The sequence below is a fragment of the Pseudomonas sp. KCJK8993 genome, from assembly GCF_046230915.1.
Taxonomy (GTDB): domain Bacteria; phylum Pseudomonadota; class Gammaproteobacteria; order Pseudomonadales; family Pseudomonadaceae; genus Aquipseudomonas; species Aquipseudomonas piscis.
The window spans coordinates 113,802-156,617 of the sequence record NZ_JBJJLO010000002.1; the positions used below are offsets into that span (position 1 = coordinate 113,802).

Annotated in this window: 43 protein-coding genes; 30 read left to right on the plus strand and 13 right to left on the minus strand. The window is 61.8% G+C overall.

Going from position 1 to position 42,816, the window contains the following annotated elements:
- Positions 1 to 201: 201 nt before the first annotated feature.
- A complete protein-coding gene (gene mscL / locus ACK6AU_RS01590; protein ID WP_185698338.1) occupies positions 202 to 615 on the plus strand; it encodes a large-conductance mechanosensitive channel protein MscL in 414 nt (137 codons plus the stop codon).
- Positions 616 to 667: 52 nt separating this feature from the next.
- Here mscL and ACK6AU_RS01595 read toward each other — a convergent pair whose 3' ends face one another.
- Positions 668 to 1,444, minus strand: coding sequence for a ferredoxin--NADP reductase (locus ACK6AU_RS01595; protein WP_409297383.1), 777 nt, complete (start codon positions 1,442 to 1,444; stop codon positions 668 to 670).
- A gap of 219 nt (positions 1,445 to 1,663) precedes the next feature.
- Between ACK6AU_RS01595 and ACK6AU_RS01600 the strand changes: the two genes are divergently transcribed.
- A complete protein-coding gene (locus ACK6AU_RS01600) occupies positions 1,664 to 2,788 on the plus strand; it encodes a methyltransferase (protein WP_409297385.1) in 1,125 nt (374 codons plus the stop codon).
- A gap of 197 nt (positions 2,789 to 2,985) precedes the next feature.
- On the opposite strand, the gene ACK6AU_RS01605 is transcribed toward ACK6AU_RS01600, so the two are convergent.
- The 3 genes from ACK6AU_RS01605 to ACK6AU_RS01615 all read right to left on the minus strand — a co-directional run bounded on the left by ACK6AU_RS01605 (position 2,986) and on the right by ACK6AU_RS01615 (position 5,685).
- Positions 2,986 to 3,153: a DUF2474 domain-containing protein gene (locus ACK6AU_RS01605; protein WP_068576418.1), complete on the minus strand. Its 168-nt coding sequence runs from the start codon at positions 3,151 to 3,153 to the stop codon at positions 2,986 to 2,988.
- Positions 3,154 to 3,243: 90 nt separating this feature from the next.
- Positions 3,244 to 4,251 carry a cytochrome d ubiquinol oxidase subunit II gene (gene cydB, locus ACK6AU_RS01610; RefSeq protein WP_022641127.1) on the minus strand — a complete coding sequence of 336 codons (1,008 nt, stop codon included), beginning with the start codon at positions 4,249 to 4,251 and terminating at the stop codon, positions 3,244 to 3,246.
- A gap of 3 nt (positions 4,252 to 4,254) precedes the next feature.
- A complete protein-coding gene (locus ACK6AU_RS01615; RefSeq protein ID WP_185698335.1) occupies positions 4,255 to 5,685 on the minus strand; it encodes a cytochrome ubiquinol oxidase subunit I in 1,431 nt (476 codons plus the stop codon).
- A gap of 511 nt (positions 5,686 to 6,196) precedes the next feature.
- Here ACK6AU_RS01615 and ACK6AU_RS01620 point away from each other — a divergent pair.
- Positions 6,197 to 7,441, plus strand: coding sequence for an MFS transporter (locus ACK6AU_RS01620; RefSeq protein WP_409297388.1), 1,245 nt, complete (start codon positions 6,197 to 6,199; stop codon positions 7,439 to 7,441).
- Between the two features lie 26 nt (positions 7,442 to 7,467).
- On the opposite strand, the gene ACK6AU_RS01625 is transcribed toward ACK6AU_RS01620, so the two are convergent.
- A complete protein-coding gene (locus ACK6AU_RS01625) occupies positions 7,468 to 7,917 on the minus strand; it encodes a DUF4879 domain-containing protein (protein WP_409297390.1) in 450 nt (149 codons plus the stop codon).
- Between the two features lie 206 nt (positions 7,918 to 8,123).
- On the opposite strand from ACK6AU_RS01625, the gene ACK6AU_RS01630 reads away from it, so the two are divergent.
- Together ACK6AU_RS01630 and trmA are read left to right on the plus strand one after the other, a co-directional pair.
- Positions 8,124 to 9,419: an NCS2 family permease gene (locus ACK6AU_RS01630; RefSeq protein WP_409297392.1), complete on the plus strand. Its 1,296-nt coding sequence runs from the start codon at positions 8,124 to 8,126 to the stop codon at positions 9,417 to 9,419.
- Positions 9,416 to 10,495, plus strand: coding sequence for a tRNA (uridine(54)-C5)-methyltransferase TrmA (trmA, locus tag ACK6AU_RS01635; protein WP_409297394.1), 1,080 nt, complete (start codon positions 9,416 to 9,418; stop codon positions 10,493 to 10,495). The genes ACK6AU_RS01630 and trmA overlap by 4 nt, the downstream gene beginning before the upstream one ends.
- 371 nt (positions 10,496 to 10,866) lie before the next feature.
- On the opposite strand, the gene ACK6AU_RS01640 is transcribed toward trmA, so the two are convergent.
- The 5 genes from ACK6AU_RS01640 to pcaQ all read right to left on the minus strand — a co-directional run bounded on the left by ACK6AU_RS01640 (position 10,867) and on the right by pcaQ (position 14,391).
- Positions 10,867 to 11,091, minus strand: coding sequence for a hypothetical protein (locus ACK6AU_RS01640; RefSeq protein ID WP_185698330.1), 225 nt, complete (start codon positions 11,089 to 11,091; stop codon positions 10,867 to 10,869).
- A gap of 96 nt (positions 11,092 to 11,187) precedes the next feature.
- A complete protein-coding gene (locus ACK6AU_RS01645; protein WP_409297396.1) occupies positions 11,188 to 11,865 on the minus strand; it encodes a TetR/AcrR family transcriptional regulator in 678 nt (225 codons plus the stop codon).
- A 157-nt stretch (positions 11,866 to 12,022) separates the two neighbouring features.
- Positions 12,023 to 12,628 (minus strand): protocatechuate 3,4-dioxygenase subunit alpha, encoded by a 606-nt coding sequence (gene pcaG / locus ACK6AU_RS01650; protein ID WP_409297398.1) that lies wholly within the window; start codon positions 12,626 to 12,628, stop codon positions 12,023 to 12,025.
- Between the two features lie 10 nt (positions 12,629 to 12,638).
- Positions 12,639 to 13,358 carry a protocatechuate 3,4-dioxygenase subunit beta gene (gene pcaH, locus ACK6AU_RS01655; RefSeq protein WP_185698328.1) on the minus strand — a complete coding sequence of 240 codons (720 nt, stop codon included), beginning with the start codon at positions 13,356 to 13,358 and terminating at the stop codon, positions 12,639 to 12,641.
- Between the two features lie 103 nt (positions 13,359 to 13,461).
- Complete coding sequence (gene pcaQ / locus ACK6AU_RS01660) at positions 13,462 to 14,391, minus strand: pca operon transcription factor PcaQ (protein WP_185698327.1); 930 nt, start codon at positions 14,389 to 14,391, stop codon at positions 13,462 to 13,464.
- 139 nt (positions 14,392 to 14,530) lie between these two features.
- Here pcaQ and ACK6AU_RS01665 point away from each other — a divergent pair, with 139 nt between their 5' ends.
- Positions 14,531 to 15,427, plus strand: coding sequence for a neutral zinc metallopeptidase (locus ACK6AU_RS01665; protein WP_409297401.1), 897 nt, complete (start codon positions 14,531 to 14,533; stop codon positions 15,425 to 15,427).
- On the plus strand, positions 15,428 to 16,399 hold the full coding sequence (locus ACK6AU_RS01670) for an alpha/beta hydrolase (protein ID WP_409297403.1): 972 nt from the start codon (positions 15,428 to 15,430) through the stop codon (positions 16,397 to 16,399).
- Positions 16,400 to 16,413: 14 nt separating this feature from the next.
- Here ACK6AU_RS01670 and ACK6AU_RS01675 read toward each other — a convergent pair whose 3' ends face one another.
- From ACK6AU_RS01675 to ACK6AU_RS01685, 3 genes are all read right to left on the minus strand, one after another.
- Complete coding sequence (locus ACK6AU_RS01675; protein WP_185698324.1) at positions 16,414 to 17,007, minus strand: HAD family hydrolase; 594 nt, start codon at positions 17,005 to 17,007, stop codon at positions 16,414 to 16,416.
- Complete coding sequence (gene tesB / locus ACK6AU_RS01680) at positions 17,004 to 17,873, minus strand: acyl-CoA thioesterase II (protein WP_058437128.1); 870 nt, start codon at positions 17,871 to 17,873, stop codon at positions 17,004 to 17,006. The genes ACK6AU_RS01675 and tesB overlap by 4 nt, the downstream gene beginning before the upstream one ends.
- A 104-nt stretch (positions 17,874 to 17,977) precedes the next feature.
- Positions 17,978 to 18,547, minus strand: a complete 570-nt coding sequence (locus ACK6AU_RS01685) for a GNAT family N-acetyltransferase (protein WP_185698323.1) — start codon at positions 18,545 to 18,547, stop codon at positions 17,978 to 17,980.
- 75 nt (positions 18,548 to 18,622) lie between these two features.
- On the opposite strand from ACK6AU_RS01685, the gene ACK6AU_RS01690 reads away from it, so the two are divergent.
- From ACK6AU_RS01690 to ACK6AU_RS01800, 23 genes are all read left to right on the plus strand, one after another.
- Positions 18,623 to 19,543, plus strand: a complete 921-nt coding sequence (locus tag ACK6AU_RS01690; protein ID WP_185698322.1) for a histone deacetylase — start codon at positions 18,623 to 18,625, stop codon at positions 19,541 to 19,543.
- Positions 19,544 to 20,544: 1,001 nt separating this feature from the next.
- A complete protein-coding gene (wbpA, locus tag ACK6AU_RS01695) occupies positions 20,545 to 21,858 on the plus strand; it encodes a UDP-N-acetyl-D-glucosamine 6-dehydrogenase (RefSeq protein WP_409297406.1) in 1,314 nt (437 codons plus the stop codon).
- A gap of 48 nt (positions 21,859 to 21,906) precedes the next feature.
- Positions 21,907 to 22,857, plus strand: coding sequence for a Gfo/Idh/MocA family protein (locus tag ACK6AU_RS01700; protein WP_185698320.1), 951 nt, complete (start codon positions 21,907 to 21,909; stop codon positions 22,855 to 22,857).
- 7 nt (positions 22,858 to 22,864) lie between these two features.
- A complete protein-coding gene (gene wbpD, locus ACK6AU_RS01705; protein ID WP_185698319.1) occupies positions 22,865 to 23,452 on the plus strand; it encodes a UDP-2-acetamido-3-amino-2,3-dideoxy-D-glucuronate N-acetyltransferase in 588 nt (195 codons plus the stop codon).
- Positions 23,449 to 24,549 (plus strand): DegT/DnrJ/EryC1/StrS family aminotransferase, encoded by a 1,101-nt coding sequence (locus ACK6AU_RS01710; RefSeq protein ID WP_409297409.1) that lies wholly within the window; start codon positions 23,449 to 23,451, stop codon positions 24,547 to 24,549. Before wbpD ends, ACK6AU_RS01710 begins: the two co-directional genes overlap by 4 nt.
- Positions 24,546 to 25,814: a lipopolysaccharide biosynthesis protein gene (locus ACK6AU_RS01715; protein WP_185698317.1), complete on the plus strand. Its 1,269-nt coding sequence runs from the start codon at positions 24,546 to 24,548 to the stop codon at positions 25,812 to 25,814. The genes ACK6AU_RS01710 and ACK6AU_RS01715 overlap by 4 nt, the downstream gene beginning before the upstream one ends.
- A gap of 11 nt (positions 25,815 to 25,825) precedes the next feature.
- Entirely contained in the window at positions 25,826 to 26,824 is a 999-nt protein-coding gene (pseB, locus tag ACK6AU_RS01720) for a UDP-N-acetylglucosamine 4,6-dehydratase (inverting) (RefSeq protein WP_185698316.1), read from the plus strand.
- A gap of 3 nt (positions 26,825 to 26,827) precedes the next feature.
- Entirely contained in the window at positions 26,828 to 27,988 is a 1,161-nt protein-coding gene (gene pseC, locus ACK6AU_RS01725) for a UDP-4-amino-4,6-dideoxy-N-acetyl-beta-L-altrosamine transaminase (protein WP_185698315.1), read from the plus strand.
- The gene (gene pseF / locus ACK6AU_RS01730) at positions 27,985 to 28,686 is read left to right on the plus strand and encodes a pseudaminic acid cytidylyltransferase (protein ID WP_185698314.1); all 702 of its coding nucleotides are present in this window, start codon (positions 27,985 to 27,987) and stop codon (positions 28,684 to 28,686) included. Before pseC ends, pseF begins: the two co-directional genes overlap by 4 nt.
- A gap of 29 nt (positions 28,687 to 28,715) precedes the next feature.
- Positions 28,716 to 29,867 carry an N-acetyl sugar amidotransferase gene (locus ACK6AU_RS01735; RefSeq protein WP_260497937.1) on the plus strand — a complete coding sequence of 384 codons (1,152 nt, stop codon included), beginning with the start codon at positions 28,716 to 28,718 and terminating at the stop codon, positions 29,865 to 29,867.
- On the plus strand, positions 29,864 to 30,508 hold the full coding sequence (gene hisH, locus ACK6AU_RS01740; protein ID WP_409297413.1) for an imidazole glycerol phosphate synthase subunit HisH: 645 nt from the start codon (positions 29,864 to 29,866) through the stop codon (positions 30,506 to 30,508). Before ACK6AU_RS01735 ends, hisH begins: the two co-directional genes overlap by 4 nt.
- Positions 30,502 to 31,290, plus strand: coding sequence for a glycosyl amidation-associated protein WbuZ (gene wbuZ, locus ACK6AU_RS01745; protein WP_185698312.1), 789 nt, complete (start codon positions 30,502 to 30,504; stop codon positions 31,288 to 31,290). The genes hisH and wbuZ overlap by 7 nt, the downstream gene beginning before the upstream one ends.
- Complete coding sequence (gene pseG / locus ACK6AU_RS01750; protein WP_409297415.1) at positions 31,287 to 32,411, plus strand: UDP-2,4-diacetamido-2,4,6-trideoxy-beta-L-altropyranose hydrolase; 1,125 nt, start codon at positions 31,287 to 31,289, stop codon at positions 32,409 to 32,411. The genes wbuZ and pseG overlap by 4 nt, the downstream gene beginning before the upstream one ends.
- On the plus strand, positions 32,408 to 32,929 hold the full coding sequence (gene pseH, locus ACK6AU_RS01755; protein WP_409297417.1) for a UDP-4-amino-4,6-dideoxy-N-acetyl-beta-L-altrosamine N-acetyltransferase: 522 nt from the start codon (positions 32,408 to 32,410) through the stop codon (positions 32,927 to 32,929). The genes pseG and pseH overlap by 4 nt, the downstream gene beginning before the upstream one ends.
- A 14-nt stretch (positions 32,930 to 32,943) precedes the next feature.
- The gene (gene pseI, locus ACK6AU_RS01760) at positions 32,944 to 34,002 is read left to right on the plus strand and encodes a pseudaminic acid synthase (RefSeq protein WP_185698310.1); all 1,059 of its coding nucleotides are present in this window, start codon (positions 32,944 to 32,946) and stop codon (positions 34,000 to 34,002) included.
- A 6-nt stretch (positions 34,003 to 34,008) separates the two neighbouring features.
- On the plus strand, positions 34,009 to 35,511 hold the full coding sequence (locus tag ACK6AU_RS01765; RefSeq protein ID WP_409297420.1) for a hypothetical protein: 1,503 nt from the start codon (positions 34,009 to 34,011) through the stop codon (positions 35,509 to 35,511).
- A 36-nt stretch (positions 35,512 to 35,547) separates the two neighbouring features.
- Positions 35,548 to 36,288, plus strand: a complete 741-nt coding sequence (locus ACK6AU_RS01770) for a class I SAM-dependent methyltransferase (protein WP_409297422.1) — start codon at positions 35,548 to 35,550, stop codon at positions 36,286 to 36,288.
- Positions 36,289 to 36,516: 228 nt separating this feature from the next.
- Positions 36,517 to 37,341 (plus strand): GNAT family N-acetyltransferase, encoded by an 825-nt coding sequence (locus ACK6AU_RS01775; protein WP_409297424.1) that lies wholly within the window; start codon positions 36,517 to 36,519, stop codon positions 37,339 to 37,341.
- Between the two features lie 2 nt (positions 37,342 to 37,343).
- Positions 37,344 to 38,726 carry a polysaccharide deacetylase family protein gene (locus ACK6AU_RS01780; protein ID WP_409297426.1) on the plus strand — a complete coding sequence of 461 codons (1,383 nt, stop codon included), beginning with the start codon at positions 37,344 to 37,346 and terminating at the stop codon, positions 38,724 to 38,726.
- A 59-nt stretch (positions 38,727 to 38,785) separates the two neighbouring features.
- Positions 38,786 to 39,700, plus strand: a complete 915-nt coding sequence (locus tag ACK6AU_RS01785) for a glycosyltransferase family 2 protein (protein ID WP_185698305.1) — start codon at positions 38,786 to 38,788, stop codon at positions 39,698 to 39,700.
- A gap of 95 nt (positions 39,701 to 39,795) precedes the next feature.
- On the plus strand, positions 39,796 to 40,539 hold the full coding sequence (locus ACK6AU_RS01790; RefSeq protein WP_185698304.1) for a glycosyltransferase: 744 nt from the start codon (positions 39,796 to 39,798) through the stop codon (positions 40,537 to 40,539).
- Positions 40,540 to 40,584: 45 nt separating this feature from the next.
- Positions 40,585 to 41,598, plus strand: coding sequence for a UDP-glucose 4-epimerase GalE (galE, locus tag ACK6AU_RS01795; RefSeq protein ID WP_409297428.1), 1,014 nt, complete (start codon positions 40,585 to 40,587; stop codon positions 41,596 to 41,598).
- Positions 41,599 to 41,605: 7 nt separating this feature from the next.
- Positions 41,606 to 42,772, plus strand: a complete 1,167-nt coding sequence (locus ACK6AU_RS01800) for a glycosyltransferase family 4 protein (RefSeq protein ID WP_409297430.1) — start codon at positions 41,606 to 41,608, stop codon at positions 42,770 to 42,772.
- Positions 42,773 to 42,816 lie beyond the last annotated feature (44 nt).

Below are 42,816 nucleotides of genomic sequence, written 5' to 3' on the forward strand. Positions count from 1 at the left end.
GCAAGCGCTTGATTGACAGAATGTTGTGGTTATAGCGGCAATGACGAGGTATATCGCGCGCGAAAAATGATGGCACTTTGATTAAACTCTTCGCCGATATATCGGTCATACGCCGCGAGCTGTAGAAAGTTGAGTCGGCAAAACGCTTTTTGCTGACTTACACTGCTGTAACCAACCTCATCTGCAACAAGGAAATAACCTATGGGCGTGTTAAGTGAGTTCAAGGCCTTCGCGGTCAAAGGTAATGTGGTCGACATGGCCGTCGGTATCATCATCGGCGCTGCATTCGGCAAGATCGTCTCGTCCTTCGTCGGGGACGTGGTCATGCCACCAATCGGCCTGCTGATCGGCGGCGTGGATTTCGCCGACCTGGCCATCACCCTCAAGGCGGCCGTGGGCGACACGCCAGCGGTGGTCCTGGCCTATGGCAAGTTCATCCAGAGCATCATCGACTTCATCATCATCGCCTTCGCCATCTTCATGGGCGTGAAGGTGATCAACCGCCTCAAGCGCGAAGAAGCCGTGGCGCCAGCGGAACCGCCAGTTCCGACCAAGGAAGAAGTGCTGCTGACCGAGATCCGCGACCTGCTCAAGGCCCAGAACGACAAGTCCTGAGGCACGCCGTAGCGACCCGTGGCCGCGAAGCAGCGGCCACGGGGCTTTTCCCCTACCAATAGGTTTCCACTGCCACCTGTCCCGGGCGTCGGCTCAGGCTCAGGTTCAGGCCCCGCTGCTTGAGCAGGGCCCGGGTGTCGTCGATCATCTGCGGGTTGCCGCAGAGCATCACCCGCGAGTGTTCAGGACTCAGCTCCAGACCCGCCACGCGCTCCAACTCACCGCTTTCGATCAACTGGGTAATGCGCCCGTTGAGGCTGCCCGGATGCTGTTCGCGGGTAACGGTGCTGATGAACTGCAGCTTGTGGGCAACTTCGGCCAGGTATTCCCGCTGGGGCAACTCGGCGAGCAATTGCTGGTAGGCCAGCTCCCTGGCCTCGCGCACGCTGTAGACCAGGATGATCCGCTCGAATCTCTCCCACACCTCGAAGTCCTGGAGAATCGACAGGAATGGCGCAATGCCGGTGCCTGTGGATAACAACCAGAGGTGGCGCCCATCGACGAAACGGTCCAGGGTCAGGTAACCGAAGGCCTGGCGATCCACCAGCAGGCTGTCGCCTTCGCGCAGGCGGCTCAGCTCACTGGTGAACTCGCCGTCGGGCACGACGATGGAAAAGAACTCGAGGAACTCGTCGAACGGCGAAGACACCATGGAATAGGCACGCCACACCGTACTGCCGTCGGCCCGGGTCACCCCGAGGCGGGCGAACTGGCCGGAACGGAAACGAAAACCCGGGTCCCGGGTGGTACGCAGGGTGAACAGGCTGGGGGTCAGCGGCTGGACATCGAGCAGGGTCTGGCGGGTGTACTTTTCTTCACTGGCAGTCATGACGAACTCCACAAAACCGATGTTCCTAGTGTCCCGCAAAGCGTCGTGCACAAACACCGGTGGTTTGTAGTGGCATAGACGGCGGGCAATCACCGGCGAAAAAACGTAAAATCGCCGCATTTGCACAAGCCCGCCCGCGCATTGCAACAGCGCTGCCCGAAGGCTCCTGTCCGCCACGCTCCCGCGCCGACAGGCCCACCTATTACCTAGAGTCCGCCCATGCCCCTGCTTGCCAGCCCCTTCGCCCAGCTCGACCTGATCCGCCAGCCCGAACAGCAGAACGAGCCGCTGCAAGCCTTCGACGCCGCGGACGAATACCTGCTCAACCACCTGGCCGAGCAGCAACCAGCCGAGGAAAGCCGCGTGCTGGTGCTCAACGACAGCTTCGGTGCCCTGGCCGCGAGCCTGCTGGGCAAGGTCCGGATCACCAGCAGCGGCGACTCCTACCTCGGCGCCCTGGCCCTGGAAAAGAACCTGGCACGCAATGGCCTGCCCTTCGATGCCGTGCAAGTGCTGCCGGCCAGTGACCCCCTGGTGGGTCCCTTCGACCGGGTGCTGGTCCGTGTCCCCAAAACCCTGGCCCTGCTGGAGGAGCAACTGATCCGCCTGCAAGGCCAGCTGGCGCCCGGGGCCCAAGTGGTGGCCGCGGCCATGGTCAAGCACCTGCCCCGGGCCGCCGGCGACCTGCTGGAGCGCTACATCGGCCCGGTCCAGGCGTCGCTGGCGGTGAAGAAAGCCCGCCTGCTGATCGCCACCGCCGAGGCCAGGTCGCCGCTGGCCTCGCCCTACCCGACCCGCTATCGCCTGGACAAGCCGGCCATCGAGCTGCTCAACCACGCCAACGTGTTCTGCCGCGAAGGCCTGGACATCGGCACCCGCGCCTTCCTCCCGCACCTGCCGCAGAACCTGGGCAATGCCCGGGTCGCCGACCTGGGCTGCGGCAACGGCGTGCTGGCCATCGCCAGTGCCCTGGACAATCCCCAAGCCCGCTACACCCTGGTGGACGAGTCGTTCATGGCCGTGCAATCGGCCCGGGAAAACTGGCAGGCGCTGCTGGGCGAACGCGAAGCCGTGATCCGTCCCGGTGACGGCCTGGCCGGCCAGGAGCCGCAATCCCTGGACGTGGTGCTGTGCAACCCGCCGTTCCACCAGCAGCAGGTGGTGGGCGACTTCCTCGCCTGGCGCATGTTCCAGCAGGCCCGGGAAGCCCTGGTGGTGGGCGGCGCGCTGTACATCGTCGGCAACCGCCACCTGGGTTATCACAGCAAGCTGGCCCGGCTGTTCCGCGGTGTCGAACAGGTGGCGGCGACACCCAAGTTCGTCATTCTCAAGGCCCGCAAGTAACCCCGCCCACGTAGGAGCGAAGCTTGCTCGCGATGAATCCCCGTGAAATACCTGAAGCACCGCGTTCTCGCTCATCGCGAGCCCACCGGCTGCGCCTGCAAAGAAAAAACGTAGCGAGCCCAGGTCAAAAAAAACCCTCCAATGGAGGGTTGTAAACCGCGCCGCACGACACGGGATGGGATGAGCAGTGCTGAAGATCAGTGCGTGGTCAGGCCCGCGGCGTTCATGAACATGCGCATCAGGCTCGCTACCAGGAACAGGGCCAGGACGCTACCGCCCCAGATCATGGCCAGCCAACCCAGGCGTTGCCAGAGCGGCTTCTTCTCGGCTTCTTCAATTTCCTGCAATGAATGTTTACCAGCCATCATCGAATGCTCCTTTCAAAAGGGAGGCGATGGCGCCTGCAAGGGCGCCATCGCGAGCAAGCTTCGCTCCTCTCGAGGAGCGGCGCCTGGCTAGTGATAGCCGTCCTCGTGGGTGACCTTGCCGCGGAACACGTAGTAGCTCCAGAAGGTGTATCCCAGGATGAACGGAATGATGAACAAGGTGCCCACCAGCATGAAGCCCTGGCTCTGCGGTGGCGCGGCGGCGTCCCAGATGGAGATCGACGGCGGCACGATGTTCGGCCACAGGCTGATGCCCAGGCCGCTGTAGCCGAGGAAGATCAATACCAGGGTCAAAAGGAACGGCGTGTAGTGAGCGTTGCGTGCCACGGCCCGCAGCAGCCCGTACAGGGTCACCAGCACCAGGATCGGCACCGGCAGGAACCAGAACAGGTTCGGCAAGGTGAACCAACGCGCGGCGATCTCGGCATGGGCCAGGGGCGTCCAGATACTGACCACGCCGATCACCGCCAGCAGGACGAAGGCCAAGGGCCGCGCCAGGTCATGCATCTGCAGCTGCAGCTTGCCTTCGGTCTTCATGATCAGCCAGGTGCAACCGAGCAAGGCATAGGCCACCACCAGCGCCAGGCCGCAGAACAGCGTGAAGGGCGTCAGCCAGTCCATCGAGCCGCCGGCGAACTGGCGGTTGACCACTGGCAGGCCATCGATGAAGGCCCCCAGGGCCACGCCCTGGAAGAAGGTGGCCGCCGCGGAACCGCCGATGAAGGCCTTGTCCCAGATATGGCGCTTGGCTTCCTTGGCCTTGAAGCGGAACTCGAAGGCCACGCCACGGAAGATCAGCCCCACCAGCATCAGGATCAGCGGCATGTACAACGCCGAGAGCACCACCGAATAGGCCAGCGGGAAGGCGCCGAACAGCGCCGCCCCGCCCAGTACCAGCCAAGTCTCGTTGCCGTCCCAGACCGGGGCGACGGTGTTCATCATTACGTCACGGTCGCGGCTGTCCTTGACGAACGGGAAAAGAATCCCGATCCCCAGGTCGAACCCGTCCATGACCACGTACATCATGATGCCGAAGATGATAATCACGGCCCAGAGCAGCGGAAGATCGATACCCATGACTCAATTCCCCTTGTTCAGGCTGGTGCTGTGGTCGTCATCGTCGGCCGCGGAAAGCGGACGGGCCGGCGTGCGTTTGCGGCCGGGGCCACCGTGGCTGGTCTCGGCGCCTTCGTTGGTCACAGGTCCCTTGCGCACCAGGCGCATCATGTAGCCGATACCCACGCCGAACAGCGCGAAATACACCACCACGAACAACGCCAGGGTGATGCTCATTTGCACCAGGCTATGCCCGGAAGAAGCATCGGCGGTGCGCATCAGGCCGTAGACCACCCAGGGCTGGCGACCGATCTCGGTGGTGAACCAGCCCGCGAGGATCGCGATCAGGCCGGACGGCCCCATCCACAAGGCCAGGTACAGGAACGGCCGCGAGGTGTAGAGGCTGTCGCGCTTGCGCAGCCAGAGGCTCCACAGGCCGGTGAAGATCATCAGCATGCCCAGGCCGACCATGATCCGGAACGACCAGAAGACGATGGTCGAGTTGGGCCGGTCCTCGGGCGGGAACTCCTTGAGCGCCGGCACCTGCTTGTCCAGGCTGTGGGTCAGGATGATGCTGCCCAGGTAGGGGATTTCCACGGCGAAGCGGGTTTTCTCGGCCTTCATGTCCGGCCAGCCGAAGAGGATCAGCGGGGTCGGCTCGTTACCGACGTTCTCCCAGTGGCCTTCGATGGCGGCGATCTTCGCCGGCTGGTGCTTGAGGGTGTTGAGACCGTGGAAATCACCGATCACCGCCTGTACCGGGGCCACGATCAGGGCCATCCACATGGCCATGGAAAGCATGCGCCGGATCGCCGGGTTGTCCCGCCCGCGCAGCAGGTGCCAGGCCGCCGAGGAGCCGACGAAGAACGCCGTGGCCACGAACGCGGCTACCGCCATGTGCGCCAGGCGATAGGGGAAGGACGGGTTGAAGATCACCGCCAGCCAATCCACCGGGATCACCTGGCCGTTGACGATTTCATAACCCTGCGGAGTCTGCATCCAGCTGTTGGACGAGAGGATCCAGAAGGTCGAGATCAGGGTACCGATGGCCACCATGACCGTGGAGAAAAAGTGCAGCTTGCGCCCGACCTTGTTCCAGCCGAACAGCATCACCCCGAGGAAGCCGGCCTCGAGGAAGAACGCCGTCAGCACCTCGTAGGTGAGCAAGGGGCCGGTGACAGAACCGGCAAAATCGGAAAATCGGCTCCAGTTGGTACCGAACTGGTAGGCCATCACCAGGCCGGACACCACGCCCATGCCGAAGTTGACGGCGAAGATCTTCGACCAGAAGTGGTAGAGATCGCGGTAGGTATCGTCGTGGGTCTTGAGCCACAGGCCCTCGAGTACCGCCAGGTAGCTCGCCAGGCCGATGGTGATCGCCGGGAACAGGATGTGGAACGAGATGGTGAATGCGAACTGGATTCGGGCGAGATCAAGAGCCTCTAAACCGAACATAAGCTTTCCTCTGTCAGGTAATACCGGCTGCCGGCCAGAGGCCTGCACCCACTGCCCCCACGGATATGGAGTGCGGCGAATTCGGATTCGTTCTTTTAAACCATCGCTACGCAGGGATCCTGGCCTTGCGGCCACCACACCAATCCTCGAAAAAGGCCTTGATCTGGATCAATCAACGTTAAAAGAGTAGTCCTAAATTTAGTGCGCAACTCTGTGGTTATTTGCCGCGTGACAGCTTGCCTCACCCTCTCAAGACCGGGGTTTCCCGACACTTCTCCAGCACACATCCCCCCGTAGCCGCTGCTGAGCCCGCGAAGCTGCGACAAGGTCCACAGGACCTTCGGCGTCCGACCGATCAGCCGGAACCTGCGGCCGCGGCAACAGGGACTGTCATCGAAAAAAGGAGCCAGAAACGAGATAGATGCGCGGCTAACGATTTTCCCTGGACCGCAACTATTGGTTACATCTTGGTGGTAACCTCGCGGCACTCCCCGCTCAGATTTGCCTGCCGATGCCCAGCCCAGAACCTTTGCTGCTCCGCCACCACCGTCCGTTCATCGCTTTCTGGATAGCCCGGATCTTCACCGCCAGCGGTTTCCAGATGCTCACCGTGGCCATCGGCTGGAATCTCTACCAACTGACTGGCAACGTCCTCGACCTGGGCCTGGTGGGGCTGGTGGAGTTCGCCCCACGGGTGCTGTTCATGCTGCATACCGGGCACGTGGCCGACCGCTACGACCGGCGCCGCGTGGCCGCCATCTGCCAGTCGCTGCAAGCCTTGATCGCCCTGTCCCTGGCCATCGGCAGCCTGACCGACAGCGTCAGCCGGGAGCTGATCTTCATCCTGGCGTTCCTGCTCGGCAGCGCCCGTTCCTTCGAAATGCCCACCACCCAGGCCCTGCTGCCAAGCATCGTGCCCGCCGCACTGTTTCCCCGGGCGGTGGCCGCGGCCCAGTCGGCCCAGCAATCGGCGACCATCGTCGCCCCGGCCCTGGGCGGCTTGCTCTACGCCTTCGGCAGTGTCTGGGTCTATGGCCCGACCGTGATCCTGTATGTGATCGCCTGCCTGCTGATGCTCAACTTGCCGGCGCGCCAGGCCGCCCTGAACAAAAGCAAGGCGACCCTGGACTCGCTGCTGGCGGGTATCCGCTTCATCCGCAGCCGCCCGGACATCCTCGGCGCCATCTCCCTGGACCTGTTCGCCGTACTGCTCGGCGGCGCCACCGCGCTGTTGCCGGTGTTCGCCAAGGACATCCTGCTCACCGGCCCCTGGGGCCTGGGCCTGCTGCGCTCGGCGCCGGCGGTGGGTGCCTTGCTGATGTCGCTGTGGCTGGCGCGCTTCAGCGTCGAGCGCAAGGTCGGGCGGGTGATGTTCACCGCCGTCGGGGTGTTCGGCGTGGCGACCATCGCCTTCGGCCTGTCCACCTCGTTCTGGTTCTCCTTGGCCGTGCTGGTGGTACTGGGGGCGGCGGACATGATCAGCATGGTGATCCGCGCCTCCTTCGTGCAGTTGGAAACCCCGGATGAGATGCGCGGCCGGGTCAGCGCAGTGAACGGCCTGTTCATCGGCGCCTCGAACCAGCTGGGGGAGTTCGAATCCGGGCTAACGGCCCACTGGTTCGGCACCGTGCCGGCGGTGGTGCTGGGCGGGGTCGGTACGCTGCTGGTGACCGGGACCTGGATCAAGCTATTCCCGACCCTGGCCCAGCGTGACCGGATGCACGAACCACAAATGGAGCAAACCCGGGCTGGCTAGCTGGCCGAACCGGGATCGCCGGCGGCCTACTTGATGTAGATTTCTGCGCTCATGCTGTTGCCCGGCGCATTGATCGAAGTGTTGGTGAAACGGAAGGCGCCTTCCTTCTTATCGGCCAGGTCGAAGATATAGAGGTAGCCGGCGGTGATCCCGCCAGGGGCGCAGGGCTCGTAGCTGGAGCCATCTTCGCACACCGGGGTCCGAGTCCCGTCGACCTCGAAGCCTTCCAGGGTCACGTAGGGCTCGCGGCCATAGCCGATCTCCAGCACATAGACCTTGATGCCCGGCCCGCTGTGGTCGCACTGGGTCCGTTCACGACCGTCGGAGACATCCTCCAGCCCGCAGGCTGGCGACAGCACCTTGAGGATTTCCACCTGGCTCAAGGGCGCGGCAGAACCGGCCGTGGCCGAGGCGGCGAACCAGCAGGCCGCGGTTCCCAGCAGCGCCAAGACGGTCGTTTTCACTGTACTGCGCATAAATCCCCCTCGAAATCAGGGCGCAGTATGCGCTACTTGCCCACCCGGCAAAACATCGACGACGATCGCAGCCATTGGCCCACGCTGCTGGTATGATGCGCGGCTTTTCCCGACCCCAGGCAAATCCACAGGCGCATCAGGCAGTCTGTGCTTTGCTGTTGGAGTCGATACATTCACGGCGCCCGGCGGCGCCACGGGGAGCAGACATGCTGGAAAGGCTGTTTCAACTCAAGGCACACAACACCAACGTGCGCACCGAGATACTTGCGGGCGTTACCACCTTCCTGGCCATGGCCTACATTCTTTTCGTCAACCCGAGCATCCTCGGCGAGACCGGCATGGACAAAGGCGCGGTGTTCGTCGCCACCTGCCTGGCGGCGACCATCGGCTCCACCGTCATGGGCCTGATCGCCAACTACCCGATCGCCCTGGCACCCGGCATGGGCCTGAACGCCTTCTTCACCTACACCGTGGTCCTGCACATGGGCCATACCTGGCAAGTGGCGCTGGGTGCGGTGTTCATCTCGGCGGTGCTGTTCTTCCTGCTGTCGATCTTCAAGATCCGCGAGTGGATCATCAACAGCATCCCCCTGCCCCTGCGCTCGGCCATCGCCGCCGGTATCGGCCTATTCCTGGCGCTGATCGCCCTGCACAACGCCGGCATCGTGGTCAGCAACCAGGCCACCATGGTCGGCCTGGGCGACTTGAAGAAACCTGCGCCGATCCTCGCCACCCTGGGCTTTGCCATGATCGTCGCCCTGGAGGCCCTGAAGGTCCGCGGCGCGGTGCTGATCGGCATCCTCTCGGTGACGGTCGTCTCCATCCTGTTGGGCGTTACTCCATTCGGCGGCGTGACCTCCATGCCACCGTCCCTGGCCCCGACTTTCCTGCAGCTGGACATTAAGGGCGCCCTGGACATCGGCCTGGTGAGCGTGATCTTCGCCTTCCTGTTCGTCGACCTGTTCGACAACTCCGGCACCCTGATCGGCGTGGCCAAGCGCGCCGGCCTGATGGGCAAGGACGGCCATATGCCGAAGATGGGCCGGGCCCTGATCGCCGACAGCACCGCGGCCATGGCCGGCTCCCTGCTGGGCACCTCCACCACCACCAGCTACATCGAATCCGCGGCGGGCGTGAGCGCCGGCGGACGCACCGGCCTGACCGCCATCGTAGTGGCGGTCCTGTTCCTGCTGGCCTTGTTCTTCTCGCCGCTGGCAGCCAGCGTCCCGGCCTTCGCCACCGCACCGGCGCTGTTGTTCGTGGCCGTGCTGATGACCTCGGGCCTGGCGGAAATCGACTGGGACGACATCACCGTCGCCGCTCCGGTAGTGGTCACCGCCCTGGCGATGCCGTTCACCTACTCCATCGCCAACGGCATCGCCTTCGGCTTCATTGCCTGGACCGCGATCAAGCTGCTGACCGGCCGCGCCCGTGAACTCAACGCCCCGCTGGTGATCCTGTCGATCCTGTTCGTGGCCAAGCTGGGTTGGTTCAGCGCATGACTTTCGACGCCGCAAGCTACAGCACCCAGTTGCAGGAAAAGGTCACGCGCCTGCGTGGCCTGCTGGCGCCCTTCGACGCGCCCGAGCCCCAGGTCTTCGATTCGCCGCTGCAGCACTTTCGCCTGCGCGCCGAATTCCGCCTGTGGCGCGAAGCCGGCGAGCGCCACTACGCGATGTTCTCCCAGGAGGACAAGCGCACGCCGATCCTCATCGAGCAGTTCCCCATCGCCAGCCAGCGCATCAACCAGTTGATGCCGCAGCTCAAGGCCGCCTGGCAAGCCAGCCACGCCCTGAGCCACAAGCTGTTCCAGGTGGAGTTCCTCACCACCCTGGCCGGCGATGCGATGATCACCCTGTGCTACCACCGCCCGCTGGACGAGCACTGGCACCAGGCCGCGAGCCAGTTGGCCGCCGAGCTGAAAGTCAGCGTGATCGGCCGCTCCAAGGGCAAGCGTGAAGTGATCGGCCAGGACTACGTGGTGGAACGCCTGGACGTGGGCGGTCGCAGCTTCAGCTACCGCCAGCCTGAAGGCGCCTTCACCCAGCCCAACGGCACGGTGAACCAGAAGATGCTCGACTGGGCCTATGCCGCCCTGGGCGAACGCCAGGATGACCTGCTGGAGCTGTACTGCGGCAACGGCAACTTCACCCTGCCCCTGGCCACCCGGGTGCGCAAGGTGCTGGCCACCGAGATCAGCAAGACCTCGGTCAACGCCGCCCTGAGCAATCTCAGCGAAAACGCCGTGGACAACGTCACCCTGGTGCGCCTGTCCGCCGAGGAGTTGACCGAAGCGCTCAATGAAGTACGGCCGTTCCGCCGCCTGCAAGGGGTGGACCTGAAGAGCTACGCGTTCGGCAGCGTGTTCGTCGACCCGCCCCGGGCCGGCATGGACCCGGACACCTGCGAGCTGACCCGACGCTTCGACAACATCCTGTACATCTCCTGCAACCCGCAAACCCTGGCGGCCAACATCGCCCAGTTGCACGACACCCACCGCATCGAGCGCTGCGCCCTGTTCGACCAGTTCCCCTGGACCCACCACATGGAATCCGGGGTCCTGCTGACCCGGCGCTGATCCGCTGTCCCCGCTACGGCCGTCCTCGTGACGGCCGTTGGCATTTCTGGCGCCCATTCATGGTCCCGTGCCTGCTCCGGATAGCCGCTGCCGCAGGCTGCGCACGGGCGCGCAACGGCCGCAGTGTGTGGGGGGCGCGATTGTTGAAGGCCCTGCGGGCCTTGTCGCAACCTCGCAGGCTCGACAGTGGCTGCAGGACCGGGTGGAAGTACCCGGCCAGTTGCGCAAGGTCCTGCTCGTTGAGCAGCCCGGCCTGGTACTTGAGCTGGATGCGCGCCAGCAAGTAGGCGTGCCGGGCACCTTACGGTCAGTCGAGAATGATTTTCAATTGCCATAGCCATCAGCCACAGGTCGCGCCTGGGGCCGATGGCTCATTCGGACTTGAGCTGCAAACGCGAGAGCAGGCCGAGCAACAGCACGTTGAAGAGGATCAGCAACAGGCTGCTGAGAATGCCGAGCAGGTTGATCAGCTGGGTCGGCAGCCAGTCGAGCGGGCTGATACCCGCCATGGACAGCAAGCGCTCGCCAAACCAGAAACCGTCGACGACGATCATCAGGATCAGGATGATTTTCAGGGTGGGGACGGGGTTGCCCATGGAGCCTTCCTTGTCGAGGGAAATGTCATGGAGCCGGCTGGCTCGTGCATGCGATTTTAATGGGCGGCCATGGCCCATGCCAATGCCGGCGACCACTCAGGCTTGCAGGTAGCGCAGCACCGATTCGCAGATCATTTCCCGATGCCGGCGCTTGACCGTCTCATCCGGCAGGTCGAGCTGGAAGATCTCGCCGAAGGTATGGCGATTGGAAACCCGGAAGAAGCAGAACGAACTGATCAGCAAATGCACATCCAGGGCATTCAACCCCCTGCGAAACAGGCCCTCCTTGACTCCGCGCGCGAGGATTTCGTCCAGGGCATGCAGGACGCTGTTGTTCATCGCCTTGATCACCTGCGACTGCTTCACGTACTCGGCGTTGTGGATGTTCTCGATGCTGACGATCCGCACGAAATCAGCGTTGTGATCATGGTGGTCGAAAGTGAACTCCACCAGGCGGCGAATGGCCTCCGGTGGCGTCAGCTCCGTCAGCTGCAGGCGGCTCTCGGTGCTGCGGATATCGCCATAGAGCTTCTCCAGCACTTCGACGTACAACTGCTCCTTGCTGCCGAAGTAGTAATAGATCATGCGCTTGGAGGTATGGATACGCTCGGCGATGGCGTCCACCCGAGCCCCGGAAAGCCCCTGCTGCACGAACTCGATAACCGCCTCCTGGAGGATGTTCTCGCGGGTCTTTTCCGGGTTGTTCTTGCGGCTCTTGCGCGGCGCGAGAGCCGCTTTTTCAGGCACAACGGAGCGTTCACTGGTCATTGTCATTCTGGGCTCACAGCCATCACTCACAAGCCGGCGATTATGGGCTGCGTCAGGCCGCGAAAGAAAGCGCCGAGGGGGCCCGCCAGCCCCCTCGGTTACAGATCTTCTACAACTTGGAACCCGCGCTGAACCGCCAGCCGGAGCGCACCAGGGCAACGACCTAGAAATCGAAGAACACCGTCTCGCCCTCGCCCTGGAGCCGGATGTCGAAACGATAGGCGCGCTGGCCATCGACCTCGCAAGGCCGCGCCAGCAAGGTTTCCCGGCGCTGCGGCTGCTCGATCAGGTTCAGCACCGGGCACCGCTGGTTGGCTTGCGGCTCATCGGCGAAGTACAACCGGGTGTGCAGGTGGATGTTGATCCCCCGGGCGAACAGCAGCACGTTGATATGCGGTGCCATGGGCAGGCCGGCGGCATTGTTTACAATTCCAGGCTTGACTGTATGCACGATCCACTCTCCAGCATCGAAAGTGGTGGCGGCCCGGCCGAAGCAGTTGAAGGGCTTTTCCGTATCGAAGATCGGGTCATGGATGCCTTCATGGTTGGCCTGCCAGAACTCCAGGAACGAGTCGCGTACCAGGTGGCCATTGCCGTCGTAGACGTGGCCCAACAGCAGGATGTGCTCGCCCGGGGCATCTTCCCTGGCCAGCCGATTGCAAATTTCCTCGGGCCGGGCGGGATTTCCCGCGGCGGCCAGGGCCAGGCCGATATGCACGTAGGGCCCAGCGGTTTGCGAGGGGGTTTCCGGCAACAGTCGAACGGGCATGGCGGGTTCCTCAGCAGTGCTCGAAATGGGTCCGGCGCTGGCCACGCAGCACGATGTCGAAACGATAGGCCAGGCAATCCATGGGGTTGGCATTGCTCATGTCCAGCCGGGCGATCAGGCTCTGCACCGCCTCCGGGCTGGCGATCGACTTGACGATCGGGCACAGCGGGATCAGCGGATCGCCTTCGAAGTACAGCTGGGTGACCAGCCGCGTGGCGATCGCCGGACCGCTGATGGAGAAATGAATGTGCGCCGGGCGCCAGTCGTTGGGAGCGTTACGCCATGGATAGGGTCCGGGCTTGATGGTGCGGAAGCTGTAGTAGCCGTCGCGATCGGTGAGGGTCCGCCCGACTCCGCCGAAATTCGGGTCCAGGGGCGCCAGGTAGCGGTCGTTCTTGTGCCGATAGCGGCCGCCGGCATTGGCCTGCCACATTTCCACCAGAGTATGGGGCACCGGCTTGCCGTATTGGTCGCATACCCGCCCGGCGACGATGATCCGCTCGCCCACCGGCAAGCCGCCGTTGTCGAAATTGCGCAGCAGGTCGTTGTCCAGGCGTCCGAGGCGCAGTTGGGAAAAGTCCGGACCACCGGTTTCACTGGGCGATTGGGCAATGCTCACCAGCGCCTGGCGCGGGGAGCGGGTGATGGAACTCTTGTAGTCGGGCGTCAGGGCCTTGGGGTGCCAATCACGGTCGCGAATCACGAAGCGACTGCCGTCTGCATCGGACATGTCGATCTCCTGTTGTTTGAGTTCTGGAGCGCAGCTTGCAGAGTTTCAAACAAACCAGGCCGGCGGACTATTGAAAAGCCGGCGCTCATCCATAACCATAAGGTTAAGGATATCGCCCCTCGCGATAGGCCAGCCCGACCTCCCGCAACACCTGCACCGCCCATTGCGCCGCCAGCGGCAACGGCAGGCTGGCATTGCTGGAGATCCCCACCGAGCCACCGGGCTCGCGCAACCCCAGGTCCAGCTCCAGCAATTCGCCACTGGCCAGGTCCAGGCGCACCGCATCCAGCGGCGCGATCCACAGCGCATCGCTGGACAAGGTGTAGCGCCGGCCCAGGGCCAGCGACAGGGTTTCCAGGCGTTGTGGCGACTGGGCGATGCCGCACTGCACGAACAGGCTGTCGGCATGCTTGCGGATACTGGTGCCAGCCAGCGGCAGCACCAACGGATAACGACCGACGGCCCCACGGTCGAGCAGCCCGCAGGCCAACGGATGCCCGGGGCGCACCACCAGGGTCATGGACTCGTTGTACAGGTGCTCGAAGCTCAGGCCCTGGATCTCCGGGCTCTCGGTCATGCGCCCCACCACCAGGTCCAGGTCGCCGACCCGCAGTTGCGAGAGCAGGTAGGCGCTGGGGCCAGTGACCACGCTGAGCGTCAGCGCCCCATGCCGCTGGTGCAAACGCCGCAGCACCTCCGGCAGCAACAGGCCCTCCACCGTAGAAAGCACGCCGATACGCACCGCCTGCGCGGCATGCTCGCCACCGCGCAAGCTGCTGACCCCTTCCCGCAGGGCCTGCACCGAAGGGCCGGCATAGCGCAGGAAGGCCCGCCCGGCCTCGGTCAGGCTGAGCCCGGCCTTGCTGCGCTCGAACAAGCGGGTGTCCAGCAAAGTCTCCAGTTCCTTGAGGGTCTTGGACATCGCCGGCTGGCTCACCGCCAGCACATCGGCGGCCCGGGCCAGGCTGCCCTGGCGGGCCATTTCAAGAAAACCCACCAGGTGACGGAATTTGATGCGGGTATCGATGTTCAATAGGGAGCCCCAAAATGCGTCTGCAACCGGCCGACCCGGTATCGGCCATGGTAGCGTGGGCAAAAATCCCTGACGACCGGACTGGCGCCGGTTCCAGCCAGCAGCAACACTGACCAGCAGAAGAAACGAGGACTCCCCCATGCTTTGGAAGAAAGGCCGGCGCAGCGACAACGTCGTGGATGTGCGAGATGACAGCGGCGGTGGTGGCGGCGGTGGCTTGCGCTTTGGCGGGGGCAAGGGGTTGGGCCTGACGGCGATCGTGCTGATCGTCGGCATCGGCTGGGCCACCGGCCAGGACCCGCTGCAGATCCTCGGGCAACTGCTCAGCCAGGGCGGCGGCCAGGTCTCGGCCCCGGCCACCACCCAGGAACGCAAGGCGCCACCGGCCAACGATGAACAGGCGGAATTCGTCCGCGCGATCCTCGGCGATACCGAGGACACCTGGGGCCAGATCTTCCAGCAGGCCGGCCGCCAATACCAGGCGCCCAAGCTGATCCTGTTCCGTGGCCGGGTCACGTCCGCCTGCGGCGCCGCCACTTCGGCCAGCGGCCCCTTCTATTGCCCAGCCGATCGCCAGGTGTACCTGGACATGGATTTCTTCCGGGAAATGGCCCAGCGCTTTTCCGCCGCTGGCGACTTCGCCCAGGCCTACGTGATCGCCCATGAGGTGGGCCACCACGTGCAGACCTTGCTCGGGGTCTCGGCCAAGATGCAGGCGGCCCGCCAGCAGGGTCGGCAGATGGAAGGCGACGGTGGCCTGCTGGTACGCCAGGAGTTGCAGGCCGACTGCCTGGCCGGCGTCTGGGCCTACCACGCGCAAAAACGCTTGAACTGGCTGGAACCCGGGGACGTGGAAGAAGCCCTGAACGCCGCCAACGCCATCGGCGACGACCGCCTGCAACAGCAAGGCCAGGGCCGGGTGGTACCGGACTCCTTCACCCACGGCACCTCGGCCCAGCGGGTACGCTGGTTCAAGACCGGCTTCAGCCAGGGCCAGGTCGGCCAGTGCGACACCTTCGCCGCCAAGAGCCTGTAGATGCGCCGGCTGCTCGCGGCGCTGCTGTGCCTGGGCAGCCTGGGCGCCCAGGCTGCGGGGCATGGGGTCAAGATCATCAGCCCCGGGCGACTGGAACTGCCGGCCGGTGAACTGGCCCTGGGCCTGAGCCAGGACTGGCGCCAGCCATTGCCGGGCATACAGCGGGCCCTGGTCATCGTCCATGGCCGCCTGCGCAACGCCCAGACCTACCTGCACAGCGGCGAGAACGCCGCCAGGCTGGCCGGGCAAGAGGCCACGACCCTGGTGATCGCCCCGCAGTTTCTCAATCAGCACGACATTGCCCGCCACCACCTGCCCAGCAGCCTGTTGCGCTGGCAGGGCAACGCCTGGATGGGCGGCGAGCCCGCCACCGCCCCCCAGCCGCTGAGTTCCTACGCGGCACTGGACACCATCCTGCTGCGCCTGGGCGATCGCCAGCGCTTTCCCAACCTGCGGGAAGTGGTGGTCGCCGGCCACTCGGGCGGTGCCCAGGTGGTGCAACGCTACGCCCTGGCCAGCGGTGACCCTGCCGAACTGCAGCGGGCCGGAATCGGCCTGCGCTTCGTGGTCGCCAATCCTTCGTCCTACGCCTACTTCGACGCCTGGCGCCCGGTAGCCATCGGGCCAGCCGCCTGCCGCGGATTCAACCAGTGGAAATACGGCCTGGAACGACGCCCGGCCTATATCGCCCGGCTAATGCCGGAACAGCTGGAGCAGCGTTATGCGGGACGGGATATCACCTACCTGCTGGGACAACAGGACATCGACCCACGGCACCCGGCCCTGGACCAGAGCTGCGCCGCCGAGACCCAGGGCGCCTATCGCCTGGCGCGCGGGCACAACTATTTCGACTACCTGCTAAGGCGTCATCCCCAGGGGCTGGCCCAGCGCCTGGTAGAGGTGCCGGGGGTCGGCCATGACGGGGACAAGATGTTCACCTCGGCCCAGGGCCAGGCGGCGCTGTTCAAGTAGAACCGCGCCCGGCCTCAAGCGCGCAACAGGCGGTGCAACTGCGCGCAATCCTGCGCATGCCAGTCGGTCAGTTCCGGCCAGGGGTTGTCCGGCAGGTTGACCAGCACCGTGCGGGTACCGGCGGCGCGGCCGCAGTCCAGGTCGAAGCGGTAATCGCCGACCATCACCATGCGCTGCGGAGCTACATCCCAGGCCTGGGCCAGCTTCAGCAGGCCACCGGGATGGGGCTTGGGCGGGGCCTCGTCGCGGCCCAGCACATGGGCCTGGGCGAAGCAGTCGGCCAGGCCGATGGCTTGCAAGGTGACGTGGGCCAGTTCCCGGGCATTGCGCGTGAGGATGCCCAGGCGATATCCGCGCCCGGCCAGGTCTCGCACCAGCTCCACCGCTCCCGGCGCCGGGCGCGAACCCAGGGCCAGGTCGCGCTCGTGTTCCAGCAGCCAGGCATGCTTGGCCGCGGACTCGTCCGCCGGCAAGGCTGCCAGGTGCGTGAGGATGTCTTCATCGGCCGGGATCGACAACGCCTGGCGGATCGCTTCGAAGTCATGCACGGCGATGGTCAGGGTGCCGTCCATGTCGAACACCCAATGCTCGATATCCGAAAGGCTCATGCCCAATCCTTGCGATGGCGGATCAACCCTTCCTGGGTCACCGAAGCGACCAACTGGCCGGCACGGTTGAACACGCTACCCCGGGAGAAGCCCCGGGAATTGCCGGCCCACGGGCTGTCCATGGCATACAGCAGCCAGTCATCGGCACGCAGGTCGGCGTGGAACCACAGGGCGTGGTCGAGGCTGGCCACTTGCATATCCTTCTGCCAGACCGACTTGCCATGGGGCAGCAGCGAGGTGACCAGCAGGCCGAAGTCCGAGGCATAGGCCAGCAGGTACTTGTGCAGCGCCGGGTTGTCGGCCAGGGTGCCGTCGGCGCGGAACCAGACGTACTTCACCGGATCCATCGGCTGCGGGTTGTACGGGTCCCTCTCGGTCACCGGGCGCACTTCGATGGGCTTGGGGCACAGCAGCTTTTCCCGCATGTGCTCGGGAATCAGGTGCGCGCGCTGGGTGGCGATCTCCAGCTCCGAGGGCAGGTTCTCCGGGCCGACCACCTGGGGCATGCTGCTCTGGTGCTCGAAGCCCTGCTCGTCGTACTGGAACGAAGCGCTGCAGGTGAAGATCGGATTGCCCTTCTGGATCGCCGTCACGCGCCGGGTGCTGAAGCTGCCGCCATCGCGGACCCGGTCCACCTGGTAGACCACCGGCAAGGCGGCGTCCCCGGGACGCAGGAAGTAACCGTGCATGGAGTGTACGTGGCGCGCCTCCTCTACCGTCTGGCTGGCGGCGGACAGCGATTGGCCGAGTACCTGGCCACCGAACAGCTGGCGGAAACCCAGGTCCTGGCTGCGTCCACGAAACAGGTTTTCCTCGATGGGTTCCAAGGTCAAAAGATCGACCAGATCATCCAGCACATGACTCATTCAGACTCTCCTCACACAGAGCAAAACCGCGCAATCTCGGCTGCGGCGGTCAAATCGATTCGGGGGCAAGCAACCTCATCGGCACATCTAAACATGCGCGATTGCTATCCATGCAAGGTTTCCAACCATTGTTCACGGGTGATGCGGTACAGCACATGCTCGCGCAACGGGTGATCGCCGGCGAGCTTGGGATGTTCGAAATCCCCCTGGACGACATGCTGCATGCCGATGGCCTGCATCACTTTCTGCGACGGCAGGTTGGTCCGGGTGGTGAAGGCTACCACTTCGTCCAGGGCCAGGCGCTCGAACGCGCAACGCAACGCCGTCCAGGCCGCCTCGCTGGCATAGCCCAGGCCCCAGTGCTCGCGGGCCAGGCGCCAGCCGATCTCCACCGCCGGGGTGAAAGGCGCTTCGAAACCCACCACGCCCAGGCCGGTAAAACCGATGAAGGCGCCGTTATCCTTGCGCTCCAGGGCCCAGGTGCCAAAACCATGCTCGGCAAAATGACCACGTATGCGACCGATCAAGGCAGCGCTCTCCAGGCGACTCAAGGGTGCCGGAAAGTAGCGCATGACCTGGGGATCGGCACACATCGCCGCAAAAGCCTGCAAATCATCGTCACGCCATTGGCGCAGCACCAGGCGCGCGCTTTCCAGTTGCAATATCGGCTCCATCGGTGCCCTCCATTTTAATGGGTGCAAGTCTACATCGCTGTTAGGATCCTTCACGGGTCCTTCTAAGAAAATGCCATGACATTGCCGCTGATCTACCACGACGACTACAGCCCGGAATTCCCCCCGGAACATCGCTTCCCCATGGACAAGTTCCGCCTGTTGCGCGACCACCTGGTGGACAGCGGCCTGACCCGGGATACCGACCTGCTGCGTCCACAGCTGTGCCCGGCCGAAGTCCTGGCGCTGGCCCACGACCCTGGCTATATCGAACGCTACATGCAGGGTGAGTTGTCCCGGGAAGACCAGCGGCGCCTGGGCCTGCCCTGGAGCGAAGCCCTGGCCCGGCGCACCGTGCGCGCAGTTGGCGGCTCGCTGCTGGCCGCCGAGCAGGCGCTGGAGCACGGCCTGGCCTGCCATCTGGCCGGCGGCACCCACCACGCCCACTACGACTATCCAGCCGGGTTCTGCATCTTCAACGACCTGGCGGTGATCAGCCATTACCTGCTGGAGAGCGGGCGCGTTGGGCGGGTGCTGATCTTCGATTGCGATGTGCACCAGGGCGACGGCACCGCGCGGATCTTGCAGCACACCGCCGATGCGGTGACCGTCTCGCTGCACTGCGAAAAGAACTTCCCGGCGCGCAAGGCCCAGAGCGACTGGGACATTCCCCTGGCCATGGGCATGGGCGATGCCGAGTACCTGGAGGTGCTGGACGATGCCCTCAACTATCTGCTGCCGCTGTACCGGCCGGACCTGGTGCTGTACGACGCCGGGGTCGACGTGCATCGGGACGACGCCCTGGGCTACCTCAAGCTCACCGACGCCGGAGTGGCCGAGCGCGACGAACGAGTCATGCGCCATTGCCTGGGCCGGGATATCCCGGTGGTGGGAGTGATCGGAGGCGGCTATAGCAAGGACCGCCAGGCCCTGGCCCGGCGCCACGGCATCCTGCACCACAGCGCCCAGAGAGTCTGGGAGTCGCTGGGCTGTCGCTGACCCGACAGCCTTACCCACACCGGCTGTGGAGCCGCTTGTGGATAACCTGAGTGAAAGCCTCTACAGCCCTCGCCCTGCAAGGCTAAGGACCAATCGTCTGTTTTTTGATCAACAACTTCGCAACATCACATTCCCGTGAATCGCTTACCCCCAATCCCTGTGGAGCCGACTGTGAATAACCTGCGGGAAACCGGCTCCGGCCCTTTCTCTGCAAGGCCTGGAGAGCACTGCTCAGTTTTTGACCAGGGATCGATTCATTCATCGCGGCCATCCACGCTTACCCCCACTCTCTGTGGAACCGCCTGTGGACAACCTGCGTGAAACTCATCCAAGCCCTTGCAGAACGTGGCCTCCAGGCGGTCGACTATTTTTTGACCAGGGTCATCAAGCGGTCATCCGATCATGCTCGCTTACCCCCAATCCCTGTGGAATCGCTTGTGGATAACCTGGGCGAAAGCCAGTACACCCCTTGAACGACAAGGCTCTCATGACATCGATCATTTTTCGACCAGGGCGCGACCGCCCTTCCCTGGAGCTTTTTCAGCTGGAACCGTTCCCTGCCAAACCCCGTACTTGAGCATGCAGAAGGCCCGCAGGAAGCAAGAATCCGACGCGTTAGCAAAGAAGTCCTGAATGAGGCTATCGGACATTTCCCCGAATAGAGGTAAAATGCCCCGCCAAAGAACTAGATTCGGGCAAAACGGGGTTATGCAGGGTACCGGAGGCATGGAATCGCATCGTCGATGGCCGCCTCTCGCTGCAAGGGGCTTGGCATAGGCGCCCCGCGAGCTTGGGCCGTGCTCATAGGATGGGTGAGAAAGATCTTGTGAAAACGTCAGACATGCTAAAGGCCCGGCCCCCCTCGTATCTCCAGCCTGAGACCACCCCGGGTTCTAGCAATTAATTTCCAATCATTCAAAGTTAAAACTTCCAGCCTATTAAAAGTTGAAGTTAAGCACTTATTAAATATTAAGACGCAAGTCCAGTTGGAGTTTTAATTGATGCCAGACATCAAACAAGCAAGCATTGAGAAGTTCAAGAGCAAAGAAGCGCTGATCGGTATTATCGGGCTGGGTTATGTCGGTCTGCCGTTGATGTTGCGCTACAACGCAATCGGTTTTCGTGTGCTGGGTATTGATGTCGATCAGGACAAAGTCAACCAACTGAATGCAGGGCGGAGCTACATCGAGCATATTCCCGCCAGCAAGATCGCCGCGGCCCACGCCAGCGGCTTCGAAGCGACCGTGGACTTCAGCCGTGTCAGCGAATGCGATGCCTTGATCCTCTGTGTTCCCACTCCACTGAACAAGTATCGCGAACCCGATATGAGTTTCGTGATCAACACCACCGACTCGCTCAAGCCTTACCTGCGCGCCGGCCAGGTGGTATCGCTGGAAAGCACCACCTATCCAGGAACCACCGAGGAAGAACTGCTGCCTCGCGTTGAAGAGGGAGGCCTCAAGGTCGGCCAGAACATCTTCCTGGTCTACTCGCCGGAGCGTGAGGACCCGGGCAACCCCGACTTCGAGACCCGCACCATTCCCAAGGTAGTGGGCGGCCATACTGCAGCCTGCCTCGAGGTGGGCGTCGCCTTGTACGAGCAGGCGATCGACAAGGTGGTACTGGTCAGTTCCACCAAGGCCGCCGAGATGACCAAGCTGCTGGAGAACATCCATCGGGCGGTCAACATCGGCCTGGTCAATGAAATGAAGGTGGTCGCCGATCGCATGGGCATCGATATCTTCGAGGTGGTGGACGCCGCGGCGACCAAGCCCTTCGGCTTCACCGCCTACTATCCGGGCCCCGGCCTGGGTGGCCACTGCATCCCGATCGACCCTTTCTACCTGACCTGGAAGGCCCGCGAGTACGGCTTGCATACACGGTTCATCGAGCTCTCCGGCGAGGTCAACCAGGCCATGCCGGAATACGTCGTCAACAAGCTGGTGGACGCCTTGAACGATGGCCGCCGTGCGCTCAAGGACAGCCGTATCCTGGTGCTGGGTATCGCCTACAAGAAGAATGTCGACGATATGCGCGAATCGCCATCCGTGGAGATCATGGAATTGCTGGAGGCCAAGGGCGCCATCGTCGCCTACAGCGACCCGCATGTCCCAGTGTTCCCGAAGATGCGCGAACACCACTTCGATCTGTCCAGCGTGCCCCTGACCGCCAGCACCCTGGCCGAGTTCGACGCCGTGGTCCTGGCGACCGACCACGACAAGTTCGACTACGAGCTGATCAAGGCCAGTGCCCGATTGATCATCGATAGCCGCGGCAAGTACCGCCAACCCGAAGCCCATATCGTCAAGGCTTGATTTCTTCCAGTCCCGGCGCGTCCGGGACCTTGTATTTGGAGCGTCCTAGTGAAACGTTTTGCCCTGATCGGCGCAGCCGGCTACATAGCCCCACGCCACATGCGAGCCATCAAGGACACGGGTAACGAGCTGGCTTGTGCCTATGACATCAATGACTCGGTCGGCATCATCGACAGCCTGTCTCCACACAGTGAGTTTTTCACCGAATTCGAGCGTTTCTATGACCACGCCTGGCGCCTGAAGCGCGATCCGGCCACGGCGCTGGATATCGTCTCGGTGTGCTCCCCCAACTACCTGCACCACCCGCATATCACCGCGGCGCTGCGCCTGGGCTGCGATGTCATCTGCGAGAAACCGCTGGTTCCCACCAGCGCCCTGCTCGATGACCTGGCCCTGACCGAGCGCGAAACCGGGAAGCGCCTGTGGAACATCCTGCAATTGCGTCACCACCAGGCGATCATCGATCTCAAGGAAAAGGTCCGCAACGAGCAGCGTGACCACAAGCATGAAGTCGAACTGACCTACATCACCTCCCGCGGCAACTGGTACATGGAGAGCTGGAAGGGCGATCTGCGCAAGTCGTTCGGCGTGGCCACCAACATCGGTGTGCACTTCTACGACATGCTGCATTTCATCTTCGGCAAGCTGCAGCGCAATGTCGTGCACTACAGCGATGCCTACAAGGCTGCCGGCTACCTGGAATATGAAAACGCCCGTGTCCGCTGGTTCCTGTCGATCGACCAGAACGACCTGCCTGACGCCGTCAAGGGCAAGAAACCCACCTACCGCTCGATTACCGTCGATGGGCAGGAAATAGAGTTCTCCGAAGGTTTTACCGACCTGCATACCGTCAGCTACCAAGCCATCCTGGACGGCAAAGGCTACGGCATAGAAGATGCGCGGCATTGCGTCGAAACCGTCGAGTTCATCCGTTGCGCCAAGCCGCTGGCCGCGCAAGACGGTGAAGGACATCCATTCCTCGCCTCCCTGGCTCGCTGAGGTCCCCATGCCCTATCAAGTCCACCCCAGCGCCATAGTCGATGACGGCGCACAAATTGGCGAAGGCTCCCGCGTGTGGCATTTCGTGCACGTCTGCGGCGGCGCGCGTATCGGCAAGGGGGTGTCGCTTGGGCAGAACGTCTTCGTCGGCAACAAGGTGGTGATCGGCGACCAGTGCAAGATCCAGAACAATGTCTCGGTGTACGACAACGTGACGCTCGAGGCGGGTGTGTTCTGTGGCCCGAGCATGGTCTTCACCAATGTCTACAACCCGCGCTCGCTGATCGAGCGCAAGGACCAGTATCGCGACACCTTGGTAAAGAAAGGCGCGACCCTGGGCGCCAACTGCACCATCGTCTGTGGCGTGACCATCGGTGAATTCGCCTTTGTCGGCGCCGGCGCCGTGATCAACAAGGACGTCCCGGCCTACGCCCTGATGGTTGGCGTCCCGGCCCGGCAGATCGGCTGGATGAGCGAGTTCGGCGAGCAGCTGGACCTGCCGGTCGAAGGCGACGCCACCACCACATGTGCGCACACCGGCGCCCGCTACAGCCTGCGCGGAACAGAATTGAGCAAGGAACAGAGCCCAGCATGATCGAATTCATCGACCTGAAAAGCCAACAGGCACTGATCAAGGACCGCATCGACGCAGGCATCCAGCGAGTGCTCGCCCACGGCCAGTACATCCTGGGCCCGGAAGTGGCCGAACTGGAAACCCAACTCGCCAACCTGACAGGCGCCAGGCACTGCATCAGCTGCGCCAATGGCACCGATGCGCTGCAGATTGCCTTGATGGCCCTGGGCGTCGCTCCCGGCGATGAAGTCATCACCCCTGGCTTCACCTACATCGCCACCGCGGAAACCGTGGCCTTGCTGGGCGCCAAGCCGGTTTACGTGGATATCGACCCGCGTACCTACAACCTCGATCCGCAGCGCCTGGAAGCCGCGATCACTGCGCGAACCAAGGCCATCATCCCGGTATCCCTCTATGGCCAGTGCGCGGACTACGATGCCATCAACGGCATCGCCGCAAAGTACCGCATCCCGGTGATCGAGGATGCCGCGCAGAGCTTTGGCGCCACCTATAAGGGCAAGCGCTCCTGCAACCTGACCACCATCGCCTGCACCAGCTTCTTTCCCAGCAAGCCACTGGGTTGCTATGGCGACGGCGGGGCGATCTTCACCAATGACGACGAACTGGCCGTGGTCTTGCGCCAGATCGCCCGGCACGGCCAGGACCGTCGCTACCACCATATCCGGGTCGGCGTGAACAGCCGGCTGGACACCCTGCAGGCAGCGATCCTGCTGGCCAAGCTGGAGCTTTTCGAAAAAGAGATCCTGCTGCGCCAGGAGGTGGCACAAAGCTACGAACGCCTGTTGCACGATGCCGGGATCGACGCGACGCCCTACGTCGAGCCGTACAACACCAGCGTCTATGCGCAGTACACCATCAGGGTCGGAAACCGGGACAGCGTGCAAGCCCGGCTCAAGCAGCTCGGCATTCCCACCGCCGTGCACTATCCGATACCGCTGAACAAGCAACCGGCGGTGGCCGATAGCAGCGTCAGCCTGCCCCTGGGCGACGAAGTGGCGGAACAGGTGATGAGCCTGCCGATGCATCCGTACATGAGCCTCGAGGATCAACTGAAAGTTGTTGAGGGCCTGGTGTCCAGCGGTGTCGCGAATCGATGAGCAACACTAGAAAACTGGTGAGCGACACCGCGATCTACTTCGGGGCTAACGTCCTGAATGCGGCGATACCATTCTTTCTCCTGCCCATTCTGACCCGGGTACTGAGCCCGGCCGACTATGGCAGCATCGCCATGTTCGGTGTTTGCCTGAGCATCATCAGCGCATTCACCGGGCTGAGCGTGCATGGCGCCATCGGGGTCCGCTACTTCCAGCTGGCCAAGGAGGAACTGGCGCAGTACGTGGTGACCTGCATGGGCATCCTGGTCGTCAGTACCGCCACCCTCTTCCTGGTCGCACTCGGGCTGCGGCCCTGGCTCCCCCAGATCACCGGCCTGCCCGCGGACTGGCTGCTGGTGGCTGTCGTGGTGTCGGGCTTGCAGTTCCTCGTCAACATTCGCTTGTCGCTGTGGCAAGTGGCTGGCCAGGCGGTGAAATACGGCACCTTCCAGATCAGCCAGAGCCTGCTCAACGCCGGTGGTTCATTGCTGTTGATCCTGGTGGTCGGCATGGCGTGGGAAGGCCGCGTGCTGGCCCAGGCGCTTGCCATCGGCCTGTTCGGCGCGATCGGATTCTGCTGGCTCTGGAAGGACGGCCTGCTGAGAAAACCAGTGGTATGGCGCGCCCATTGCCTGGACGCCCTGAAGTTCGGCGTGCCGCTGATTCCACATGTCATCGGCGGATTGCTCATCGTCGCCACGGACCGGCTGATCATCGTCAGGCTGCTGGATGTCAGCCAGGCAGGCCTCTACATGGTGGCCTTGCAGTTCGGACAGGTCATCGGCCTGGTGACCGAGTCCTTCAACAAGGTCTATGCGCCATGGCTGATGAAGAGTCTCTCGAGCAAGGAGGAAGTGCCACGCTCGCGCATAGTGCGCTTTTCATATCTGTACATGGGGCTGTTGTTCGCCATGGCGATCATCTTCGGCCTGCTGGCGCCTTGGGTGATGGGCTTCCTGGTAGGTAGCGAGTTCAAGGCCTCCAGCGAGCTGGTGATCTACATCGCACTGGGCTTCGCCTTTGGCGGCTGCTACTACATGGTCACCAACTATGTGTTCTTCGAAAACAAGAACTCGCGCCTGGCATTGATCACCCTGATTACTGGATTGATAAATATTCCGCTGATGTTCTTCTTGGTGGAGCGCAATGGACTGGTAGGTGCAGCCCAGGCATTCATGCTTACTCAATGCTTATCTTTCGTTGGCACATGGTGGCTTTCCAACAAAGTACATCCGATGCCTTGGTTCAACTTAAAAGCTTATAAATAGGATTAACGTTCATGCTCACCGGCCAAACCATTCTCATCACTGGCGGTACAGGTTCTTTCGGGAACACCTTCGTGCCAATGACTCTTGCCAAATACAATCCGAAGAAAGTGATCATTTTCTCTCGCGATGAAATGAAGCAGTGGGACATGGCGAAGAAGTTCGAAGGCGACCCGCGCGTACGCTTCTTCATCGGCGATGTCCGTGACAAGGACCGCCTGTATCGAGCCCTGGATGGCGTTGACTATGTCGTGCATGCAGCAGCGACAAAGATCGTACCGACCGCCGAGTACAACCCCTTCGAGTGCGTGAAGACCAATATCAATGGCGCCATGAACCTGATCGATGCCTGCATCGACAAGGGCATCAAGCGCGTGGTGGCCCTGTCCACCGACAAGGCCAGCAGCCCGATCAACCTGTACGGTGCCACCAAGCTGGCTTCCGACAAGCTGTTCATCGCCGGCAACTCCTATTCCGGTGGCCACGAGACCCGTTTCTCCGTGGTTCGCTACGGCAACGTCATGGGCTCCCGTGGTTCGGTGATCCCGTTCTTCATGTCGATCAAGGACAAGGGCGTGCTGCCCATCACCGACGAGCGCATGACTCGCTTCATGATCTCCCTCGAAGAGGGCGTGGAGCTGGTCTGGCACGCCTTCGAAGATATGGAAGGTGGCGAGATCTACGTGAAGAAGATCCCATCGATGAAAGTTACCGACCTGGCCCGGACCATCGCTCCGGACGCAACCCAGGAAGTGGTCGGCATCCGTCCCGGCGAAAAGCTGCACGAGCAGATGATCAGCGTCGAGGACGCCTACTACACCTACGAATACCCGGAACACTTCAAGATCCTGCCGACGATCAACAACTGGTCGACTTGCGAAGAGCGCATCAAGGACGGCCAGAAGGTACCGGAAGGCTTCGTCTATGCCAGCGACAGCAACAGCCAATGGATGAGCAGCGAACAGTTGCAGGCCTGGATCGACCTCAACCGCGAAAAGATCGGGAGTATCTGATCCATGATTCCCTACGGCCGCCAGGACATTACCCAAGCAGACATTGATTCGGTAGTGGAGGTATTGCAGTCCGACTTTCTCACGCAGGGCCCCATGGTCCCGCGTTTCGAGCAAGCGCTGGCATCACATGTTGGTGCCCGGCATGCATTGGCGCTGAACAGCGCGACGTCCGCGCTGCACATCGCCTGCCTGGCGCTGGGACTGGGTCCCGGGGACTGGCTCTGGACCAGCCCCATCACCTTCGTGGCATCGGCCAACTGCGCACTGTACTGCGGAGCCCAGGTCGACTTCGTGGATATCGACCCGGTGACCTACAACCTCAGTCCGCAGGCGCTGGAGCGCAAGCTGGAGCAGGCGGAGCGCGACGGGAAACTGCCCAAGGTGGTCGTTCCCGTCCACCTATGCGGACAACCCTGCGATATGCAGGCGATCCATGCCCTGGCCAAGCGCTACGGCTTCAAGATCATCGAAGACGCGTCCCATGCCGTGGGTGGCAAGTACCAGGATGAGTTCATCGGTAACTGCACGTACAGCGACATCACCGTGTTCAGCTTCCACCCGGTGAAGATCATCACCACCGCGGAAGGCGGCATGGCATTGACCAACGATGCCGCCCTGGCCGAGAGAATGGCCCTGCTGCGCAGCCATGGCATCACCCGCGATCCGGCGCAGATGACCCATGAATCCGATGGTCCGTGGTACTACCAGCAGATCGACCTGGGTTTCAATTACCGCATGACCGAATTGCAGGCGGCCCTGGGTGTCAGCCAAGTACAGCGCCTGGACCAGTACGTCGCTCGCCGCCACGTACTTGCCCGTCGCTACGACCAGCTCCTGGCCGGGTTGCCGGTCACCACGCCCTGGCAGCATCCGGACAGCTACTCCGGCCTGCACCTGTATGTGATCCGCCTGCAACTGGGGAAAATCGACAAGACCCACGCCCAGGTCTTCGCCTCCCTGCGTGAACAGGGCATTGGCGTCAATCTGCATTACATCCCGGTGCCGACCCAGCCGTACTACCGGCAGAGGGGCATCGATCCCGAGGCATTCCCCGAGGCGCAGCAGTATTACCGCGAAGCCATCAGCCTACCGATGTTCCAGACCATGACCGAACAGCAGCAGGACCAGGTCGTGGCGGCCTTGAACCAGGCGCTGCTGGGATGAACGTCGCGATCATCCCCGCCCGTGGCGGCAGCAAGCGTATTCCACGCAAGAACATCAAGGAGTTCTGCGGCAAGCCGATGATCGCCTGGAGCATCGAAGCCGCCATGAACAGCGGCTGTTTCGAGCAGGTCATCGTCTCCACCGACGATCCCGATATCGCCGAAGTGGCCTTAGACCATGGCGCCAGCGTGCCTTTCATGCGCCCGGCAGCCTTGTCCGACGACCACACGGGCACCACGCCGGTAGTGCGCCACGCCATCGAGTGGTTGAACCAGCAGGGTGTGACCCCTCAATATGCGTGCTGTGTCTATGCAACGGCCCCTCTGATCAGCAGCCAGGACGTCCTCAAGGGGCTCAAGGCGCTGGAGGAAAAGGGTGGCGACTACGCATTCTCAGTGACCAGCTATGCGTTTCCGATTCAACGTGCCATCCGCATAAAAGAGGATGGCCGCGTCGATATGTTCAATCCCGAGCTCTTCGCTGTCCGTTCTCAAGATCTTGAACATGCCTTCCATGATGCAGGGCAGTTCTACTGGGGAACCTGTGCGGCGTGGTTGGAAAACCGGGTCATTTTCGGTAGCCGATCGCTGCCGATCATACTGCCGCGGCACCGCGTCCAAGACATCGACACGCTGGAAGACTGGGAAATGGCCGAATACCTTTTCAAGGCCGTGGGGCTTCGGGATAACGGCCTGTAATAATTTGTTTTTCGAGAGGATTTAAAAGAATGCTGACTTATTGCAAGCGCTGCGTAATGCCCGACACCAAACCTGATCTCTATATTGATGATGAGGGTATCTGCAGTGCCTGCCGCAGCTACGAACAACGGAACGAAGTCGACTGGGACCAGCGCAAGCAGGAGCTGCTGGTCATCCTCGACAAGTACAAGAACAAGACCGGCGACAACTGGGATTGCATCGTTCCTGTCAGTGGCGGGAAGGACAGCACCTACCAGGTGATACGCATGTTGCAACTGGGCCTGAACCCGCTCTGCGTAACCTCGACGACCTGCGACCTCTCGGATATCGGCCGCAAGAACATCGAGAACCTCAAGCACCTCGGCGTCGACTACGTCGAAATGTCTCCGAATCCTAAGGTTCGCGCCAAGCTGAACCGGATCGGCCTGACCCAGGTGGGCGACATCGCCTGGCCCGAGCACGTCGGGATTTTCACCATCCCGGTCCGCGCGGCCGTGCAGTTCAACATTCCGCTCATCGTGTGGGGCGAGAACTCGCAAAACGAATACGGCGGTCCAGCCGCGGCGGCCAGCAACAACGTCCTCAACCGGCGCTGGCTGGAAGAGTTCGGTGGCCTGCTGGGCATGCGGGTATCCGACCTGATCGGCACCGATGGCATCGAAGCCAAGCACCTGATCTCGTACACCTACCCAAGTGACGAAGAGTTGGCGCGCGTAGGGGTCACCGGCCTGTTCCTCGGCCACTACATCCCCTGGGATGGCCTGTCCAACGCCCTGATCGCCCAGGCGCATGGTTTCCATTCCTATGAGAAGGTGGCCGAAGGCTCCATGGTCAACTACGAGAACCTGGACAACCACCAGCATGGCATCCACGACTACTTCAAGTTCCTCAAGTTCGGCTTCAGCCGCGCGACCGACCACGCCTGCCTGCATATCCGTCGTGGCCGGCTGACCCGCCAGGATGGCCTGGACATCGTGACCAACCTCGATGGCAAGTTCCCGTGGGAATACCTGGGCAAGAGCCTGGAAGAGATCCTGCGTCCGCTGGACATGACCGTCGACGAGTTCATCGCGCTGTGTGACAAGTTCACCAACAAGAAGATCTTCAAACGCGACGCCAAGGGTGTGTTGATTAAAGATCGGGATGGCAACCTCACCAAGGTCAACTACGACAACGTATGAAGATCGGAATTATTGATTATGGAGTCGGCAACCTGGGATCGGTGATGCGCGCAATCGAAGCATTGCGCGTCACCCCGGTCCTGGTGGATCGCCCCATGGACATGCACAACGTCGATCGACTGCTGCTACCTGGCGTCGGCAATTTTGCCGACTGCGCCCAACTGCTGCACGAAGGCGGCTGGGTCGATGCCTTGCATGAAGAAATCCAGCACCGCGGCAAACACCTGCTCGGCGTGTGCGTCGGCATGCAGTTGCTGGCCACCAGCAGCATGGAAGGCGCTCAGGGCGCAGGTGAAGGGGACACGCCCGGGCTCAACCTGATCCCGGGCAAGGTCGAGCACCTGAGTACGCTGGGCTGCAGCCTGCGGGTGCCGCACAGTGGCTGGAACAACGTCTCGGCCTGTGCTCCAGAACGCGAACTGTTCGAGGGCATCCCCGACGGTACGGATTTCTACTTCGTGCACAGCTACGCCTTCACCCCTGCGGACCCTGCCGATGTCCTGGCGGTCACCGACTATGGCGTACCGGTCGTTGCCGCCGTTCGACGCGGCCGCGTCTGGGGCACGCAATTTCATCCAGAAAAAAGCTCCAGGGCCGGGTTTCGGTTGCTGCGAAACTTTGTAGAGGCTCCAGAATGCTGAAGGTTCGCGTGATTCCCACCTTGCTGTGGAAACAATTGGGCCTGGTGAAAGGCATTGGCTTCGATAGCTGGCGCCGGGTCGGCTCGGTCATGCCGGCCATCAAGGTCTACAACCAGCGGGAAGTCGACGAACTCGTGCTGGTGGACATCGTGGCCCACAAGTCGGACGAAGAGCTGGACTTCGAATCCGTAGACGACTTTGGCCAGGAATGCTTCGTACCCCTGACCGTCGGCGGCGGCATTACCCATATCGACCAGGTGCAGCGCCTGCTGCGGGCCGGGGCGGACAAGGTCTGCATCAATACTGCGGCCTATGGCAACCCGGAACTGCTGACCGACATCGCCAAGCGCCATGGCGCGCAATCCGTGGTGGCCAGCATCGACGTACGCCATGAAGCCGACGCTAACGACTGGCAGTGCTTCAGCCATGCCGGCAAGCAAGCCACCGGCCGCAAGGTCATCGAATGGGCCCGCGAAGTCGAGGCCAGGGGGGCGGGCGAAATCCTGATCACCTCCATCGATCGTGACGGCACCCAGCAGGGCTACGACCTGGCGCTCATCGAGAGCGTGGTCAAAGCGGTCAATATCCCGGTGATCGCTTCAGGCGGCGCGGGCAACTACCAGCATATGGTGGAGGCCGTGATCCAGGCCGGGGCCTCGGCAGTCGCGGCGGCGAGCATGTTCCACTTCACCGAGCAGACTCCAGCCGGAGCGAAGAACGCCCTGGCCGCGGCCGGTGTGCCGATCCGCAAGCCATACCTCGACTCGGCTGGTTCTCGATGATCGAGCGCGTTGCGTTTCGTGCCGATGCCTCGGTGCAAATCGGCATCGGCCATGTAATGCGCTGCCTCACCCTGGCCGATGCCCTGGCCCGGCGGGCCGTCGAGTGCCACTTCATCTGTCGTGACGCCCCCCAGGGCCTGCTGGCGCAAATCGTGGCCAGCGGACATCGAGTGCACGAGCTTCCCGCCGCCGCACCTGTCGAACCCGCGTCGTCCCCGATGGCGGATCAGGCAGACGGCCCCCAACTCGCCCACCAGCAATGGCTCGTTGTTACTCAAAGCCAGGACGCCAGTGAGTCGGCGGCGGTGCTTCGCGAGCTGCGGCCCGACTGGCTGATCGTCGACCACTACGCCCTGGATAGTCGTTGGGAGGCTGCCGTCAGGCCACTGTGCGGCAAGCTGATGGCGATCGACGACCTGGCCGATCGGGCACATTGCAGCGACCTGCTCCTGGACCAGAACCTGGGCCGCCAAGCCGCGGACTACCAGGCTCGGGTCCTGCCCCATTGCCAAGTGCTCGCCGGCTCGACCTACTCCCTGCTGCGCCCCGAATTCGCGAAACTGCGCCAATACAGCCTGGAACGCCGGGCAACGCCGCAACTCCGGCAGTTGCTGATCAGCATGGGCGGCATCGACAAGGACAATGTCACCGGCCAGGTGCTCGAGGCCCTGGGTCACTGCCAGTTGCCGGACGACTGCCGTATCTGGGTGGTGATGGGCGGGGCCGCCCCATGGCTGGACAGCGTGCGACAACAATGCGCCAGGATGCCGGTAACCACCGAAGTACTGGTGGATATCCGCGACATGGCACAGCGGATGGCCGACAGCGACCTGGCCATCGGCGCCGCCGGCGGAACCTCCTGGGAACGCTGTTGCATGGGGCTTCCCACCCTGACCGTGGTCATCGCCGAGAACCAGTGGCCTGGCGCCCATGCTCTGGCCGAAACCGGTGCTGGAGAATTGCTTGGCACCCCGCAGGATATCGCTGAACGCCTGCCGCCCCTACTGGCGACCCTGCAGCAAGGCCCCCGGCTGGCGCAGATGGTCACGGCAGCCGCCGGAGTGACCGATGGCTCCGGTGCCCGTTACGTCGTGGAAAAACTGGAGCAACTCGCCCGATGAGCGGCCAATCCGATCACCCATGGCTGATACGACGCATGATCGAAGACGATATCGATCAGGTGCTCGCCTGGCGCAACCACCAGGACATCCGCCGCTACATGCACACCCAGCATGAAATCACCCGCAGCGAACATGCGCGCTGGTTCGAACAGGCCAATACCGACCCCAGGCGCGCCCTGTTGATCTTCGAAAGCGAGGGTGTCGCGCTCGGCTATGTCAACTTCCACCAATCGGCACAAGGCCGCATCGCCGACTGGGGCTTCTATGCCGCGCCACAGGCCCCGAAGGGCACGGGCCGGCTCATGGGGCACGCAGCCCTGCAGCACGGCTTTACCCAGTTGAACCTGCACAAGGTCTGCGGCCAGGTGCTGGCCTACAACGAGCGCTCATTGAAGATGCATCGTAGCCTTGGCTTTCAACAGGAAGGCCTCCTGCGCGAGCAACATTTCGACGGCCAGCGTTATCACGACACCGTCTGTTTCGGCCTTCTTGCCGCTCAATGGCCATCAACTACTTGAGAGACACCGACGCTATGTCCAACACCTACAGCATCAACATCGCCGGCCGTCGTATTGCCCAGGACGCCCCTCCCTACATCATCGCCGAGCTCTCCGCGAACCATAACGGAAGGCTGGAAACCGCGTTGAAGATCATCGAAGAGGCGAAAAAGGCCGGGGCCGATGCCATCAAGCTGCAAACCTACACGGCCGACACCATCACCCTGGACTGCGACTCCGAGGAGTTCCAGATCCATGGCGGCCTGTGGGATGGAAAATCCCTGTACCAGCTGTACCAGGAAGCCCACATGCCCTGGGCCTGGCATGCGCCATTGTTCCAACATGCGGAAAAACTCGGGATCACTATCTTCAGTTCGCCGTTCGACAACACCGCGGTGGACATGCTGGAAGACCTCAACGCCCCGGCCTACAAGATCGCCTCTTTCGAGGCCGTGGACCTGCCGTTGATCAAGTACGTCGCCAGCACCGGCAAGCCCATGATCATCTCCACCGGCATGGCCGATGCCGAGGAAATCCAGGAAGCGATCGACACCGCCAAGGCCAACGGCTGCAAGGAGCTGGCGATCCTGCATTGCGTGAGCGGCTATCCTGCCCCGGCCAGCGACTACAACTTGCGCACCATTCCAGAGATGATCCAGCGCTTTGGCCTGGTGACCGGCTTGTCCGACCACACCCTGGACAACACCACTGCCATTGCCAGCGTTGCCCTGGGCGCCTCGATCATCGAAAAGCACTTCACCCTGGACAGGAGTGGCGGTGGCCCTGACGACAGCTTTTCCCTGGAACCTGCCGAGCTGGAGCAACTGTGCCGCAACAGCAAGACCGCCTGGTCCGCCCTGGGCAAGGTCGACTACGCTCGCAAGTCCAGCGAGCAAGGCAATGCGAAGTTCCGCCGCTCCCTGTACTTCGTCAAGGATCTGAAAGCCGGGGAACTGATCACCCCCGATGCCATTCGCAGCGTGCGCCCAAGCTACGGGCTGCCACCCAAGTGCTATGACCAGGTCGTCGGCAAACACGCCAGCCGGGACATCGCTGCCAATACAGCTGTCAGCTTCGAAGCGATCACGGAGTAACGGCTGGTGGGTGAACTTGAAGTTGGCCTGACGAAAGCAGTCAGTAAGAAAGGCTTTCTCGACGTCTTGGCCGAGCTTGAACAACAGCACGACGTTGCCTCGTTGCGCTACAACGGTACACAGTACTGGCCATTGCTGCGGATGATGCTGGGCTTTGAAAACGATCCCCTGGTCCCGCCCAGCCAAAGCAAGGCACGGTTTCGCGACCGGCTGAAGAAATATGGGAATGCGCTGGGCTCGCTGTTCGAAGACTTCATCGACCCCAGGCACAACCTGGAGCGCGATGCGCCGTGCGATGTCTACTACCTGACCCACTCGACCTGCCGCAGCCTGAAGATCAAGGGCACCTACTTCGACGCATTCTTTTCCCCACTCAGGCATTGGTGCGAAGAGGCACAAGTGCCAGTGGACTTCTATGGCGAAGAATTCGTCCCTGACTCGGAATATCGGACCCCTAGATCGGAAAAGACGGCCTACATACAAAAGCACCTGACCATCGTCTCCCTGACCAACAGGTTCAAGGACAAGCCGCAACTGGCTGAAGCTGATCTGGCGCTGATTGACGTTCTCAGGCTCGAACTCCAGTCCCGAGGCTTCGGCACGCAATCCGTCAGCCTTAAGGCCATCGAGAATGCGCTGACGCAACTGGACCTACATAAACAGCGCTTCTCCAGGGTCCTCAAGGCGAAGCAACCCAGACTGGTGATGGTAGCGACCTACTATAGTGTTTTCGGCTTTGCCTTGATGGCGGCAGCCAATGCCCTGGGTATCAGGACCATCGATCTGCAACATGGGGTCCAGGGGGCCGGGCATTTCGCCTACGGGACCTGGGGCCATGTCCCCCGGGGGGGCTGGGACCTGCTGCCCAGGCTCTTCTGGAACTGGACCCAGGAGGACGTAGCCAATATCGGCACCTGGGGCGGCGAAGCGCATCGAGGCATCCTCGGCGGACGCATCTTCAGCCAGTACCTGAACGAGGTCGATGTCGAGTTCGCCGAATACCACGACCTGACCCAGCGCATCCGGCAATCGGGTTGCAAGCAGGTAGTGCTGGTGACGCTGCAACCCATCGACAGCGAAGATTTCATCGACGAACTGCGCAAGGCCATGCAAGGTCCGGCTTTCACATCGGTCTTCTGGTTGTACCGCCTGCATCCGGCAATGATGGACAAACAGGGCGCCTACGCGGGCTCGCTGGAAAACGAACGCAGCGACCTCGCACTGTGCTCGAACCTGCCGCTGGACTATGTCATCAAGCTGGCGGACCTGCATGTCACTCTCAATTCATCGGTTACCATCGAGGCAGCGCTTGAGGGCATCCCGAGCCTGCTCGACCATAACTGCAGCTATTACATGGAGTGGCAGGAGCGCGGAATTGCCCGGCGTATCGAGAAAGGACAGTCCTGGAGCGATGCAATCCTGCAATGCCTGAACAGCGGCAGCCGCTTTTCAAGAACTCAGGAGCGACCTTCCGCCAGCAAGATAATGCTCGAACTGAGCTCCGAATAATAATCTGCACCCCACACGACTTGGTGGCCAATAGACATGAACCACACAAAAAATTATTGGCAAGGCAAGACTGATAGCGGACATCGTTTCTCCAGCACCGACTACTTCAGGAAAAAGGCCCTTGAATGTGCGCAGGTCATCGATGAAGGAGCCTGCCAAGGCCGGATAATCGACCTGGGCTGCGGCGCGGGCGAACTACTGCAACAGCTGCTTCCGTTGGTCAATATCACCAAGGGGGTCGATTACTCCGCTTCAATGATCGACTCCGCCAGGAAGCTCCTGGCGGGAATGGAGGTCGAGTTGGATGTCGCGGATATTTTCGAACTCCTGCCGCAAGCGGATTTCACGCAGTGGACGACGACCGAAGCCTTGAACCAGTATCTGAATCCAGCCGAAATCGCCAAGGTCATCGAGATCTTCGCGAATAACCCAAAAGCCCGGGTGTTCTATCTGTTCGACTGCGTCGACCCGGTTCGCTACATGACCTTGAGCATGGGTTCTTATTATTCGACCCAACCCGAGCCTGCGCCGAATGGCCTTGGTGACCAGGCCCGATCGATGCTTCGGAGCCTGGCGACTTGCGCCAGGCTCGCGGCTTTCAGGCTCGGCGGCCAACGTTGGGTCAAATGGAAAGATGAAGGCATGGGCTTTGCCTATACCCCCTACTTCTGGTTCGAGGCATGTAAGAAACTTGGGCTAGAAGTGACTTTTATCAGCTCAAAATATTACGAGTACAGATACCACGCAATTATCCGAAAGTTGTCCAAAGATAGTTGAAGCAGGTGGGACTTTGAGTCAACGATTTTTACAGAGCAACTGAATCCAATATACTCCGCGCCTGACTTCAACTTGACGGTTTTCTGTATGCAGCAAAACAAAACACTCTACAGGGACGCTTGCATAGCAGAAAAATCAATCCCTATCTTCAACCAGGCCTGGTGGCTCGACGCTACGGCCGGTGCAGAAAACTGGGACGTCGCGATCGTGGAAAAGGGCGGTAAAGTCATGGCCGCCCTGCCCTACATGATCAAGAAGCACCGCGGTTCCACCCTGCTGAGCCAGCCCTCCCTCACGCAGTTCCTGGGTCCATGGCTGCGCGAAAGCAGCGCGAAGTACGCCAAGGCACTCGGGCAGCAGAAAGACCTGATGGAGTCCCTGATCGATCAGTTGCCCAGGTTCCACCAATACGCCCAGAACTGGCATTACAGCCAGCAGAACTGGCTGCCGTTCTTCTGGCGCGGCTTCAAGCAGACCACTCGCTATACCTACGTCCTCCCCGAACTGGGTAACGAAGACGCACTCTGGCAAGAGGTCCAGGCCAATATTCGAACCGATGTGCGCAAAGCCAGCGAGCGCTTCCAGGTCCGCGTCCGCGACGACCTGGGCATCGCCGATTTCCTGGCGCTCAACCGCCTCGTCTTCGCCCGCCAGGGCATGCCGCTGCCCTACTCGGAAAGCTTCGTCGAGCGACTCGACAAGGCCTGCGTCGAACATGGCGCACGCAAGATATTCATCGCCGAGGACGAGCAGGGCCGCCGGCATGCCGGGGTCTACCTGATCTGGGACGCCAATAGCGCCTATTACCTGATGGGTGGCTCAGACCCTGAGTTGCGTAACAGCGGCGCCACCAGCCTGTGCATGTGGGAGGCCATCAAGTTCGCCTCCACGGTCACCAGGCGCTTCGATTTCGAAGGCTCGATGCTCGAACCTGTCGAGCGTTTCTTCAGGGCCTTCGGGGCAGTGCAAACGCCCTACTTCGCAGTCTCGAAAACCCCCTCCAGGATCCTCAGGGCAGTGCAATTCATCAAAGAGCTCAGGGCAGGACAATGACTATGCAGAAGGCTTGGCCGAACCCATCGATTCTCAGCTGGCTGGAGCAGGTCCTGGCTGAACGCTATGGCCAGGCATTTTCCATCGGCCTCCTGGACGCCGGCATCCTCTGCCTGAGCCATGAGGACAGCCCTGCCCGCGTGCTCCTGGCGACGGACTCCAGGAGCTTCAACCGGGCCGAGTCGGACCTGCCATGCACCAGCTGGGACGCGGCCAGGGAGGGTTGGACCCCGGCCCTGGGGAGCCCCCTGCCCGCGCCTGGAGCCAGTGACTTGCCCTCGCCGCTGATCGAGCCCAGCGATGGCGGCTACCGCATCCACTACGACATCCTCGGGTTGACGTACTGGATGCTGTCGCGCCTGGAAGAAACCAACCGCGAGAACCTGGACAACCACCAACGCTTCGCCGCCACCTCCTCCCACGCCTTCAAGCACGGTTACCTGGAGCGCCCCGTGGTGGACGAATGGCTTGGCATTCTCGGCCAGGTCATCCACAAGACCTGGCCGGAACTGGCGCTCAAGCGCCAGCAGCCTTCGATGAAGGTGTCCCATGACGTCGACATGCCGAGCTACTACGGATTCCGCTCGCCCACGGGCATCGCTCGCGGGATGCTGGCCGACGTCCTCAAGCGCGGGAATATCAAGGGAGCCCTGGTAGCCCCATGGGTGCGCCTCAATAGCGGCAAGTCGCTGCATCCGGCCGACCCGGCAAACACCTTCCACTGGCTCATGGACATTTCGGAGCAACACGGGCTGGTCAGCGCCTTCTACTTCATCTGCGGCCGCACGGATCCGGCCAAGGATGCCGACTACGAGCCAGAACACCCGGCCATTCGCCAGTTGTTGCGGGATATTCATGCACGAGGCCACGAGATCGGCCTGCACCCCAGCTACAACACCTACCAGTCTCCTGGAGACATCCTGGCCGAGGCACAGCGCCTGAAAAGGACCTGCGCGCAGGAAAATATCCATCAGTCGACCTGGGGTGGGCGAATGCACTACCTGCGCTGGGAGCATCCCACTACAATGCGCGCCTGGAACGACGCAGGGCTAGGCTACGACAGTACCCTGGGCTATGCCGACTACGTCGGGTTTCGCTGCGGGACCTGCCATGAGTACCCCGCCTACGACCCCCTCGAGGGCCGGCAACTGGACTTGCGTATTCGTCCATTGATCGCCATGGAGTCCACGGTGATAGCCCAGCATTACATGGGGCTGGGGGTCGGCCAGGCAGCGTTGCAGAAGTTCTGCGACCTGAAGGATATCTGCCAGGCCGTGGGCGGTTGCTTCACCCTGTTGTGGCACAACTCACAGTTCGATAGCCAGGCCGAGCGGGAACTGTACAAGGCTGTAGTGAGCCACCAGCAACCGGCAGAAACTCGTTAAAACAACTATCAGCTCGAACCTGATTGATTTCGCAGTACACCGTTAGATTGAGGACTCACATGCACCTTGTTTCATATCTGATCCCCTTGTACAACAAGGAGGACTATATAGTCGAAGCAGTTGAGTCGGTGTTGAAAGAGGCCAGCGAAGAGCTCGATGTTGAAATCTGCATAGTTGATGATGGCTCGACCGACTCTTCCCTTTCCCTGGTACGCAGCCAGTTTTCCGCAAACCCGAAGGTCAAGATACATGCCTTTCCCAAGAACCAGGGAAAGAACGCAGCCTTCAATTCTGCCTTTGAAATGGCCCAGGGAGAGTTCATCTGCCTGTTGGGCGCCGATGACTACCTGGTACAGGGTAGGACGCAAAAACTCCTGGACAAGGCCCTGGCCACGGGCAACTCGGTCTACGGCGGGCTGTACCGCTACGACCACGATGCCGCCAAGATCATTGGCCAAGTGCTGCCCGCCCAACCGAGTTATCTGAAGAACCTGCTGGGCAGCAGTCTTTCCGGTGGTTGCGCCCTGCTCTGGAGAAAAGATGCCCAACGCGTGTTCCCCCTGCCCGAGAACCTGAAGTTCGAGGACTGGTGGATTTCGTTCTTCCTGCTCCAGGCCGACCGGGTTAGCGTGCTCGCCGAACCGGTCCTGTTCTACAGGCTCCACGGCGGCAACGACTGTGGAGCCGTTGTCCACGATCAAGAGTCGGTGGCCCGGGACTACGCCAGGCACTACGACTTCTTCGCAGCCATACGCCCGTTCATCACGGGTTTCTGGCCCAATCTCTACTTCAAGAAGTCCATTGCCCTGCGCGAAGCCTTCTTCGGCCGGGGGAAATTGAAGTACTTCTTCTATTTCCCCATCGACGCCACATGGTTGAAGACCGCGGCATTCATGATGTTCGGAACCTCGTTCGTCTATCGCGCCAAAGACTGGCTAGGTCGCTTGCGCAACAATGCCCGGCTGCGTCCCTAGTCGCCTCTTTGAGCGGCGCGCCGATGGGCCAGCCCTCGACAGGCAGCGCCCGGCATCGATGGACTTTCGTTATTTCAAGGTACGGCGGTAAGCCAATGATTAGTGTTGTTATGGGCGTCAGCAGGTTCGATGATTTCGTCCCCCTGGCCATCGATAGCGTTCTGGCTCAGACATTTGCTGATTTCGAACTGATCATCGTCGCCAATGGCGCCGCATGTGACGAAACCGAAACTCGCCTCAATGGGCTCTATGCTCAAGAACCTCGCTTGCGGGTCATCAAGAGCAAGATCCCCCAGTTGGCCAACGCGCTGAATGTCGGCCTCGATGCCGCCAGGTACGACTATGTCGCCAGGATGGATGCCGATGACGTCTGCTGGCCGGATCGCCTGGCAAAGCAGTTCGCGTACCTGCAGGCCAACCAGTTGGACTTCGTCGGTTGCGACCTGCGACTCATCGACCCTGAAGGAGCTGTATTGGGCACCCGCATCTATCCCAAGGGCGCCAATATCGACAAGTTGCTCAGGTACAAGAACTGTTTTGCCCACAACACCATCATCTACCGCAAGGATCTGATCATCAGGGCCGGTGGATACAACGCCGGTTTCAACTCCGAGGACTATGACCTGTGGCTGAGGCTCAAGCGTCTTGGCATCAAGTGGGCGAACATGGATGAAATACTGCTCGACTATCGAATCCACAGCGGTGCGTCGCAAAGAAAGCTGCTCGGTTACGCTGAAGCCACTGGCCTGGCAGCCCGAGAGTTCGTATTGAATAAAAGCATCAAGAACCTGATGGCCGTTTTCTATCACTTCCTAAAGTCCATCATCAGGTCCAGATAATCTGCAATGATCGATTCGGCACACATTTAGAACGAGATCAGCAATATGCGATTCTTGATAACTGGCGGCGCAGGCTATATCGGCTCACACACGGTACTGGAGTTACTTCAGGCCGGTCACGAAGCAGTAATATTGGACAACTTGTGCAACAGCTCGATGTTGTCGATAGAACGTGTCCAGCAACTGACCGCAAAAACGCCGGTGTTCATCCAGGGCGACGTTTGCGACCGGGCCATTCTCGATCATGTCTTCGCCACCCATAAAATCGATGCGGTCCTGCATTTCGCCGGACTGAAGGCCGTTGGTGAGAGTGTCCGACAGCCCCTGGCCTACTACCAGACCAACGTCGGCGGTAGCGTCACCCTGTGCCAGGCGATGGCCGCGGCAGGCGTGTTCCGCCTGGTCTTCAGCTCATCGGCCACCGTGTATGGCGACCCGCAACAGGTACCTCTGGTCGAAACCTGCCCTACGGGCACCCCGACCAACCCCTACGGTACCTCCAAGCTGATGGTCGAGAAGATCCTGCAAGACATGGCTGCTGCCGATCCGCGCTGGTCGGTGGCCCTGCTGCGCTATTTCAACCCGGTCGGTGCCCATCACAGCGGGCAACTGGGCGAAGACCCCAACGGCGTCCCGGAAAACCTGCTGCCCTATATCAGCCGCGTCGCGGTGGGCAAGCTGGAAAAGCTCTCCATCTATGGCCATGACTATCCCACCCCGGATGGAACCGGCGTGCGCGACTACATCCATGTCGTCGATCTCGCCAAGGGACACTTGGCGGCCGTCGACTACGTCTGTGCCCATAGAGGAATCGATGTCTGGAACCTGGGAACAGGTGTCGGCTACTCGGTGCTGGAAATGCTCCAGGCATTCGAGAAGGCTTGCGGGCGTACCCTCCCCTACGTGCTCTCCCCTCGCCGGCAAGGAGATATCGCACAGTGCTGGTCGGATTCCTCAAAGGCCCAACGGGAACTAGGTTGGAAGGCGGAACTTGGGCTCCGGGAAATGATGGAAGACACATGGCGTTGGCAGTCGAACAATCCAGATGGCTACAGGTAACTACACAATGAAGATTGCGCTGGTCGGCACGAGTGCCTCATGTGTCTATGGCTTTCGTGCCGACCTGATCAAGGCCCTGGTCGCGGCTGGCCATGAAGTCCATGCCTTCGCACTGGACTACGACGCCAGTAGCCGCCAGAAGGTCCAGGCGCTCGGTGCCATCACCGTGGACTATGACTTCAGCCGCGCCGGCCTGAACCCGTTTTCGGATGTATCCAACACCTTCAAGCTGGCCAGGATCCTGAAGGAGATCGGCCCGGACCTGGTCTTCTCGTACTTTTCCAAGCCGGTGATCTTCGGCACGTTCGCCGCCGTCCTGGCAGGCGTTAAGCGCCGGATCGGCATGCTCGAAGGACTGGGGTACGTCTTCACCGACACTCCCGGGGGAACTGGCTACAAGCTGCGAATCCTGCGCCAGGTGCAGGCGTTGCTTTATCGCCTGTCCTTTCCGTTCCTGGAGAGGATCATTTTCCTCAACCCCGATGATCCGGTGGACCTGATCGACAAATACCGGATCCATGTGAAGAAGGTCGACGTATTGGGCGCCATCGGCCTCAATCTCCGGGACTACCCCTATTCGCCATCTCCTGCCGGAGCGGCCCTGTCGTTCCTGTTCATCGGACGCCTGCTCGCCGAGAAAGGCGTGAACGAATACGTGGCCGCCGCGCGTTTGGTGAAGAGCCGCTATCCCGAGACCCGTTTCGTCATGCTGGGCGGCCTGGACGAGGAAAACCCGGGAGGACTCACTGCCGCGACCCTCAAGCAACTGGTGGAAGATGGCCTGGTGGTCCACCCCGGGCACGTGTCCAATGTCGTGGACTGGATTACCGAATCCGATGTGTTCGTCTTGCCGTCCTACTATCGCGAAGGGGTGCCCAGGAGCACCCAGGAAGCCATGGCAGTGGGCAGGACCGTCATCACCACCGATGTTCCGGGCTGCCGTGAAACCGTAGTCGACGGAGTCAACGGCTTCCTGGTTCCACGCTGGTCGGCGCCAGTGCTGGCGGAGAAGATGCTGTACCTGATCGAACACCCTGAATACCTGGAGAAAATGGGCCGGGAAAGCTATCGCATCGCCCGGGAGAAGTTCGACGCCCAGGAAATCAACCAGCGACTGCTGGGCCTGCTGGATATCCCGGTCCACGGCCTGACGCCTGGTCCGGCCTCCAACTGAGACCGGCCGGTCCCCGCCGCCACAGGCCCATGGCAAGGCGGCGG

What these genes read in the sequence shown, in the direction of transcription:
- trmA (WP_409297394.1), top strand. Translation starts at nt 9,416, where the DNA reads ATGACTTTCGACGCCGCAAGCTACAGCACCCAGTTGCAGGAAAAGGTC.
- pcaG (WP_409297398.1), bottom strand. Translation starts at nt 12,628, where the DNA reads ATGCCCGTTCGACTGTTGCCGGAAACCCCCTCGCAAACCGCTGGGCCC.
- ACK6AU_RS01595 (WP_409297383.1), bottom strand. Translation starts at nt 1,444, where the DNA reads ATGACTGCCAGTGAAGAAAAGTACACCCGCCAGACCCTGCTCGATGTC.
- pseB (WP_185698316.1), top strand. Translation starts at nt 25,826, where the DNA reads ATGCTCACCGGCCAAACCATTCTCATCACTGGCGGTACAGGTTCTTTC.
- wbpD (WP_185698319.1), top strand. Translation starts at nt 22,865, where the DNA reads ATGCCCTATCAAGTCCACCCCAGCGCCATAGTCGATGACGGCGCACAA.
- ACK6AU_RS01620 (WP_409297388.1), top strand. Translation starts at nt 6,197, where the DNA reads ATGCCCAGCCCAGAACCTTTGCTGCTCCGCCACCACCGTCCGTTCATC.
- ACK6AU_RS01770 (WP_409297422.1), top strand. Translation starts at nt 35,548, where the DNA reads ATGAACCACACAAAAAATTATTGGCAAGGCAAGACTGATAGCGGACAT.
- ACK6AU_RS01675 (WP_185698324.1), bottom strand. Translation starts at nt 17,007, where the DNA reads ATGAGCCTTTCGGATATCGAGCATTGGGTGTTCGACATGGACGGCACC.
- ACK6AU_RS01625 (WP_409297390.1), bottom strand. Translation starts at nt 7,917, where the DNA reads ATGCGCAGTACAGTGAAAACGACCGTCTTGGCGCTGCTGGGAACCGCG.
- ACK6AU_RS01640 (WP_185698330.1), bottom strand. Translation starts at nt 11,091, where the DNA reads ATGGGCAACCCCGTCCCCACCCTGAAAATCATCCTGATCCTGATGATC.
- hisH (WP_409297413.1), top strand. Translation starts at nt 29,864, where the DNA reads ATGAAGATCGGAATTATTGATTATGGAGTCGGCAACCTGGGATCGGTG.
- ACK6AU_RS01600 (WP_409297385.1), top strand. Translation starts at nt 1,664, where the DNA reads ATGCCCCTGCTTGCCAGCCCCTTCGCCCAGCTCGACCTGATCCGCCAG.
- mscL (WP_185698338.1), top strand. Translation starts at nt 202, where the DNA reads ATGGGCGTGTTAAGTGAGTTCAAGGCCTTCGCGGTCAAAGGTAATGTG.
- wbpA (WP_409297406.1), top strand. Translation starts at nt 20,545, where the DNA reads ATGCCAGACATCAAACAAGCAAGCATTGAGAAGTTCAAGAGCAAAGAA.
- ACK6AU_RS01735 (WP_260497937.1), top strand. Translation starts at nt 28,716, where the DNA reads ATGCTGACTTATTGCAAGCGCTGCGTAATGCCCGACACCAAACCTGAT.
- ACK6AU_RS01690 (WP_185698322.1), top strand. Translation starts at nt 18,623, where the DNA reads ATGACATTGCCGCTGATCTACCACGACGACTACAGCCCGGAATTCCCC.
- galE (WP_409297428.1), top strand. Translation starts at nt 40,585, where the DNA reads ATGCGATTCTTGATAACTGGCGGCGCAGGCTATATCGGCTCACACACG.
- ACK6AU_RS01665 (WP_409297401.1), top strand. Translation starts at nt 14,531, where the DNA reads ATGCTTTGGAAGAAAGGCCGGCGCAGCGACAACGTCGTGGATGTGCGA.
- ACK6AU_RS01800 (WP_409297430.1), top strand. Translation starts at nt 41,606, where the DNA reads ATGAAGATTGCGCTGGTCGGCACGAGTGCCTCATGTGTCTATGGCTTT.
- wbuZ (WP_185698312.1), top strand. Translation starts at nt 30,502, where the DNA reads ATGCTGAAGGTTCGCGTGATTCCCACCTTGCTGTGGAAACAATTGGGC.
- ACK6AU_RS01670 (WP_409297403.1), top strand. Translation starts at nt 15,428, where the DNA reads ATGCGCCGGCTGCTCGCGGCGCTGCTGTGCCTGGGCAGCCTGGGCGCC.
- ACK6AU_RS01615 (WP_185698335.1), bottom strand. Translation starts at nt 5,685, where the DNA reads ATGTTCGGTTTAGAGGCTCTTGATCTCGCCCGAATCCAGTTCGCATTC.
- ACK6AU_RS01785 (WP_185698305.1), top strand. Translation starts at nt 38,786, where the DNA reads ATGCACCTTGTTTCATATCTGATCCCCTTGTACAACAAGGAGGACTAT.
- pseI (WP_185698310.1), top strand. Translation starts at nt 32,944, where the DNA reads ATGTCCAACACCTACAGCATCAACATCGCCGGCCGTCGTATTGCCCAG.
- pcaH (WP_185698328.1), bottom strand. Translation starts at nt 13,358, where the DNA reads ATGTCCGATGCAGACGGCAGTCGCTTCGTGATTCGCGACCGTGATTGG.
- ACK6AU_RS01775 (WP_409297424.1), top strand. Translation starts at nt 36,517, where the DNA reads ATGGCCGCCCTGCCCTACATGATCAAGAAGCACCGCGGTTCCACCCTG.
- ACK6AU_RS01790 (WP_185698304.1), top strand. Translation starts at nt 39,796, where the DNA reads ATGATTAGTGTTGTTATGGGCGTCAGCAGGTTCGATGATTTCGTCCCC.
- ACK6AU_RS01715 (WP_185698317.1), top strand. Translation starts at nt 24,546, where the DNA reads ATGAGCAACACTAGAAAACTGGTGAGCGACACCGCGATCTACTTCGGG.
- pseC (WP_185698315.1), top strand. Translation starts at nt 26,828, where the DNA reads ATGATTCCCTACGGCCGCCAGGACATTACCCAAGCAGACATTGATTCG.
- tesB (WP_058437128.1), bottom strand. Translation starts at nt 17,873, where the DNA reads ATGAGTCATGTGCTGGATGATCTGGTCGATCTTTTGACCTTGGAACCC.
- ACK6AU_RS01645 (WP_409297396.1), bottom strand. Translation starts at nt 11,865, where the DNA reads ATGACAATGACCAGTGAACGCTCCGTTGTGCCTGAAAAAGCGGCTCTC.
- ACK6AU_RS01685 (WP_185698323.1), bottom strand. Translation starts at nt 18,547, where the DNA reads ATGGAGCCGATATTGCAACTGGAAAGCGCGCGCCTGGTGCTGCGCCAA.
- ACK6AU_RS01710 (WP_409297409.1), top strand. Translation starts at nt 23,449, where the DNA reads ATGATCGAATTCATCGACCTGAAAAGCCAACAGGCACTGATCAAGGAC.
- ACK6AU_RS01630 (WP_409297392.1), top strand. Translation starts at nt 8,124, where the DNA reads ATGCTGGAAAGGCTGTTTCAACTCAAGGCACACAACACCAACGTGCGC.
- pseG (WP_409297415.1), top strand. Translation starts at nt 31,287, where the DNA reads ATGATCGAGCGCGTTGCGTTTCGTGCCGATGCCTCGGTGCAAATCGGC.
- pseH (WP_409297417.1), top strand. Translation starts at nt 32,408, where the DNA reads ATGAGCGGCCAATCCGATCACCCATGGCTGATACGACGCATGATCGAA.
- cydB (WP_022641127.1), bottom strand. Translation starts at nt 4,251, where the DNA reads ATGGGTATCGATCTTCCGCTGCTCTGGGCCGTGATTATCATCTTCGGC.
- pseF (WP_185698314.1), top strand. Translation starts at nt 27,985, where the DNA reads ATGAACGTCGCGATCATCCCCGCCCGTGGCGGCAGCAAGCGTATTCCA.
- ACK6AU_RS01780 (WP_409297426.1), top strand. Translation starts at nt 37,344, where the DNA reads ATGCAGAAGGCTTGGCCGAACCCATCGATTCTCAGCTGGCTGGAGCAG.
- ACK6AU_RS01605 (WP_068576418.1), bottom strand. Translation starts at nt 3,153, where the DNA reads ATGGCTGGTAAACATTCATTGCAGGAAATTGAAGAAGCCGAGAAGAAG.